Below are 57,289 nucleotides of genomic sequence, written 5' to 3' on the forward strand. Positions count from 1 at the left end.
TGCGTTACTCGGTGCCGGCGACTCAGACCGGATACTTCCGGTGTGGGACTCAGCGGTTCCGAGCCTGGAGCCTGGAAGGCCGTCATGTCGCACGACTCCCGCGATGAGCAGACCCTCAGCAGATTCCCTTCGACAATCGGGCTGCGCCTGGTCGGGTCCGAAGTCGTCCCCATGGGCGCAGGCACCTTCATGTGGATCCAGGTGACCCACTTCGCCTTCAACCCGTCACAGAGCGATCACTCGCTGCTTGCCGCGCTCATTGCCAGCCCTGGGTACGCGCACGACTACGCCTCTCCTTTCGATTCCGAAGCTGTGGCCACCGGGTCTGCGGTTCACGGGCGCTGGTGGCGAAGCGCCATCAGCCCTGAACTGTTGGAACCGTGGACGGCAGCAGCCGCTGAATCGGTCCTGCAGGCTTGGGCCGACGATCAGACCTGGAGTGATCCGGGGCATCCGTCGACCGCCTGCCGATCAACCCGCTTGCGGGAAGTCTGCGCACTCCTGCGATCAGGTGACCTCTACAGGTTGAACAAGCCGGGGCCTGAAGCTGAGCATCAGTACGGCTGGGCGACCGGAGGCGTCGGCTTCCACGAGTTCATCGTGGTTGACCGAAGCAGCCGAACCATCCATGTGATCGTTGCCTCCGACGACTAGCTGTGGGAGCCCGACTCCCAGGTCGAGTCTGGGTCTGCAGATGAGTTCTGGCCGTGCCGGCGGTCGAACGACACAGACGACCCCCCACGATCAGGAGCAAGACCATGACAGACGCCGGCTTCCTGCGACCAGGCGACGACGGGTACGACGAGGCGCGCCAGGTGTGGAACGCCATGGTCGACCGCCGGCCGGCGCTGATCGCTCGCTGCCATGACGTCCACGACGTCGTCGCGGCCGTGGCGATGGCCCGGCGGGAGGGCCTGGAGATCGGTGTCCGCTGTGGCGGGCACAGTGTCGTCGGACTAGCGGTGCCCGAGGGCGGGCTGATGATCGACCTGACCCCGATGGGGGAGGTGCGGGTCGATCCGGATCGACGACGGGCGTGGGTCCAGGGAGGAGCACTGCTGGGTGCGCTCGACGCCGCCACCCAGCCGTACGGGTTGGCAACGACGGCCGGCAACGTCTCGCACACGGGCGTCGGCGGACTGACGCTGGGCGGTGGCATGGGCTGGCTCGCCCGCGAGCACGGCCTGACCTGCGACAACGTGGTGTCGATCCAGCTGGTCACCGCCTGCGGCGACGTCGTCCGCGCCTCGACGGAGGAGAACCCCGAGCTCTTCTGGGGACTGCGCGGGGGCGGTGGCAACTTCGGCATCGTGACCGAGTTCGAGTTCCGGCTCCACGACACCGGCACTCGCGCCCTGAGCGTCGAGCTCGACTTCCCGGTCGCGGACGCGGAGTCGGCGATGGCTCGCTGGCGCGACCTGAGCGCAGCCGCGCCGCGGCGGGCGACCTACGCCGCGACCGTGTTCGGTGGTATCGCCACGCTCGGCTTCGTCTGGGTCGGCGACCCGGAGGAGGGTCGAGAGCACGCCCGGGGCCTCGAGCTGCTCGGCCGCCCGCTGCAACGCCGCGTGGTGGAGCTGTCCTACCTCGATCTCCAACGTCGGGAGGACAGCATCGAGGGCCACGCCTTGCGCCGCTACTGGAAGGGTCACTACTTCCGGGACCTGTCCGACGGCGCGGTCGAGGCGCTCCTCGCGCACGATCCCTCGGTGGCAGCCAGCGTGCAGGCCTACGGCGGTGCGATCGCGGAGGTGCCCGACGACGCGACCGCGTTCAGCCATCGCCAGACCGCGTTCGAGTACGTCGGCGCGGCGCGATGGACCGATCCGGCCGAGGACGCAATCCGGATCGCGACGGCGCGGGAGAGCGCCGCCAGGCTGGAGCCGTTCGCGAGCGGCGCCTACGTCAACGCGCTCGGCGACGACGGGGCGGCCGGCGTACGACGTGCCTACTCAGCGCCGAAGCTGGCGAGGCTCACCGCCCTCAAGGACGCCGTCGACCCCGACAACGTCTTCCACCTGAACCAGAACATCGCCCCGAGCGGAGCCAGCAGGGCTAGTGGCCCGGGACACTAGGTCCTGACGGGGGCGTCGGCGGCAGCGAGCTGGTTCCGTCCCCCTTGCTTGGCTCTGTACAACGCCGCATCCGCGGCTTGGTAGAGCCGGCGCAGGTCGATCGCGTGGCTGGGGGCGTGGGCGAGACCCATGCTGATCGAGACCTCGACACCGGCGCCGTCCAGGAGCAGGAAGGTGTGGGTCTGCACGGCGTCGAGGATCTCCCGGGCGCGATGCACGGACGCCTCGTGCGTGCAGCCGGGAAGCAGCACCGCGATCTCGTCGCCGCCCATCCGGCAGACCACGTCGCCGTCGCGGGTGTGCTCGACCAGCAGCTCGGCGAGCTGGACCAGCACCTCGTCGCCGGCCGGATGCCCGAACCGGTCGTTGATGGTCTTGAAGTGGTCGACGTCGATGAGGATCAGCGCGGTGCCGGCGTCGTTGCCGGCGCTGCTGAGTGCCGAGCTGGCGGCCTCGTCGAAGACGCGCCGGGTCACCAGGCCGGTGAGGGAGTCGATCGCCGCCATCGCCTCCAGCCTCGCGACGAGTCGTGCCTGCCGCTCGCTCGCCGCCGCCAGCAGCACCGTCGTGGTGACGAGCGCCGCGGTGACGTACCCGGCGTCCACGACGGCCTGGCGGAGCGGCAGCTGGGCGCCGACGACGATGACCTCACCGATCACCGACGCGGCCGTCATGACGACGGCGCCCGGCGGACGCAGCTGGGAGGCGCCGTAGAGGGCGGGGAAGAGGAAGAAGATCTGTGCGGACATCGACGCGTCGCTCGTGAGCAGGTCGACGGCGGTGATGGCCGCGACAGCCAGGAGCGGGCACAAGGCCCAGGCCCAGCGGTGGGCCTCATGGAAGCGGGTCACCAGAGCGCTGAGCACGACCCCCAGCGCGACGATCGCAGCCGTCACGATCACGGAGCTGCGTCCCATATGGTGCTCCGCCGGCTGGAGGGGTGCGGACACCGCGGTGACACCGACGGCGACGGCGGACAGGACCGAGATGACGCGGCCGGCGGAGCGTGGGTCCCGTGGTTGCATCCACAGCAGTGCGTTCATGACTTTTCGGCTCACAGTGTCGACTCGTTCGGAGTCCCCAGCATCGCGCGGATCACGACGAGAGGACGGCGAAGTCCACGCGCCCGCGCTCCTGCCAGCCCAATCGCATCCGATCGACCGGTCGCGGACAGTCCGGAATGACCATCGCTCCCTGCCTAGAGCGGCGCCGTCGAAGATCACGTCACCTGGGACAGCAGTGCGGCCAGCCGCTGCGCCGACACCGCGTGGCCACCGGTGACCGCCCGCTGGTGTGCGTCACGGACCAGCGGAGCCGAACCGTCGTCACCCCGTGCCACCGCGAGCTCGCACTCGGCGAGCCGAGCTTCGTACAGGGCGAGCCCGGGACCGGTCGCCAGCGCCTCGGCGACGTGGGGCGCAGCCGCGTCGGGGTGACCTTCGGCGACGTGCACCAGGGCGAGCCGGGAGTGGCCCCAGGACCGGAACATCAGCAGGTGCTCGCCGCTCGTGCGGACGCTCTCCTCGAACGCGGCCCGTGCTCCGTCCAGATCGCCCAGGGCGGCGCGAGCGATGCCCAGTGCCCGCAGCGTCGTCGCGGTCCACCCCCGGTGGCCGAGACCGCGCGCCCGGGTGACACCGGACTCCGCGACCTCCCGAGCCTCTTCGGGCCGGCCGCACGCGAGCAGGGCCTCGGCGTGGTGCCACAGGACCATCGCCTCCCCCTCGGCATAGCCGAGACTCCGGGTGAGCTCCAGCGCGGCGGTGGTGTCGGCGAGCCCTTCCTGGGGCCGCGCGGCGAAGACCAAGCCGTGTCCGCGGGTCGATCGAGGAGTGACCGCCCGCAACAGGTTGCCGTTGTCCGTGAACAGCCTCGCCACCCGTTCGAAGGCCACGATCCCGCCGAGGATGTCCCCGAACCCGAACACGGTCATCGCCCGCGCGTCGAGGATGTCCGCCACGCCATGGGTGTCCCCGACCGCCGTGAAGAGGGCCAACGCCTCGTCAAGACCGGCCTCCGCGGTCTGAGGCCGGTCCAGGTTCATGTCGACGAGGGCTCGGACGTACGTCGCACGTGCCCGCGCTGCACGGTCCTCCCCGGCCTCGGTCAACGCCAGGTCGGCGAGCTCCGACGCGCGGAGCAGGTCCTCCGTGCCGAGGGTCAGCTGTGCCATCCGCGTGAAGAGGCGCGACCGGGTCGGCCGCTTGGTCGTGACGGCGATCGCGGCGCGTAGGTCCTCCCGCGCAGCGCCGAACGTGCCCTGCCGGGCCGACGTCTCCGCGCGGATCTCCAGGAGCGCGGCGCGCAGCTCCGGTGCCGGGTCGAGCGCGAGACCCTCGGACGCCAGCTGCTCGGCCTCGCGGTCGGCACACCGCTCGACACGCGCGCGGGCGGCCTCGACGTACGCCTCGGCGGCGGCGGTGGTGTCCCCGGCGCCGAGCAGGTGCCGGGCGCACTCCTCCGCGGTTGCTCCCGTGCTCGCGAGCGCGCTGGCGAGCCGCTGGTGCAACCGGGCACCCGTCGACGGATCCACGCGGTCCCGGATCGTCTCGGCCACCAGGTCGTGGTCGACCCGGAAGCCGGCCGCCTCGTGCCGGACCAGGTGGCCGCGCGCCAGGTCCCCCACGACCCGGAGGGCGTCGTCGGTGGGAAGGTCCAGAGCGTCCGCCAGCAGGCGCAGTGGCACCGGACGGCCGAGAAGGGCCAGGGCCGCCACCAGGTCCCGCTCGGTCGCCGACAACCGCTCGTACTGTCGCCAGGCGGCCTCACGCTGTCCGGCCCGCGCGACCTCCCGGACCCGGTCGGCCGGCGGCTCCACGACGGCCCGCCAGCCGCCGTCGTCGGTGCGCTGCAGCAGCCCCTCGCGCTCCAGCACGCGGGCGACCTGCAGGACGGCGAACGGGCTGCGGTCGCTGTGCTCGGCCAGCCCGGCGGCCACGGAGGCGGAGCCGACGAGCTCACGCAGCGCGTCCTCCTCCAGCGGCTGCAGCGACACCTCGAGCGAGTCGCCGGCCGCCGCGCCCGCGAGGAACTGGGCGACCGGTGATCCCTCGAGCACCTCCTCCGGGCGGTACGCGAGCACCATCGCCAGGTCCGCGTCCCTGCCGACGAGGAGGGCCAGCACGTCCAGGCTGCTGGAGTCTGCCCACTGCAGGTCGTCGACGAGGACGAGCGACGGAGTGGTCGCTTCGATGACGCGCACGAGCGCCTGCAGCGCCAGCGCCCGCCGTGACTCCGGGGCGACTGCGGCCGGGTCGCCGTCGAGGTCCGGAATCACCTCGCTCACCGCGGCGAAGCTGGCCGGGCCGAGGATCCGGGCGAGGTCCACGGCGGCCGCGGCCGACGTGTCCAGGAGGCTGCGCACCAGGCTCCACGGTTCCTCCCGCTCCGGCAGCAGTGCCCGCGCCGACAGGACGGGCCGGTCGGCCCCCGCCCGAAGGTCCTCGAGCAGCCGCGTCTTGCCCCAGCCGGACCGGCCCGCGAGCAGGGCCACGCGGTGCTCGCCGCCGAGCCTCCGGAGCTCGTCGTGCTCCCGGTCCCGTCCGACCAGGGGAGGTACGCCGGACCTGCCCCGTGCCGGGCGCACGACAGGCGGCGCCGGCACCTCCCCGTGCAGCAGCCGCTCGTAGAGCGCGGTGGTCTCCGGGGAGGGATCGACACCGAGCTCGGCGGCCAGCACCCGTCGCAGGTCCAGGTAGCAGGACAAGGCCGCCGCCTGGTCGCCGTCCGCCGCCAGCGCCCGCATCAACACCGCGTGCGCGGCCTCGCGCAGCGGCTGCCGGGCCACCGCCCTCGATGCCAGGTCGACGGCGACGCGTGCCCGCCCGGCTCCGAGGTGTGCTTCCGCTCCGATCTCCAGCGCCTCCTGGTGGAGCCGCTCCAGCCGGTCGCGGTAGGGGCGGGCCCAGTCGGCGTACGCATCCTCGGGCAGCGGCTCACCCCACACACCGAGGGCCGCGTCGGCCGCGGCAGCCGCCGCGGCGAAGTCCTGGTCGCCGTGTGCTGCGCGTGCATCCTGGACGTGCTCCTCGAAGACCTCTGCGTCCACCACGATGCCGGCACCTTGCTGCAGCAGGTAGCCGCCCCCACTGGTCTGGATCGCTCCCGGCTCGGAGAGCGCCCGCCGCGCGCGGTTGACGACGACGTTGAGGTTGGTCGCCGGGTCGGCCGGGGGCTGGTCTCCCCAGAGGATGTCGATGAGGGTGTCCCGACCGCTCACCCGGCCGCGCTCGGCGGCCAGCACCCGGACCAGCTGGCGCACCCGTCTCCCGCCGAACTCGGCGGCGGGGACCGTGCGGCCGTCGCGGCGTACGGCGAACCCGCCGAGCAGATCGATCTCCACCGCGCCATCGTGCCCGCGACTGCTACCGATCCGCTACGGCGTCGCTACGGCCTCCCGCCAGCGTGACAGTCCGTCACATCCGCTCCTCGTGCCCAGGAGGCCACGATGACCATCAACGAAGACAAGCTCAACGAGTTCGTAGGCCGGTTCGCCGGGGACCTGGGAGCCGTGCTCCACGCCGCGACCGTCCTCGTCGGCGACCGGCTCGGGCTGTACGTCGCGATGGGCGACAGCCAGCCGGTGACCGCCGCGCAGCTCGCCGAGAGGACCGGCTACCCGGAGCGCTACCTGGCCGAGTGGCTTTCCGCCCAGGCGGCGAGCGGCTACGCGGAGTACGACCCCGCGACCCAGGAGTTCCGGCTCACCGAGGAGCAGGCGTTCGCCCTGACGAGCCCCGACAACCCGTTGTTCGCGCCGGGCGGCCTGCAGGTGGCGGCCTCGACCATCATCGACGTCGACCTCATCGCCGAGGCCTTCCGCAGCGGCCGCGGCGTCGCCTGGGGCGAGCACGACCACAACCTGTTCGACGGCACCGACCGGTTCTTCCGGCCGAACTACATCGGCAACCTGGTCGACGCGTGGCTTCCCGCCCTGGACGGCGTCGTCGCCGAGCTCGAGACCGGCGGCCGGATCGCCGACGTCGGTTGCGGCTACGGATCGTCGACCATCCTCATGGCCAAGGCCTTCCCCAACGCCACCATCGTGGGAAGCGACGTGCATGCGCCGTCGATCGAGGCGGCCCGGAAGGCGGCGGCCGACGCCGGCGTCGGGGAGCGTTGCAAGTTCGAGGTCGCCGACGCGCACAGCTACTCAGGCAGTGGCTACGACCTGGTGACGTTCTTCGACTGCCTCCACGACATGGGCGACCCGGTCGGCGTCGCAGGGCACGTCCGCTCCACCCTCGCCGACAACGGGACCTGGCTGCTCGTCGAGCCGAACGCCGCCGACCGCTTGGAGGACAACCTCAACCCGGTGGGCCGCATCTTCTACTCGGCCTCGACGATGATCTGCGTGCCGAACTCGCACAGCCAGGAGGTCGGTCTCGCGCTCGGCGCCCAGGCCGGCGAGACACGGACCAGAGAGGTCGCGGAGAAGGGCGGGTTCACCCGGTTCCGGCGCGCCGCAGAGACGCCGTTCAACCTGGTCTACGAGGTGCGGCCATGACCACACGAGTGGATGGCGAGGTCGCAACGCTGCAGGTGGTCGAGCGGTTCAACGCTGCCGTCGACGCCAAGGACGTCGACGCGCTGCGGGCGGCGATCACGGACGACTGCGTCTTCGAGAGCCCTCGTCCACCGGACGGCCGGCGGTACGTCGGCGAAGAGATGGTCGACGTCTTCGCGGAGTTCTTCGCGATCGAGGGGGAGGCGTCGTTCGAGACCGAAGAGATCTTCGTGGCAGGCGACCGTGCGGTCGTGCACTGGCTGCACAGGTGGCGCAGGCCCGGTGACAACGGCCACGTGCGGGGCATCGACGTCTTCACCGTGCGCGGCGACCGGATCGCCGCCAAGCTGTCCTACGTGAAGGGCTGATCGAACGCCATTCCGCCGGACCCGTGAGCAGACCGATGTCGTCACCGATCCTCGACCGACTCCTTGTCGGGCGAGGTCGGTGGCGTCTCTGTCCCTGGTTCGCCGATGCGGTACATCACCGGGGTGGCGAGCACGCCGTGGATGATCACCGACGCCGTCACCGTGAAGGCGACGGTCGACCACATCCAGTCCGACGCGAGCTCCGGCGCCTCGCCGGTGGCGTAGGCGAGGTAGTACAGCGAGCCGATCCCGCGGACGCCGAAGAACGCGACCGCCCCTCGCTGCGCATGGCTCATGCCCGATTTCGACCCGATGAAGGCGAGCACGCCTGACAGCGGCCGGATCACCAGGATCAGGCCCAGGCCGACGGCGACGCTGCGCCAGTCGAGGTCGTCGAGCAGCCCGCGGCTCAACGCGATGCCCAGCATGAGGAGCAGGAAGAGCGTCAACAGCCGCTCGAGCCGCTCGGTCACCTCGTGCATCGACGCGTGGTAGTCGTGCGCGCGCTCGGCCGACCGGAAGGTCATCGCGCAGGCGAACACCGCGAGGAACCCGTAGCCCCCGACGACCTCCGACAGGCCGTACGCCGAGATCAGCGCGGCCAGCGACGTCAGCGACTCGCCGCGTTCAGCCACCCGGAGCGAGTGGCTCGTCGAGCGGAAGGCGACCTGCGCCAGTGCGCGACCGACGACGACGCCGATGACGACCCCGATCGCGACCTTGCCCACCGTGTACCAGCCGATCCACTCCAACCAGGAGAAGCCGCCGGCGGCGACGAGGATCGCTGCGTAGACGAAGGGGAAGGCGAGGCCGTCGTTGAGGCCGGCCTCGCTGGTCAGGGTGAAACGCAGCTCGTCCGGCTCGTCGACCTCGTGGTCACCGGTCTGCGGGCCCGCCACCTGGACGTCGGAGGCGAGCACCGGGTCGGTCGGTGCGAGGGCGGCGGCGAGGAGGAGTGCGGCAGCGAGCCCGAGACCCATCGCCAACCCCAGCACGGTCACGGCCGCGATGGTCAGCGGCATCGCGATGCCGAGCATCCGCCAGGTCGACCCCCACGTCCGCCACGACGAAGGACGGCGCAGCTCGAGCGGGCGGTCGAGAGCCAGCCCCACGCCCATCAGCGCGATGATGACGGCGAGCTCGGTGACGTGCTCGATGAGCTCCCGATTGATCGTCGGGTCGATCGGCATGCCGTCCGGCAGCGGCGTGAGGCCGACCGCGAAACCGACCGCGACCAGGACCATCGGAGCCGAGATGGCCCAGCGGTCGAGGAGGGCCGGCAGCACGATGGCGAGGAACAGGCTGGCGCCGGCGACCAGGTAGACCAGGTCGGCGTTCATGGCGCCGTCCGAAGGTGCAGGTGAGTGGGCACGATGTCTTGTTACCCGGACTCAGCCGGTCCGACCCCAGGACACGCGGTCACATCAGGTCGGGATAGCCCTCAGGGGCGTCGGACAGCGGGTAGGCATCCATCCATTCCCGGACGATCGCGGCCGAGATCGTCGAGCAGAAGCGGGTGAGTCCGACCTCGTCTGCGCGGGATGCGCTGCGGTCGGAAGGGTCGGCGTACCAATGGGTGAGGGCGAAGTGCGCGCCGTCGGGAAACGGTGCGCCATCCTCGTCGGTCCAGGGAGCGGCGATGAATGCAGTGTCCGGGTCCGGGGGACCGCCGAGCGTCGCGTAGTCGCCGGCGATGTCTTGGACGTGGGCGAGGGCGTCCGGGTCGTCGACGACTGCCTGGTCGTACCAGAGGATGTTGTAGCCGTGCTCGAGGTTGTGGACCAGGACGGCGACCTCGGGCCGGTCGTCGACGTCGTAGAAGCTGGGTGCTCCCACCGCCCAGCGGCTGCGGTGGTCGCCGAAGGACGGTGGTGCCGAGGAGTAGGTGATCGACCCTTCGTCGACGTGGTCGCCCGCCCCGTCCACGGCTTCGCGACGCACGGGCCCGCAGGAGGGTTGGTCCGCCGATCCATCCGGGGAGTCGCCGACCTCGACGGTGTCGGTGGTCGCAACGGTTTCACGGTCCTCGTGCCACAGCCACCCGGTCGTTGCGACGACGACGAGGCCAAGCACTACGGCGACGAGCAGGCGCCGGCGGTCCGTGGGTCTCCGATCGGGGTTCACGGCCGTTCACGCTCCGGCGGACGTGGTGCCGGCGATGACGGCATCGAGCACCTCACACGCGGAGGTCAGGGACGGGCGACGCTCGGGGTCGGGGTCGAGGCACGCCGTGATCACTTCGGCAAGTGGGCCGGCGGAGCGGGACAGGCGTCGGCGGAACGGTCGGGTCGCGCGCCGCGGTGCGGTGCCGGTCACCCACCTGTCCTCCTCGCCGTAGGGCAGCTCGCCGGTGAGGGCCTCGCCGAGAGTGGTGCCCAGCCCGAAGACGTCCGTGGCCGGGCTGAGGTTGCGTCCCGTGACCTGTTCGGGTGCGAGGTAGCCGTCGGTGCCGGCGTGAGGGCGACCGTCGCCGGGATGGGTGGCGAGACTCAGGTCGATGAGGACGGCGCGGCCGCCCTGCACCACGACGTTGGAGGGTTTGACGTCGAGGTGGAGCCAGTCACGTCGGTGCAAGTAGCCCAGGGCCGAGGCCAGTTGACGACCGAGCAGCGCAACGTCGCGCGGACCGAGCGGGGACTCCTCGATGAGCGCCGCGAGGGTCGAGCCGGTGAGTGTCTCCAGGACGACAGCGGTACGAGGTCCCTCGATCACGTCGTACGCGCGGACCAGGTGCGGGTGCGCCAGCTCGCGGAGCAGTGCACCCTCGCCGACGAGGGCAGCCCGGACATGCACTTCGTGCGCGCGGTCGGGCCGGACCACCTTGACCACGCAGCGACAGTCCCGCTCCCGGCTGTAGACGTCGTAGGTGTCCAGCCGGCCACCGCGTCGCATCAGGGCGACCACCGCGTAGCCGGTCAGCAGCTCGCCTCCCGGTGGGACGATCCCGTCGAGCGTGTCGCCGCGCGTGAACAAGCGGAGCATCATCGTGGCCCTCCGGACGTGGTCGGCTCGGGCGTCGGGGCATCGAGCTCATCGAGGACGACCTCGCCGTCGACGAGGTGCACGACGCGGTCGGCGAACTCGGCGGCGACAGGGTCGTGGGTGATCAGCACCACCGTGCGGCCCCGCGCAGCGGCGCGCAGCGGTGCCAGCACCCGGCGCGCGGTCTGGGGGTCCAGGCCGGTGGTCGGCTCGTCCAGGACGAGCACCGGGCTGCCGCGCAGCAACGCCCGCGCCAGCGAGAGCCGCTGGCGTTGACCCCCCGACAGCGTGCGTCCGCGTTGTCCGATCCGCGTCTCGTAGCCCTCGGGGAGCGCGCGGATGAAGACCTCGGCGTCTGCCGCCCGGGCGGCCTCCTCGACCTCGGCCGAGGTGGCGTCGGGTCTGGCGTAGGCGATGTTGTCGCGAATGGAGGCGTCCAGCAGCATCGTCTCCTGCATGACCACGCACACGGCTTCGCGGACCGAGCCGATAGTGAGGTCGCGCACCTCATGTCCGTCGAGCCAAAGGGCTCCGCCGGTCGGTTCGACCTGGCGGGTGAGCAGCCTGGCGAGGGTGGACTTCCCGGCACCGCTGGCACCCATCACCGCCACGACCTCGCCGGGCTCGGCGCTCATTGTCACCCGGTGCAGCGCGTCGCGGTGGGCCCCCGGATATCGCACACTGACTTCGTCCACCAGGATGCTTCCGCGTGGTCGGGTGAGCGGGCGGGCGTCAGTCCGTTGCTGCACCGGACGCTCGGCCAACAGCTCGGCGACTCGTTCGATGCCCGCGGTGGCGGAGTACATGTCCGGCAGGAGCTCGCCGAGCTCACGGATGGGGCGGTAGCACTGGGCCATGAGCGTGAGGAATGCAAGAAGACCGCCGAGGGTCAACCGGTCGGTCGCCAGCGCCCAGGTGCCGAGCACGATCACGCACAAGATGCCGACCAGCTCAGCCAGGTCGACCACCGGCAGGAACACCGACCGCACCCTGCTCGCTGCCATCTGGGCGTCAGCGATGCCGCGGTTCTGGCGGTGGAAGTCGGCGACGGCCTGTTCCTCCCGGTTGTAGGCCTGGACCAGCGCACTGGTGCCGATCGCCTCCTCGGCCACGGCCCCCAGCGAGCCCCCGCGCCTAGCGCGTTCGCGCGAGACGTCCTGGACGAAACGGGCGAACCGGGTCGCGACGAACCAGAAGATCGGGACGACGATCATCGAAGCCAGCGCCAGCTCCCACTGCAGCCAGAACAGCGCGGCAACGAGGAAGAACAGCTGGATGATCGCAGCCAACCCAGAGGTGAGCTGACCGATCATGAACCGTTCGACGGATCCGATGTCGGAGGTCAAGCGGGACATCACGTCGCCCAGCCGCCGACGTTCGTGGACGTGCAGCGGAAGACCGAGGACGTGGCGGAACGTGTCCGTGCGGAGCTTGACCAGGAACCGCTGGGAGACCCAGGTCGACAAGATGTCATCCGCGCCGGAGAGGACAGCGCTGACCAGGTTGAGCCCGACGTAGGCCAGAGCGATCCACAGCAGCGGCCCGAAGTCTGCGGGCACCAGCACGTCGTCGACCAGGCGTTGGAAGAGCAGGATCTCGGCGATCCCGATCATGGACGAGATCGCGAGCAGGGCGAGCCCGAGACCGATCCACCACCGCAGCGGACGCAGCGCAGGCCAGAACTGGGCGAAGACCTCACGCAGCGACATCCCCGGCGCGTCATCGACGAGCCGGGCGTCGTCGGCGACGGGTCGGAGCGAGGCCACCAATCGACGCCAGCCCCGAACGATCGACCGACGGCCGGGCCGGGCGGACCCCCGGAGGGAGCCACCCGGCCCAGGTCCAGCAGCGGACATGATCAGTTGGTGCGGCTGCGGCTGCGGCTGCGCCGATTGCGACGGCAGCGACGGCGACGGGCAGGCCGCCGGAACCGGCTGCACCCCCGGCGCCGGCCCGAGTTGGTGTCCCCGCGCGCCGCCATCCTGGCCGGCTGCAGGGCGGTGAAGAGTGCTGACTGCATGACGATCTCCCATTCCTGTGTGTTCGATGCCCGGGGTCCCGGGCCTTGCGAACCACACACTCCGCAACCGAAATGAGGTCGACGTGAGTCGTCGATGATGAAGCTCTTAGGCAGGCGGTCGGCGCACCCGCGCAGCTTCAGCTCTTGATCCGGAATCCCTCGGGATCGACGGGCGGACGGAGCGACACCGAGATCCCGCGTACGTCGGAGCCGATCGCCACCTCGTAGGTCCCCGCCCGGACCCAGTCCGCGTCGACGGGACCGCCCGTGGGGTCCCAGACGTACGCCAGCCCGACGCCGGCGCCCACGGTCGCGCCCCATGCCGCGGACGTGACCTGGCCCGCGGCCACGCCGTCCCGCAGCACCAGCTCGCCACCCCAGAGCATCGCCTCGGGGTCGTCGACCACGAACGAGACGAGCTTGCGCCGGGCTCCGGCCGCCCTGGCCTGCTCGACCGCGCCGCGCCCCAGGAACGGGATGTCGGTCTTCAGCTTGCAGGCGAAGAGCAGGCCCGCGTCGACCGGCGTGTAGTCGGGAGTCAGCTCGCGCCCGAACGCTCGGTAGCCCTTCTCGAGCCTCAGGGAGTCGATCGTGTAGTACCCGCCGTTGACGACGCCGAGGTCGTCCCCCGCGGACAGGAGCGCTTCATGTACACCCACCGCGAACTCGGTCGGGACGTACAGCTCCCAGCCGAGCTCGCCGACGTACGTGATCCTCGTGGCCCGGACCGTCGCGTAGCCGAGGTCGATCTCCCGGCTAGTGCCGAACGGGAAGGCCTCGTGCGCGAGGTCCGCTCCCGTCAGCCGTGACAACAGCTCGCGGGAGCGCGGTCCCATCACCCCGAGCACTGCGTAGCTGGACGTCAGGTCGACCACGGTGGCAGAGCAGCCGGACGGGAGGTTCCGCCGGATGTGGTCCTGGTCCCGTTCCGTCGTCGCCGCGCTGCTGACGACGAGGTACTCGGTCGCGCCGACCCTGGTGACCGTGACGTCGGACTCGTAGGTGCCGCGGGCGTTGAGCATCCCGGTGTAGACGGTCCGTCCAGGAGGCACAGCGACGTCCGCGGTGCACAGCCACTGGAGCCCGCGTTCGGCATCAGGTCCCACGACGAGGTACTTCGAGAACGACGTCTGGTCGAAGACGGTGACGTTGTCGCGGGTGTTGGTGTGCTCGGCGACGACCCAGGGAAGCCAGTTGGGCTTGGCCCAGGTGTACTCGATCTCGGGCGCGGTGCCGGGCGGCGCGAAGAAGTTCGCGCGCTCCCAGCCCATCTTGCTGCCGAAGCCGGCGTTGGCCCGCTCGAGCACGTGGTAGAGCGGAGAACGGCGGAACGGCCGCGCGGTGCGCATCTCGCGGTTGGGCCAGGGGATCTCGTAGTGCAGCCCCAGGACCTCGGCGACCCGGTCGTGGAGCCATCGGTTGTTGCCGTTGAACCGGGCGAACCTGCGGATGTCGACGGCCGTGAGGTCCGTGGTCGCCTCACCGTTCACGATCCACTCGGCGAGCGCCCGGCCGGCGCCGCCGGCCGTCGCGATGCCGACGGAGTTGAAGCCGGCGCCGACGTAGAAGTTCCTGGTCTCGGGCGCCGGACCCAGGATGAACTGGTTGTCGGGGGTGAAGCTCTCGGGGCCGTTGTAGAACTTGCGGACGCCGGTCTCCTTGAGGACGGGGATCCGGTGGATCGCGCTCTCCATGAGCACCGAGAAGTGCTCCCAGTCCTCCTCGAGCAGCTGGAACTCGAACGGGTACGGGATCTGGTCCGGCCCGACCCACGGCTTCGCCTCGGGCTCGAACCCGCCGACCACCAGGCCACCCACCTCCTCCTTGAAGTAGGTGTAGCCGTCGGGGTCGCGCAGGATCGGCAGGTCGGGGCGTACGCCGTCGAACGGCTCGGTCACGACGTAGAAGTGCTCGGCGGAGTGCAGCGGCACGGTGACGCCGGCCATGGCGCCGACCTGCTTGGCCCACTGGCCGGCGCAGTTCACGACGATCTCCGCCTCGACGTCACCCGCGTCGGTGCGCACGCCGGTCACGCTGCTGCCGTCCACCAGCACGTCGAGGACCCGGGTCTTCTCGACGATGCGCGCACCACGCCGGCGCGCGCCCTTCGCCAGCGCCTGGGTCAGGTCCGTCGGGTTGGCGGTGGCGTCGCCCGGCAGCCAGATCGCGCCGACCAGGTCGTCGACCTGCATGACCGGCCAGCGCTCCGCGGCCTCTGACGGGGTGAGGAGCGTGCACTCCAACCCGTAGGCGTCGGCGCTCGCGGCCGTGCGCCGCAGCTGGGTCATCCGGTCCGCGGTGCGCGCGACCGTGACCCCGCCGCAGCGCTTGTAGCCGGTGGACAGGCCGACCTCGGCCTCGAGCTCGGCGTAGAGCTGCGTGGAGTACTGCACCAACCGGGTGCCGCTCTCCGAGGCCCGCAGCTGCCCGACCAGCCCGGCCGCGTGCCACGTCGTACCCGAGGAGAGCCGACCCTGCTCGACCAGGAGGACGTCGGACCAGCCGAGCCTGGTGAGGTGGTAGGCGACGCTGGTCCCGATCACGCCGCCGCCGATGATCACCACCTGCGCCCGGGAGGGAAGCTCACTCATCGCCGGCCGCCTCGTCGAGCAGCCGGTCGAAGTCGGGGCCGTCGAACTCGGCCACCGCCCGGTCGTACTTCTCCATCGCCCACTCCCAGAAGTCGAAGTCGAAGGTGCTCACGGCGTCCTGGATCGATCCCCAGAGGGTCCAGCCGTACTTCGACATCAGACCCCACAGTCGCGCCCGGGCGACCCGGTGCCGATGGAGCGCGCCGTCGTACGCCGCCACCAGCTCGTCCAGCTGGTCGAGGCTCAACCCCGCTTCGCTCCACAGGTTGCCGAGCTCGAAGGTCGCCTCGTTGTTGCCGGAGTACTCGTAGTCGATCAGCCAGATCTTCTCCCCGTCGTCGATCAGGTTCCCGGCGAGCAGGTCGTTGTTGCACGGGACCGTCGGTTCCTCGCGGACCGCGAAGGCCCGGCGGATCCGCTCCACCTGCGGCGCGAAGTCGAGGTAGCGCTCCGGTAGCCGGAAGCCACGCTCCCTCACGACCTCGAGGTAGGCGGGCTGGAGGGCGAACATGTCGAAGTCGCTGCTGAACCGCGGCCCCGAGTGCAGCTTCCGGACCGCGGCGGCGACCCGGTCCAGGTGCTCCCCGCTGCGCAGGTCGGAGTCGGTGAACGTGCGTCCGTCGATGTACTCCACGACCATCAACCCGGCGTCGGGCAGGTAGTCGAGGACCGGCGCTCCCACGCCGGCTTCGGCCGCAGCGACGGAGTTGTGGTGCTCGTGGTCGTGGTCGATCGCCAGCAGGTCGCTTCCGGGTTGGGCCACCCGCACCACGCAGACCCCGCCCGGGTGGGTCACCTTGAGGTTGACGTTGGTCAGGCCGCCGGTCAGCTCCTCGACGTCGTACGACGTTCCACGGAGCCAGTCGATCTTGTCGACCACGTCGTGCCACGCCACTTGTCGGCCTCCCACAGGTCAGCACTCTAAAGGTCTAAGGTCATGCCATTGACAGCATTGTGTGACCCGCACCACACTGACGCCAACTGGCTCCCGGCGAAAGAGGGATTTGTCATGAGCGCGACCCAAGACCCCAACCTCGATGCAGACGCCAAGCGCCTCGCAGAGCTCGGCTACAGCCAGGACCTGAACCGCAGCTGGTCCGGCTTCTCCAACTTCGCCATCTCGTTCTCGATCATCTCGATCCTGGCGGGCTGCTTCACCAACTTCGGCGCCGGCTGGAACAACGGCGGGCCGATCTCCATCTCTTGGTCCTGGCCGCTGCTGAGCGCCTTCATCCTGCTGATCGGGTTCACCATGTCCGAGCTGGTGTCGGCGTACCCGACGTCGGGCGGCATCTACTGGTGGGCCTCCAAGCTGGGTGGCCCGCGCGCGGGCTTCTACACCGGCTGGCTCAACCTCGTCGGCCTGATCGCGGTGACCGCGGGCGTCTCCTACGGTTGCGCGACGTTCATCGACCTCACCATCAGCACCTGGTCGGAGGACTTCGCCGCCGACTACTCCCTGACCCGGGTGTTCATCATCTTCGTCATCGTGCTCGGCATCGCCGCAGTGCTCAACATCTTCAGCGGCCACCTGATGGCGATCATGAACAACGTCTCGGTGTGGTGGCACGTGGCCGGTGCGTCCGCCATCGTCCTGATCCTGGTCTTCGTGCCCGACCAGCACCAGAGCGTCGGCTACGTCTTCACCGAACGCTTCAACAACTCGGGACTGTTCGACGGCAGCAACAGCAGCTTCGCGTTCTTCTTCGCGATCGTGCCCTTCGGCTTCCTGTTGACGCAGTACACGATCACCGGCTTCGACGCCTGTGCCCACCTCTCCGAGGAGACGAAGGCGGCGTCGACCGGGGCGGCGAAGGGCATCTGGCAGTCGATCTTCTACTCCGCCGTCGGTGGCTACATCCTGCTTCTCGCAGTCGTGTTCGCCGTACCGGACGGCCCGGACGGCAAGCCCGCCAACGCGGACGTCGGAGAAGGCGGCGTCGCTTACATCTTCTCGACCGCCCTCGGCTCGGACTGGGCGACCGCGGTGCTCTTCATCTCGGCGGCCGGCCAGCTCTTCTGTGCGGTCTCCTGCGCCACCTCGGCCTCACGGATGTTGTACGCGTTCAGCCGGGACCGGGCCGTCCCCGGTTCCTCGCACTGGTCGAAGCTCAGTGCCAACCGGGTGCCGGCACGGGCAGTCCTGCTCGTCGCCTTCCTCAGTGCGGCCGTCACCCTGCCCGCGCTGATCGAGGTGAACGTCGGAACGGAGGAAGACCCGCTGATCCTGCCGATCGCCTTCTACGCCGTGACCTCGATCGCCGTCCAAGGTCTCTACCTGTCTTTCGCCATCCCGATCTTCCTGCGCTGGAAGCACGGCGAGCGGTTCGAAGTGGGCGAGTGGAACAACGGATCGAAGTACAAGTGGATGAACCTCGTCGCGGTGGCCGAGATCCTCATCGTCTCGATCTACCTGATGATGCCGTTCGTCCCGGGCGCGGTCCCGTTCAGTGACGACTTCGCATGGAAGTTCGTCAACTACGCCCCGATCGTCGTGCTGGGCGTCCTGCTCGCCATCACCCTGTGGTGGGAGATCTCGGCAAAGAAGTGGTTCAAGGGTCCGGTCCGGACCATCGATCCCGCCGAGCTGCCGCCCGGGTGAGCGCGTAGACAATCGATGTCATGAGCCCTTCTCCGACCTCAGCCCGGAGCACCAGGTCGGCACACCCTCTCGGAGACCTCGTCCTGAGGCCGGTGCGTGGTCACCACGCCTTCGAGGGCTGCGTCGAACAGCTGGCCACCGCCATCAGGCTCGGCGCGTTCTCGTTCGGTTCGGCGCTGCCGCCCGAGCGCGAGCTCGCCGAGCGGTTGGGGGTCTCGCGAGCGACGCTGCGCGAGGCCATCGCCGGCCTGCGCACCGCGGGGATGGTGCGCACCACCCGCGGCAGGGGCGGAGGGACGGTGGTGTCCTACAGGCCGGCTACGCCGGCGCTCGGCGGGACCCCGGGGATCGCCGAGCGACGTGAGGAGCTGCTCGACTCGCTCGTCTTCCGGAGGGTGGTCGAGCCCGGCGCCTGCTACGTCGCGGCGACCCGCACCCTGACCGCGGCCGAGAAGCTGCTGCTGACGACCACCCTCGCGGAGGTCGACCAGGCCGAGGAACCCGCTGCGCACCGACAGGCGGACTCGCGCCTGCACCTGGCGATCGCGAGCGTCACCGCGTCGCCGATGACGATCGAGGCGGTCACCGAGGTGCAGGCCTGCCTGCACGACATGCTGCTCGCGATCCCGGTGCTCAAGGTCAACATCGAGCACTCCAGCCGGCAGCACCGGTCGATCGTCCAGGCGATCATCGCCAGCGAGCCGACGAAGGCCCGGCGGGCGATGGAACACCACTGCGACGACACCGCTGCGCTCCTGCGCGGCCTGCTCGGCTGACGGATCTCGACAAGCTCGATCACCGAAGACCCAAGCTCGACCACCGATGACGGAAGGAACCGCATGGCCCGCAACGACAGGCACCTGACCCTCGAACAGCTCTCCGCTGCGATCGAGTCGGGCGAGGTCGACACGGTCGTCGTCGCCTTCACCGACATGCAGGGACGGCTGCAGGGCAAGCGGCTGCACGGGCGCTACTTCCTGGACTTCGTCGTCGAGCACGGCACCGAGGGCTGCAACTACCTGCTCGGTGTCGACATCGACATGAACACCGTCGCCGGCTACGCGATGACCTCCTGGGACCGCGGGTACGGCGACATGGAGTTCGCCCTCGACCTCGAGACCATCCGGACGCTCACCCATCTGCCCGCGACCGCGATGGTGCAGTGCGACCTGGTCTGGCTCGACCACACGCCCGTGCTGCAGTCACCGCGGACCATCCTCAAGAGGCAGATGGACCGCGCCGCCGAGCTGGGCTTCACGGCCTTCGCCGGCACCGAACTGGAGTTCATCGTCTACGAGGACACCTACGAGGCCGCGCACGACCTCGGCTACCGCGACCTGACGCCGTCGAACCAGTACAACGTCGACTACTCGATCCTCGGCGAGACCCGGATCGAGCCGCTGCTGCGCGACATCCGCAACACGATGTACGCCGCGGGCCTCAACGTCGAGGGCTCCAAGGGCGAGTGCAACTTCGGCCAGCACGAGATCGGGTTCCTGTACGACGACGTGCTGGTCACCGCCGACAACCACGCCGTCTACAAGACGGTGGCCAAGGAGATCGCCGCGCTGCACGGCAAGTCGCTGACCTTCATGGCCAAGGTCGACGAGCGCGAGGGCAGCTCCTGCCACATCCACCTGTCGTTGCGCGGCAAGGACGGCGAGATCGTCTTCTGGGACGACGCGGCAGGGAAGCGCACTCGGCTCTACGACCAGTTCGTTGCCGGCGTGCTGGCGACGATGCCGGACATGACCCTCCTCTACGCGCCGAACATCAACTCCTACAAGCGGTTCGCCGAAGGATCGTTCGCGCCCACCACGATCGCCTGGGGTGAGGACAACCGCACCTGCGCCGTCCGACTGGTCGGCCGGGGCGCGGGTGCCCGGATGGAGAACCGGGTGCCCGGCGGCGACGTGAACCCCTATCTCGCGCTGGCCGCGATGATGGCCGGCGGCCTGCACGGGATCGAGCACGAGCTCGAGCTGGAGCCGGCGTTGGAGGGCAACGCCTACACCTCCGGTCGCCCGAAGGTGCCGGGGTCGCTGCGCGACGCCCGCGACGCGTTCGTATCCTCGGCGGTCGCACGTGCGGCTCTCGGCGACGAGGTCGTCGACCACTACACGAACATGGCCGACGTCGAGCTCGCGGCCTTCGGCGCCGCCGTCACCGACTGGGAGCTCCGCAGGGGCTTCGAGCGGATGTGAAGGAAAGCATGACCAGCTACACCGTGATCAACCCGGCGACCGCCACGCCGGTGACCCAGATCGAGCTCGCGTCGGTCGAGGAAACGGACGCGGCGATCGAGCGCGCCCAGGCTGCGTTCCGGGCCTGGCGCGCGGTCACGCCCGGAGAGCGGGCCCGGCTGCTGCGGTCGTTCGCCGCCGTCGTCGACGTCCACCTCGAGGAGCTGGCGCAGCTGGAGGTGGTCAACTCCGGCCACACCATCGGCAACGCCCGGTGGGAGGCGGGCAACGTCCGCGACGTCCTGAACTACTACTCCGCCGCCCCCGAGCGGCTCTTCGGCCGGCAGATCCCGGTGCCGGGCGGCATCGACGTGACCTTCCACGAGCCGCTGGGCGTCGTCGGCGTCATCGTGCCGTGGAACTTCCCCATGCCGATCGCCGGTTGGGGCTTCGTGCCCGCGCTGGCCGCCGGCAACACCGTCGTCCTCAAGCCGGCCGAGGTCACCCCGCTGACCGCGATCCGGCTCGGCGAGCTGGCGCTGGAGGCGGGGCTGCCCGAGGGCGTGTTCACCGTGATCCCCGGCAAGGGCTCGGTCGTCGGCGAGCGCTTCGTCACCCACCCGCTGGTCCGGAAGGTCTGCTTCACCGGCTCCACCGAGGTCGGCAAGCGGATCATGGCGGGCTGCGCGGAGCAGGTGAAGAGGGTCACCCTCGAGCTCGGCGGCAAGAGCGCCAACATCGTTTTCGCGGACGCCGACATCGCCAGGGCGGCGGCCTCGGCGCCGTACGCCGTCTTCGACAACGCCGGGCAGGACTGCTGCGCCCGGTCGCGCATCCTCGTGCAGCGGTCGGCGTACGACGAGTTCCTCGGTCGGTTGCAGACGGCTGTCGGGGCGATGAAGGTGATCGACCCGGGCGACGAGGACAGTGAGATGGGCCCGCTGATCACGGACAAGCAGCGCGATGCGGTCGCGGGCTACCTGGCCGGCGTCGAGGCGGCGTTCACCGGGCCCGTGCCGGAGTCCGACGGGTTCTGGCTGCCGCCGACGGTCGTCCTCACCGACGACACCCAGGCCGCTGTCTGGCGCGAGGAGATCTTCGGGCCGGTGGTGGCGGTGATGCCGTTCGACGACGAGGACGATGCCGTCCGGCTCGCGAACGACACCGAGTACGGCCTGTCCGGCTCCATCTTCACCCGCGACGTCGGCCGCGCACTGCGGGTGGCGCGCAGCGTCGAGGCCGGCAACCTCAGCGTGAACTCGCACTCCTCGGTCCGCTACTGGACGCCCTTCGGTGGCTACAAGCAGTCGGGCCTCGGCCGGGAGCTCGGACCGGACGCGCCCCACGCGTTCACCGAGGAGAAGAACGTCTTCATCGCCCAGGACTAGGGAGGAACGACAACATGGCAGGACGCCTCGACGGAAGAGTCGCCGTCGTCACCGGAGGGTGCTCCGGCATCGGGCTGGCGACCGTCCGCCGCTTCCTGGAGGAGGGCGCGAAGGTCGTCATCGGCGACGTCGACGACACCCGCGGCGAGGAGCTCGTCTCCGAGCTCGGAGTCACCTACGTGCACGTCGACGTGACCAGCAAGGAGCAGGTCGACGCGCTGTTCCAGTCCGCCAAGGACACGCACGGCTCGGTCGACATCGCGTTCAACAACGCCGGGATCTCACCGCCCGAGGACGACTCGATCCTGGACACCGACCTCGATGCCTGGCGGAAGGTGCAGGAGGTCAACCTCACCAGCGTCTACCTCTGCTGCAAGGCGGCGCTGCCCTACATGCTGGAGCAGGGGAGGGGGTCGATCATCAACACCGCCTCGTTCGTCGCGGTGATGGGCGCGGCCACCTCGCAGATCTCCTACTCCGCCTCCAAGGGCGGGGTGCTGTCGATGAGCCGCGAGCTCGGGGTGCAGTTCGCCCGGCAGGGGGTCCGCGTCAACGCCCTGTGTCCCGGCCCGGTCAACACGCCGCTGCTGCGGGAGCTCTTCGCGAAGGACGAGGAGCGCGCGGCCCGGCGGCTGGTGCACGTGCCGATGGGCCGGTTCGGCGAGCCCGAGGAGATGGCCAACGCGGTGCTGTTCCTGGCGTCGGACGAGTCGTCGTTCATCACCGCGTCGACCTTCCTCGTCGACGGCGGCATCTCCGGCGCCTACGTGACCCCCCTGTGAAAGGGGCACCGTGGCGCGACCGCTGATCGGGCTCAGCACCTACCGCGAGCAGGCCCGCTGGGGGGTGTGGGACCAGCACGCCGACCTGCTCCCCACCGTCTACGCCCACGCCATCGAGACGGCCGGCGGCGTACCGGCGCTGCTGCCGCCGACGAAGCCGTACGACGAAGCGGCCACCGCCGCGGTCGCCAGGCTGGACGGCCTGGTGATCAGCGGCGGCGCCGACGTCGCGCCCCAGCGGTACGACCAGGACCCGCACGACCGCACCACGAACTGGCGCGAGGACCGCGACTCCTGGGAGCTGGCCCTGCTCGACGCTGCCGACAGGGCCGGCGTGCCGGTGCTGGGCGTGTGTCGCGGCATGCAGGTGATGGCGGTCCACGCCGGAGGAGGCCTCGACCAGCACGTCCCGGACCTGGTCGGCGACGACCGCCACAACCCGGCACCCGGCGTCTTCGGCGAGACCTCGGTGTCGGTGGCGCCGGAGAGCCGGCTCGCGTCGATGATCGGGACGTCGCAGACCGTGCACTGCCACCACCACCAGTCGGTGCGCGACCACCCCGGTTTCACCGCGGTGGCATGGGCCGACGACGGGGTCCTCGAAGCGATGGAGGCACCCGGCGACCGGTTGTGCGTCGCGGTCCAGTGGCATCCCGAGATGGCCGCCGATGCCGGCCTGTTCCAGGCTCTGGTCGACGCCGGCGCCGGCGTCACGCGCTCCGCGCGGCCCTCCGGTGCTGCTGGGGACTGACCCCGCGGACCCGCTTGAACGCGGCGCTCAGCGCGAACCCACTGCCGTAGCCCACCCGGCGAGCGACGCGGTCGATGGCGTCGTCGGTGGCCACCAGGAGGTCCGCGGCGAGGGACAGCCGCCAGTGGGTCAGGTAGGTCATGGGGGGTTCGCCGACGAGGTCGCCGAAGCGCCGCGCCAGCGCTGCCCGTGAGACGCCGACCTCCTGGGCGAGGGACGCGATGGTCCACCCGTGCTCGGGATGGTGGTGCATCAGCCGGAGGGCCTCGCCGACGGTCGGGTCGGCATGCGTGAGCCCGCGGGTCACCTGCTCCTCGCTCGCGAGCCACGACCTCACGACGGTGACGAGCAGCAGGTCCAGGAGCCGGTCGAGCACCACCTCCTGCCCGGGGTCCTCGCGCAGGAGCTCGCTCGAGAGCAGGTCGACCAGCGTCGAGTCCCAGTCACCGCGGCGTCGTACGAGCAGGGCCGGCAGGGCGGCGAGGAGCGGCCGGCCGGCCTCGGTCTCGGCCGCCCAGGTGCCGACCAGGAGCACGTCGGACCCGTCGCGACTGTTGCCCCAGGTGCGGACGCCGAGCGCCATCCGCTGGTCGAGCAGCTGGCCGTCGGGGTCGACGCAGACGTTGCCCTTCTCGATGGTGACCCTCGGCCTCGTGGCCGGGTGGTCGGCAACGGTGTAGACCGGGCCGCCCCGGACAACGGCGACGTCGCCCTCGTGCAGCCGGACGGGCTCGCCCAGCTCGCCGGTGATCCACGTCGCGCCGCGCGCCACGGTGAGCAGGGTCAACGCGGGGTCGTCCTCGATCCGCACGGCCCATGGCGGTTCCATCACCATCTGGAGCAGGAAGGCCTGCCGGGCGCGCGGACCGGAGAGCAGGTGCTCGAGACCATCCATGTCACCACCATGCTGGACGATCACGTATGGAATCAAGACTTCGGACCATGGAAAGTCTCACCCGATCGCGATGAGGTGAGGTCATGACAACGAACCTGATCATCGGCGGCACCGGCAAGACCGGTCGCCGCGTCGCGTCCCGCCTCCAGGACCGGGGCCTCCCGGTCACCTCCCTCTCCCGTCCCGAGTTCGACTGGGCCGATCCGGCCACCTGGTCGTCGGTCGAGCAGCCCGCGGCGACGGCGTACGTCACCTTCGCCCCCGACCTCACCTTCCCGGGCGCCCCGGACGGGGTGGCCGACGTCGTCGAGCGGATGGCGCGATCCGGCGTCCGCCGGTTCGTGCTCCTCTCCGGCCGCGGCGAGGCCGAGGCCCAGCGCGTCGAGGACCGGATGATCGAGGTCGCGGAGAGGTACGGAGCCGAGTGGGGCGTCGTCCGCTGCGGCATCTTCATGCAGAACTTCGACGAGGGCGTGTTCGCCCCGGCCCTCGAGGCCGGACACTTCCGGTTCTCGGCGGGCGCCGTGCGCGAGCCGTTCCTCGACGTCGAGGACGTCGCCGACGTCGCGGTCGGGATGCTGGTCGGCGAGGTCTCATTGAATCGGGCCTACGAGCTCACCGGACCCGAGCTGTTGACGTTCGCCGAGGCGACGTCGGCCATCGCCGCCGCGAGCGGCCGGCCCATCACCTACGCCGAGATCAGCACGGCCGAGCTGGCGGCAGACCTGGTCGCCGCCGGCTTCCCGGCCGAGGACGCGGAGGAGCTGGCCGGCCTGTTCGACCACATCCTCGACGGGCACAACGAGCACCTCGCGGACGGCGTACGCGAGGCTCTCGGTCGTCCGGCTTCCTCCTTCACCGAGTACGCCGCGCGCGCCGTCGCCGGCGGAGCCTGGGTTGGTCGGGCGGCCGCGTCATGACCGGGCCGATCGGCCACGCCGCGCTGATTGCGGGCACCCTCGGCACCGGGCTCATCGCCGGACTCTTCTTCGGGTTCTCGACGGCGGTGATGCCGGGCCTCCGCCGGACCGATGACCGCACCTTCGTCGCCACCATGCAGGGGATCAACGAGGCGATCCTCAATCCGGTCTTCCTCACGGTGTACGTCGCTCCGGTCGTCTGCCTCGCCTTCGCCGCGTTCACCGGCCCGGCCCGACCGTGGGTGATCGCCGCGCTGGTCCTCTACCTGGCGACGGTGGTGATCACCGGAGCCGGCAACATCCCGCTCAACGACGAGCTCGTCGGGGCCGGGTTGCCCGACTCGGCGTCGGCGCTCGAGTCCATCCGGACGGCGTTCGAGAAGCCGTGGAACCGGCTCCACCTCGCCCGGACCGCCACCGTGGTCGCGGCCTTCGGCTGCTGCCTCGGTGCGCTGCGCGCCGCCTGACTCAATGGATGCAGCAGGATGGCGCCATGGAGAAGATCGATCTGCTGATCTGGGACGACGACGCGGCCGATGCCGCCGCGAACCTGCAGGTCCCGGGGCTCCACTCGCTCCAGGTGTCGGTCGCCGCCGACCTGCCCGCCGCGCCGCTGCTGCTCGGGAAGGGCTCGTCCCTCCGCGGCCACGCGGCGGTCTGGGTCGACTCGGTGGACGTGTGGCCCGAGCTCGTCGACCAGGTCCCGGGCGACGCCTACCTGGTGACCGAGTCGGTGCCCCAGGCCGTCGGGACGGGCGAGTTGCTGACCCACTTCTCGTGGTTCCCCAAGCCGGGTCGGCTGTCCGAGGAGGAGTTCTTCCACGGCTGGCACACCGTCCACACCCCGTCCTCGGCACGGCTCCATCCCCGCCGCCAGGGCTACGTCCGCGACGCCGTGGCCCGCACCCTCACTCCCGGCTCCCCGCCGGTCCGGGCGATCGTGAGCGAGTTCTTCGCCGAGGACGACTACCTCGACCCTGCACGGCTCTTCGCACCCGACGAGCTGAGCACGACGATCGAGGAGCTGCCGCTCTACGCCGACCAGGAGGACGTGTCGAGCTGCCCCCTCCGGCGCGTGCGCTAGCGGCACACCCACCCCGCCACGACCGGTCGGGAGGGATCGGGGGCAGGATGGGAAGGTGACCGACCTGGAGGGCCGCTACCGGCTCGGCGACGTACTCGGCCGGGGTGGCGTCGCCGACGTCTACCGCGCGCGGGACCTCGTGCTCGACCGGGACGTGGCCGTCAAGATGCTGCGGGAGTCGGTCGACGACAGCGATCGGTCGCGCTTCGTCGGCGAGGCCCGGATGCTGGCCGGGTTGTCCCACCCCAGCATCGTGACGGTGCTCGACGTGGGTGTCGCGGAGGGCCATCCCTTCCTCGTGATGGAGCTGGTCGAGGGACCGACCCTCGCCGCGGCACTGCACGACGGACCACTGCCGCCAGACCAGGTCGCAGAGATAGGCGCCGCGCTCGCATCCGCGCTCGCGCATGCGCACGAGCAGGGCGCGGTCCACCGCGACGTGAAGCCGGCGAACGTGCTCCTCGGTCCGGGCGGCGCCAAGCTCGCCGACTTCGGGATCGCCCGGTTGGTCGGAGACACCGTGCACCACACCAGGACGGGGACGACCATCGGAACCCCGGCCTATCTCTCGCCCGAGCAAGTGGGAGGCTCCGATGTCGGGCCGCCGACCGATGTCTACTCGCTCGGCCTGGTGCTGCTCGAGGCCCTGACCGGCGAGCGTGCCTTCCCGGGGTCGCCGACGGAGTCTGCGGTGGCGCGGCTGCACCGGCCGCCCGAGATCCCGAGTGACTTGTCCGCGGGCTGGAGCGCGATTCTCGCCGCGATGACGGCGACGGACCCGAGCGAGCGCCCGCCCGCAGACGCGGCTGCGGCACGGATGCCGGTCCCCGGCACGGTGCCTCCTCCCGGCACGGCGGGACCGCCGACGGCCACGCTGGTGCTCGAGACCGGCGCCGCCGGCTCCGTAGGACGGCGCCCCGCCAAGGCCGTCGGCGCGGTGGTCGCCGTCGCCGTCGTGGTCGCGGGAGTCGCGGTTGCCGGGCAGGTCCTCGGCGACCGCGGCGAGTCTCCCGACGCGCCCGATACGCCGCCCACTGCCTCCTCCACCACCGAGCCGGAGACGCGCGAGACGGAGGGCGCGACCGGTACCAGTCAGGACGAGGCCAGCGGCGACGAGACCCCGACCGAGCAGGCCGACAAGGGCAAGGGCAAGGGCGAGGGGAAGGACGAGGGGAAGGACGAGGGGAAGGACGAGGGGAAGGACGAGGGGAAGGACGAGGACAAGGGCAAGGGCGGCGGCAAGAACAAGGGCGGCGGTCAGAACAAGGGCTAGCGTCGCTCTGGCCCTGGCGGGGGCACGCACGCGGCGAACGAGCCGGCGCGCAGCGAGGTCAGCTGGACGCGATGTCGAGCCCGAGCGCGTCGTCGGCCGCGTAGGGAATCGACAGGACCACCCGCGACGCGAGCCCGTCGAACCGGGCGCGGACGTCGGCCCCGACCCGGTCGAGCTCGCCGACGACCGCGAGCGTCGTGAGGACCTCGTCGTCGACCAGGTCGCCCAGCTCGGTCCATCGTCCGGCCTTCGTGAACGCGTGCGCCTCGCCGTGCAGGTCGCCCCAGCCGTGGTGGTCGAGCACCGGTTTGTAGGCGGGCGTCGAGGCGTAGAACCCGATCTGGCGCTTGGTGCCGGCGACCGCGTCGGCGTACTCCTCCTCGGTCCGGCCGGTCGCGACCATCGCCATCGCCGCGAGGGTGAACCCGCCCGTCGCCCCGGTGCTCGCCCGGCCGTCCTCCAGCTGCGGTTGCAGGACGTCCGCCAGGTAGTCGCGGGAGAGGAGCGGGTGGCAGATGAAGCCGTCCGCCACGGCGCCGGCGGTGGCGACCATCCGCGGGCCCACACCGGCCAGCCAGATCTCGGGCGACGGGAAGGGGACCGGCCCCGGGTTGAACAGCGGCGGCATCAGGGTGTGGGTGTAGAAGTCGCCGCGGAAGTCCAGTGCGTCACCGGTCTGCCAGGTGTGCCAGATCGCCCGGACCGCCGCGATGTACTCGCGCATCCGGTCCGCCGGTCGCGACCAGGGCATCGAGTAGCGGCGCTCGATGTGCGGCTTGATCTGCGATCCGAGTCCGAGCACGAAGCGGCCGCCGGAGAGCCGGTGCACGTCGTACGCCGGGTAGGCCATCGCCATCGGCGACCGGGCGAACGCCAGCGCGATCGACGTACCCAGCCGCAGGCGTTCGGTGTGCTCCGCCGCAAGCGTGAGGTAGACGAACGGGTCGTGCGCGCCCTCGGGCACGAAGAGACCGTCGGTGCCGCCCCGCTCCTCGATGTTCCTCGCGGCGGCGACGATCCCTGCCGGGTCGCCGTGGTAGGTCACGTCGATTTCGATGGCCACACCACTGAGACTAGAACACGTTCTAGCAACCGGTTGTCGAATGACCGTCGCGTCACCCGGAGGGGGTGACGCGAACCCCGCCCGACGCGGGTCAAGGTGGGACAGGCCGCACAAGGGGCAGCCCGCGGGTCGCGTTGGCACGTCGCGAGCGCCCCGGGGTACCCACCGCACGTGAGCGTGAGGAGGACGGGATGGGATTTCGCGATCGGGGCCTGAACGGACCGAAGTTCCAGATGCGCGAGAAGATCCTGGCGATCGGCGACGACTACTGGATCGAGGACGAGAACGGCAACAAGCACTACAAGGTCGACGGCAAGGCAGCACGGATCCGCGACACGTTCATCCTCGAGGACGCCAGCGGTGCCGAGCTGTCGAAGATCCAGGAGAAGAAGCTCAGCGTCCGCGACAAGATGACCATCGAGCGCGGCAGCACGACTGCGACGGTGCGCAAGCGCCTTCTCGGCATCCGCGACCACTACATCATCGAGGTCGACGACGGCGACGACCTCAAGGCGCACGGCAACATCCTCGATCACGAGTACGAGATCGAGCGGGACGGCGACACGGTCGCGAAGGTGTCCAAGAAGTGGTTCCGGGTCCGCGACACCTACGGTGTCCAGCTGGCCGAGGGCCAGGACGTGGCACTCATCCTGGCGATCACGGTCTGCGTCGACGCGATGGCGCGCGACTGACTGCCACTGACGCAGCAGCCAGCTCGGTAGCGACGAGCCCCGGGGCTCCGAGGCCGGTGGCAACCTGCACAGGATCTTCACGCGTCGTCCGCGCCTCGAGGCCCCGGGCCCTCCTAACCTCAAGAGCATGACCCAGCGGCCCCGCCGGATCCTCGTCGTCGAGGACGAGCCCGTGATCAACGGGGCCGTGAGCGATCGCCTGACGGCGGAGGGGTACGACGTCGCACAGGCCTACGACGGGCCCGCCGCGGTGCAGGCCTTCGCCGAGCACGAGCCCGACCTGGTCGTGCTCGACGTGATGCTGCCCGGGTTCGACGGGCACGAGGTGTGCCGCCGGGTCCAGGCGGTCCGCCCGGTGCCGGTGCTGATGCTCACCGCCCGCGACGACGAGACCGACATCCTGGTCGGACTCGGCGTGGGCGCCGACGACTACCTGACCAAGCCGTTCCGGATGCGCGAGCTCGTGGCCCGGGTCGCCTCGTTGCTGCGCCGGGTCGACCGCGCCGCAGCCTTGGCCGGAGCAGGATCCGCTGCCACCGACCTGGGCGACCTCCGGATCGACGCCGGCGCCCGCCGGGTCTGGGCCGCGGAGGACGAGGTCCACCTGACGCCGACGGAGTTCGACCTGCTGGTCTGCCTCGCCTCCGAGCCCGGCACGGTGCTCACCCGCGAGCGCCTGCTGGCCGACGTCTGGGGCTGGCCCGGGGCGTCCGGCACCCGTACCGTCGACAGCCACGTGAAGGCGCTGCGCGCCAAGATCGGCGCCGATCGTGTCCGCACCGTCCACGGCGTCGGCTACGCACTCGAGGCCCACCGGAGCGACGGGCCGTGAGCCTCCTCGACCCGGTCCGCTCGGTCAAGGTGAAGCTGGGTCTCCTGGTCGTCGCCAGCGTCGTCGTCGCCGTGGTGGTCGCGACCATCGGGGAGGCCGGGGGAGTGCCGGTCTGGCTCAGCATCCCGGTGACGGTCGCACTCGCCCTCGCGGTCACCCAGCTCCTCGCGGTCGGGATGACCTCGCCACTGCGCGAGATGACCACCGCTGCACGTCGGATGGCATCGGGTGACCACGCCGTGCGGGTCACCGCGACGTCGCGGGACGAGGTCGGCGAGCTCGCGGACGCGTTCAACCGGATGGCCGAGGAGCTCGCCGCCGTCGACCGGCAGCGCCGCGACCTGGTCGCCAACGTCAGCCACGAGCTGCGCACTCCGCTCACCGCCCTCAACGCAGTCCTCGAGAACCTCGCCGACGGAGTCGCCGAGCCCGACCCGGTGACCCTGCGCGCCGCGCTCGACCAGGGGGAACGAATGGCCGGCCTCGTCGGCGACCTGCTCGACCTCTCCCGCGTCGACGCCGGCAAGGCGCCGCTCGCCCGCCGGCAGGTCGACGTACGCCGGCTGCTCGACGCAGCGGTGACCCAGGCCCGGGTCAGCGGGCGGGACGTGACCTACGACGTCCGCGTCGACCCGCCCGACCTCGCCGTCCAGGGCGATCCGGCCAGACTGCACCAGCTCGTCGCCAACCTGCTCGACAACGCATCGCGGCACAGCCCTCCGGGCGGTGTCGTCGTCGTCAGCGCCCACGCGACCGCGGACCGGTGGCTGCTCGAGGTGTCCGACCAGGGGCCGGGCGTCGCGCCCGGAGACCGCGAGCGGGCGTTCGAGCGGTTCGGCACCCTCGGCGAGGACAGCGTCCACAGCGGAGGCGGCGGCACCGGTCTCGGCCTGGCCATCGCCCGCTGGGTCACCGACCTGCACGGCGGCACCATCCGCTTCGTCGACCCCGAGCCCGGCGCGTCCGGCGCCCGCGTCCGCGCCGACCTTCCCGCCAGCCCGACCGCACGCCCGCCGCGCGAGGAGGTCCCCGTGCCCCAGCCCGCCACCCCGCCGGCACCACCCCCGCCGGTCCTGCCCCCGTCGGTGCCTGACCCGACCGCCCCGGCGCCGCTCACCGACGCGATCTTCGGCGACTTCTGGCCCGAGCGGTCCCTGCCCGGCAACATGCGGGTGCTCCTCGGCGCGCTCGGCGTCGGAGTGCTGGCCGGGATCGTGCTGCCGTACCGGGACCTGGGCCTGGGTGTGTTCGTCGTCCTGGTGGCGGCCGGCGGCGTGCTGTTCGCCTGCAGCCGCCACCGTCGCGATCCGTTCACGCTGTGCTGCGCGGCGCTCTGCCTGGCGCTCGCGACCGTGCCGGTGTTGCGGGACGCGGAGTGGATCGCCGTCCTGTGCCTGCTCGCCGGGGGTGGCCTGAGTGCGATCGGCCTGGTCCGCGGCCGCACGGTCCCGGGCTTCGTCGTGTCGGTCGTCTCCTGGCCGCTCTCGGGCCTCCGCGGCCTGCCCTGGCTCGGCCGCACGCTGCGGGTGGTCACCGGCCTCGGCAACAAGGCCGCGCTGGCCCGGACGGCGGTGCTGTCGGCCATCGGCCTCGCCGTCTTCGCCCTGCTCTTCGCGTCGGCCGACGCGCTCTTCGCCGAGTGGGTCGGCGCCGTCGTACCGGACATCGGGTCGGAGGACTTCGCCCTGCGGTCGTTCGTCGCGTTCTTCGTGGGAGGCGTCGTGCTCGCGGGCGGCTACCTCGCACTCAACCCGCCGAGCGTCGGCGGAGGGGAGCGGTCGCCGCGGCCGGTGGCGCACCGCTTCGAGTGGCTCGCGCCCGTGCTCGTCGTCGACGCCGTCTTCGTGCTGTTCCTGGTCGCACAGGCCGCGGTCATCTTCGGTGGGCACGACTACCTCGAACGCACGACCGGCCTGACCTACGCCGAGTACGTCCACCAGGGTTTCGGCCAGCTCACCGTGGCCACCGCGCTCACCCTGCTCGTCGTGTGGGCGGCGAGCCGCAAGGCACCGCGGGCGACGCCGGCGGACCGCGCCTGGATCCGCGGGTCCCTCGGCCTGCTCTGCGCGGCGACGATGGTGGTCGTCGCGTCCGCGCTGTACCGGATGAGCGTCTACCAGGACGCCTACGGGTTCACGCGCCTGCGGCTGTTGGTCGACGTCTTCGAGGGCTGGCTCGGACTCCTCGTGCTCGCGACCATGGCGGGCGGCATCGCGCTGCGCGCCACCTGGCTGCCGCGGTTCGGGCTGGTCTCCGGCGTCGTGCTCCTGCTCGGCCTGGCCGCGCTCAATCCCGACGCGTGGATCGCCCGCCAGAACCTCGACCGGTACGACGAGACGGGCGACGTCGACTGGACCTACCTGTCCGGCCTCTCCGACGACGCCCTCCCCGTGCTGCGGGACCTTCCCGACGACCTCGAGGAGTGCGCGATCGACCTCGACGTTCGGGACGAGGACGACTGGCTGGAGTGGAACCTCGGCCGTGCGCTCGCGAGCGACTTCGTCGAGGAGCACGAGGACGGCTGGGTGCACCGGACCGACTGCCCGGGCCAGACCTACGAGTAGGGGCGGCGCACGTTACCCGCGCGTCAGTCTTGAATCATTCAAGAAAAGGCGGTAGGACTGTACTCGTGACCACGACGCGCGACTACGAGCAGATGCTCCGGGCTGCCGACCTTCGGGTGACCCGCCCCCGGGTCGCCGTCCTCGGTGCCGTGCACGCGCTCCCGCACGCCGACACCGACGCCATCATCGGCGCGGTCCGCTCCGTCGACGGCGGGGGCAGCGAGGGCGGCGAGGGCGGCGAGGTCTCCCACCAAGCCGTCTACGACGTGCTGCGCGCGCTGACCGCGGCCGGACTGATCCGGCGGATCCAGCCCTCGGGTTCGGTGGCGCGCTACGAAGCGCGCGTCGGCGACAACCACCACCACGCCGTGTGCCGCTCCTGCGGTGCCATCGCCGACGTCGACTGCGCCGTCGGTGAGATCCCGTGCCTGACCGCGTCCGACGACCGCGGCTTCGTCATCGACGAGGCCGAGGTCATCTACTGGGGCACCTGCCCCGCCTGTTCCACCGCCCGACCCTGACCCGTCCAGAACGTCCGAAAGGTTTCCCATGAACTGCCCCGTCGAACACGGCGTCACCAGCGAAGGCAGCGAGAGCGAGAACCCCGCGCTCGACTCACCGACGGCGAAGGCCGGCCGGCCCCACAGCAACCAGGACTGGTGGCCCAACCAGGTCGACCTGCGCGTGCTGCACCAGCACGCTCCGGCGTCCAACCCGCTGGGCGAGGACTTCGACTACGCCAACGCGTTCGCGACCCTCGACGTCGACGCGCTCAAGCGCGACATCGTCGAGGTGCTCCGCACCTCCCAGGACTGGTGGCCGGCGGACTTCGGCCACTACGGCGGGCTGATGATCCGGCTGAGCTGGCACGCGGCCGGCACCTACCGCATCTACGACGGCCGCGGCGGCGCCGGCAGCGGCGACCAGCGGTTCGCGCCGCTCAACAGCTGGCCCGACAACGGCAACCTCGACAAGGCCCGCCGGCTGCTGTGGCCGGTGAAGAAGAAGTACGGCCAGAAGATCTCGTGGGCTGACCTGCTCGTCCTCGCCGGCAACGTCGCGCTGGAGGACATGGGGTTCGAGACCTTCGGCTTCGGCTTCGGTCGTGAGGACGTCTGGGAGCCGGAGGAGATCTTCTGGGGTCCGGAGGACATCTGGCTGGGCGACGAGCGCTACAGCGGCGACCGCGAGCTCGCCGAGCCGCTCGGTGCCGTCCAGATGGGCCTCATCTACGTCAACCCCGAGGGTCCGGGCGGCAACCCCGACCCGATGGCCTCGGCCCGCGACATCCGCGAGACGTTCCGCCGGATGGCGATGAACGACGAGGAGACCGTCGCCCTCATCGCCGGCGGCCACACCTTCGGCAAGACTCATGGCGCGGGCGACCCCGACCTGGTCGGTGTCGAGCCCGAGGGCGCGCCGATCGAGGCGCAGGGCTTCGGCTGGAAGAGCGAGCACGGCAGCGGCACGGGCGCCGACGCGATCACCAGCGGTCTCGAGGTCACCTGGACTCCCGAGCCGACGAGGTGGGACAACGGCTTCTTCGACATGCTCTTCGGCCACGAGTGGGAGCTGACCAAGAGCCCCGCCGGCGCGAACCAGTGGGTCGCGAAGGACGCGGAGGCGATCATCCCGGGTCCGGCCGAGGGCTCCCCGAAACGACTTCCCACAATGCTGACGTCGGACCTGGCACTCCGGTTCGATCCGACGTACGAGCCGATCTCGCGGCGCTTCCACGAGAACCCGGACGAGTTCCGGCTGGCCTTCGCCAAGGCCTGGTACAAGCTGCTCCACCGTGACATGGGCCCGGTCGAGCGCTACCTCGGTCCCTGGGTGCCGGAGCCGCAGATCTGGCAGGACCCGGTCCCGGCCGTCGACCACGAGCTGGTGTCCGACGACGACGTGGTGACGCTCAAGGCGAAGGTGCTCGACAGCGGCCTGACGGTGTCGCAGCTGGTCTCGACCGCTTGGGCCTCCGCGGCGAGCTTCCGCACCACCGACAAGCGCGGCGGCGCCAACGGTGCCCGGATCCGGCTCGCTCCGCAGAAGGACTGGGAGGTCAACAACCCGGCCGAGCTGGCCACGGTGCTGCAGACGCTGGAGCAGGTGCAGCAGGAGTTCAACGCGGCCGGCGGAGCCAGGATCTCGCTGGCTGACCTGATCGTGCTGGCCGGCGCCGCCGCCGTCGAGAAGGCAGCCAAGGACGCCGGCGTCGACGTCACCGTGCCGTTCCGCCCCGGCCGCACCGACGCCACGCAGGAGCAGACCGACGTCGAGTCGTTCGCCGTGCTCGAGCCGCGGGCCGACGGGTTCCGCAACTACGTGCGCCCCGGCGAGAAGCTGCCGCCCGAGACGCTCCTCGTCGACCGGGCGTACATGCTCGAGCTGTCGGCGCCGGAGATGACCGCGTTGGTGGGCGGCATGCGTGCCCTCGGCACCAACTACGGCGGCACCGCGCACGGGGTCTTCACCGACCGCCCAGGAGTACTGACGACGGACTTCTTCGGCGCGCTGCTCGACATGGGCGTGGAGTGGAAGGTCTCCGAGTCGGCCGAGGGCGTCTACGAAGGCCGCGACCGGGCCACCGGCGAGGTCGTCCGTACGGCGACCGCCGTCGACCTCGTCTTCGGCTCGAACTCGCAGCTCCGCGCCCTCGCAGAGGTCTACGCGAGCGACGACGCCAACGAGAAGTTCGTCGCCGACTTCGTGGCGGCGTGGACCAAGGTGATGGAAGCCGACCGCTTCGACGACTGAGCGGTCCTACGGGCGCCCTACAGGCGTCGTACGGGCGTCACAGAGGGGCCCGCCCCGGCGATCTGCCGGGGCGGGCCCCTCGTCGGCTTGTCGGAAGTGAGATCGACACGAACGTAACAATCTGCGAAATTGAGCAGCACGGCCTCGCGCCTCCCCTACTCTCTCCGTGTCGGCACGCTGGAGTGCAGCTCGGGCGCCGGGCCATCACAAAGGGGCACAAGTTGACCTGGAACCAGACCACCGCGGCGGCAGTTCCCCCTGCCGTCGTCACGGACGAGGACCGCGAGATCCTCGACCGGTGGGCGGGGTTGATCGAGGCTGCCCCTGGCTTCCTCGCCGAGGACGAGACCGAGCGGCGCGAGCGGCTCCAGGAGCTCTCCACGGCCACGCTCAGCCTGACCGTCTGCGGCGACGTCGAAGCCACGATCACCGTCGACCTGCCGTGCGAGGTCAGCGAGGAGCGGCCGACGGACGCCGGCCGCGTCGCAGGCGAGCCGAGCCCGCTCTCGTGGTTGATCGTGCGGGTCGAGGGCATCGACCCGGTCGAGCTGGGATCGACCCAGCTGACGTCGTTCTCGGTCGCCATCCCCGACCACGTGGGTCCCGGCCTCTACCTCCTCGACGACCTGCGGCGACGCGCCGAGGCGGACGAGGTGGAGTGGTGGGAGGTCGACGACTTCCACCTGAGCCCCACCCCGTACGGCGACGAGTCCACCTTCTACCTCGACGACGACGTCATCGACGGCGCGTGGGTCGCCACCACCGGCGCGTCGATCGCATTCGAGCTGCCGATGGCCTCGGTCGTCAGCGAGATCCGGGTGGCCGGCACCATCTCCTGGAGCCGGCCCAGCGAACGACCGGGCGCGCTTCTCGACTCCGACCGGCTGCGTTAAGGTCGAAGAAGAAAGTCGAAAAAAGTTTGGTTTGACCCCCGTTTCAGCGGGGTACATCGTCACCAGACGATTGCGTGGCCCAGCCAACCGCCACGACTGCTCTTGACCTTCGGAGTCAGAGACATGTCTAGCTCAGCAATTGCCGAACCTGTCCATCAACCGTTCGATCCCCTTCGGAGCCGGGCGGAAGCCGAACCCGACGATCGCAAGCAACGCACGGCCGCACTGATCAGCCAGGCCGCCGCGAGCGAGGGCGAGGAGCGCCGGCTCCTCCTCGACCAGGTGATCGTGCTCAACATCCCGGTCGCGAAGGCCCTGGCCTCGCGCTATCGCAACCGCGGTCAGCCGCTCGAGGAGCTCGAGCAGGTCGCCTGCCTTGCGCTCACCAAGGCGGTGCACGGCTACGACCCGGCTCGCGGGGACGACCTGCTCGTCTTCGCCGTGCCGAGCATCCTCGGGGAGCTCAAGCGCTACTTCCGTGACGCCACCTGGACGGTTCGCCCGCCGCGCCGGATCCAGGAGCTCCGACCGCGGCTCACCGCGGCCGAGGAGGAGCTGACCCAGCAGCTCGGACGCCCACCGCGGCCGAGCGAGATCGCCAAGGCGGTCGGGTGCACGACGGACGACGTGCTGGAGGCCCACGAGTCGGGCACCTGCGCATCGCCGGACTCGCTCAACGACAGCCCGCCGGGAGACGCCGCGTTCTCGTGGATCGACCGGCTGCCCAGCGAGGAGCTCGGCTTCAAGCGGGCCGAGGCCGTCGCCGTGCTCGGGCCGGCGTGCCGGGGCCTGAAGCACCGCGACCGCCGGATCCTGGAGATGCGCTTCTACGAGCAGAAGACGCAGCAGCAGATCGCCGACGAGCTCGGGGTCACCCAGGTCCAGGTCTCGAGGCTCCTGCAGCGGATCCTCACCGACCTGCGGCGTTCGATCACCGGGCGTCGCGGTACGGCCCCCAAGGTCACCAAGGCCACCAAGGCCGCCTGACCGCCCCGACGGGCGGAAACACCTTCACCGCCGCGGAGCGGGGGACGACGGCGTCGTCCGTCCGCTCTGCGGCGGTCGACCCCTGTCGTGAGACGGCCGGTGGCGTTCCTTGCCGGGACGTCCGGCGGTCGTGGATGATTGCCCCCAAAGCGCGCAGTGGGGTGCGCGTGGCCGGGAGCTCTCTCCTGCGCCGATACCTGTGTGATGTCACCGCATAGGCTCGGCGCAGATGGGACAGGGAGGTTGGATGGATACCGTGGACACCCCCGCGGCGCGTCGCGAGGACAGCCTGGCTGACGTGCCGGAGCCGGTGGTCCGTCCGTTCGAGGACGGCGACCGGCAGACCGGCCGGTTCGCGTACGACGTACGCAACGACCGGTGGGAGTGGGACGACGACGTCTTCGCCATCCACGGCTACGAGCCCGGAGAGGTCGAGCCGACGACCGAGCTCTTCCTCATGCACAAGCACGACGGTGACCGCGACCGGGTGGAGCAGACGTTCAAGCACGCGGTCTCCACCGGCGACCCGTTCAACCTCTACTACCGGATCCGGACCAAGGACGGGGAGCGCCGGGTCGTGGTCGTGGGTGAGGGCATCCGCGACGGCGACGGCCAGGTCGAACAGCTGGTCGGCTACTACCTCGACCTGACGCCTGAGTTCGCCGCCGAGAACGCCGCGGCGGCCGACGCCGCCGTTGCCGCGTCTGCCGCGGCCAGGGAGACGATCGAGCAGGCCAAGGGCATCCTGATGCTGGGCTACGGGCTCGACTCCGACGCCGCGTTCGCGATGCTGCGCTGGTGGTCGCGCAACCGCAACGTGAAGGTGCGCGAGATCGCCGACCGCCTGATCGAGGTCGCCCGCATGGGGCACATGAGCCATCCCGGCCTTCGCGGCATGCTCGACGGCCTGATCGACGACCTCACCACTGGCAGAAAGGCGCCAGCCGACCGCTCCGGTGCCAACCCCGACAAAGACCGCTAGGTCCGTCGGATCCGGAGCAGCCGACCGGCTGTCCCTCGGATTGAGCGAAAGGTGGGAATCGCGCCTCCCGGGGGGAGGGGGTGTTGGGCCCAGGGGCTCAACTCAGCACGACCCCCACCAGCAACAAGAGGCCGAGCACCAGCAGCAGAACGACCACGAACCCGGTGACCATCAGTGGCCGGTTGCTCGACCCGGAGACTGTCATGCGGACCTCTCCTCTCGAACGCCTTCTGTCGGTGCGGTACCCCGGGTGCCGGCCGGCATCCGGTGCGTTTGCCGGGCGGGTGAGAAGGACCACGCCGGGTATCGAATTGCCCATGAGCGACGTCGAGTTCCCAGCCCAGCAGCAGGAGCCACCCGGACTGACCGACGAGATGCGACCGCGGCCGGACCACGGCGAGGACAGCTACGTCGGACACGGTCGCCTCGAGGGCAAGGTCGCGCTGGTGACCGGCGGCGACTCCGGCATCGGTCGCGCGGTGGCGGTCGCCTACGCGCGCGAGGGCGCCGACGTCGCGTTCACGTGCCTGCCCGAGGAGCACGACGACGCCGAGGAGACTGTGCGGCTGGTCCGCGACGCCGGCCGGACCTCCCTGCCGCTGCCGCTGGACCTCTGCCAGCGCCCGTCCTGCGACGAGGCCGTCGAACGGACCGTCGCGGAGCTCGGCGGCCTCGACATCCTGGTCAACAACGCAGGCTTCCAGATGGCGCGCGACGACACGATCGAGGACTACGACGACGAGCGGATCGACCGCACGTTCAAGACCAACCTCTACGCCCTGCTGTGGCTGTGCCGCGCCGCGATCCCGCACCTGCGGAAGGGGCCCGGCTGCATCATCAACAACACGTCGATCCAGGCGTACGACCCGTCCACGAGCCTGCTCGACTACGCCGCGACCAAGGCCGCGATCAACAACTTCACGGTCAACCTCGCCGCGCAGCTCGGTCCCGACGGCATCCGGGTCAACGCCGTCGCGCCTGGTCCGGTCTGGACGCCGCTGCAGCCGGCCACCCAGGAGCCGGAGAAGATCGAGCACTTCGGCGCCGACACGCCGCTGGGCCGGGCCGGGCAGCCGGCGGAGGTCGCCCCGGCGTTCGTGTTCCTGGCGTCGCCGACCGAGGCGTCGTACGTCTCCGGGACGGTCCTCGGGGTCACCGGCGGCAAGCCGGTGTTCTGATGGTTATGAACGCAGACCCGACGGGTACCTCGGAGCCATGAGCTCGCCGGACGTCCCCGCTTCCGGCGACCCTCAGGAAGACCGAGGTCCTGTGGCTGCTGCGTACGTACGCCGGCACGCGGCAGCCACAGAATCTCCGCAGGACGACTCGTCGGAGGACGCGGCGCCGCAGGACGGTGAGTCCCAGCTGGAGCGACTCACCCGCAACTGGAACGAGCTGCTCCAGGAGCTGCGCGTCGCGCAGACCGGTGTCCAGATCCTCACCGGCTTCCTGCTGACCATCCCGTTCACCGACCGGTTCACGTCGCTCGACGACTGGCAGCGCACGGTCTACCTCTGCGTGCTGGTCGGCTCGGTGGTGACGACCTGCGTGATCGTGGGGCCGGTGTCGTTCCACCGCATCCTGTTCCGCCAGAACGAGAAGCCCTGGCTGGTCCGCGCGGCGAACCTGTGCGCCCGCGCCGGTCTCGTCCTCCTCGCCTTCGTGTCGTCGGGGGTGGTGCTGTTCGTCTTCGACGTCGTGGTCGGGACCACCGCCGCGATCGTGGCCTCCGTCCTGGTCTTCATCCTGTTCGTCGGGCTCTGGCTCGTCACCCCCCTCTTAGCCCGGGACTGAGCACGATGCCCGCCAAGGACCACGGCCCCAGCATCAAGGACGACGAGACCTACAACCACTGAGGCTGGAGCTCGGCGCGGGTCAGACCGAGCAGTACTCCGCCAGCCAGGCGCCGAACGGCGCTTCGTCGGCATCCGCGCCGTGGCCCTCGTGCTCGTCGGTCTCGTGGTCGTCGTGGCCCTCGTCGTCCTCGACGGCCACGTCGGCGGGCTCCGACGGCACGGCCGTCGGCGTGAACGACGGGTCGACGCTGGCCCGGATGTCGTCGAGCACGGCGGTGAGCTCGGTGTAACCGGCAGGATCGAGGCTCTCGGGCACGCCGAGCGACTGCAGGTCCTCGACGACCGCCAGCAACGCCGCAGCGGCCTCGGGGGTGGGGCTGGCGACGTACTGACCTTGGATCGCGACCAGGTCCTGCCAGCCGCTGCACCAGGTGTCGTCCGCGACGACCCGGTGCGTGGTCAACGCGCCCGTCGTCGGGTCGGAGGCCCCGTCCGTGCCACCGTCGTCGTCGCCGCCGATCACCAGCAACGAGACCATCACGACGAGGAGGACGGCCACCAGGGCCGCTCCGACGATCTGTGTCCTGGACATCGTCATCACACCCATCTCGAGAACCAGATCCGGTCCAGCCACTCGCTGCTGGTCAGCAGACCGTTGGTCCAGATCGGCCAGAACCACGCGTAGTTGACCAGCACGAGCACGACGAACGCCCCACTGATGACCACGCCGATCGTGCGCCGGCTCGACGGCAGTCGGGACGGGCCGATCAGGGTGCCGATCGACAGCGTCAGGGCGATCACGATGAACGGCAGGATCGCGATGGCGTAGAAGTAGAAGATCGGCCGGTCGTCGTAGAGCATCCACGGCAGCCAGGTCGAGAGGGTCCCGACGACGGCGACGCCGTACCTCCAGTCCCGCGCGCCGATCCACATCACGACCGAGAACAGCAGGGCGATGCAGCCGCCCCACCAGATCATCGGGGTGCCGATCAGCAGCACCTGCCGGATGCAGTCGCTGCCCTCGGGCGCGTCGCAGTCCTCGTCGCGCGGGAGGTCCTGCTGGTCCGGTGGCAGCTCCCGGTCGGCCGGCTGGATGTCGTTCGTCACCGCGACGCCGACCGGTCGGTTGATGAGCAACCAGCTCGACGGCTTGGACTCGTAGGTGTGCTCGGAGCAGTCCAGGAAGTGCGTGTGGAACGTGTAGACGTCCTGGTGGTAGTACCAGAGGGATCGGAGCGACTGCCACGCTTCGCCGATCCCGCTAGCGTCCTTCTCGTCGGCGGTTGCCCACTTCTTGTTCTCGTCGAGGTTGGTCGCGATGTAGGAGTCCTCGTCCTCGGCGCAGTGCCCCTCGCCGGTGTACTGCCGGTACTGCGTGGAGCTGAGGTGCTCCTCGTACTCGCCGGCGTTGGCGAGCCACCCGCCCCACGTCGCGATGTAGACGAGGATCCCGACGATCACGATCTGGAAGAAGGCGGGCACGCCGTCGACGAGGGCGGACTTCACGACGGGCCAGCGGACGCCGAAGCTCCGACGGGCGCCCGCGCTCCAGATCCAGACCACCAGGCCGAACACCGCGAGCGGGTAGACCGCCGACCACTTGGTGCCGACCGCCAGCCCGAAGCAGATGCCGCCGGCGACCAGCCACGGCCGGAAGAGCACGGACGCCACCGGGCCCCACCCGACCATCGGCTCCTCGCCGCCCTCGGTGGTCGAGCCTGTCAAGACCCGACGGCCGAGCCGGCGCCGGAAGTGGTCGCGATCGGCGATCAGGCAATGGACCGCGCAGAGGATGAAGAACGCGACGAAGATGTCGAGCAGCGCCAGCCGCGAGAGCACGAAGTGCAGGCCGTCGAACATCAGCAGCAGGCCGCCGATGCACCCGAGCACGGTGGAGCCGGTCATCCGCCGCAGCAACCGGCACATCACCAGCACCATGAGGGCGCCGATGACGGCCGACGCGACCCGCCAGCCGGACGGGTCCATCCCGAACGCCTTCTCACCGAGCGCGATCAGCCACTTGCCGACCTCGGGGTGCACCGCCATCGACGGATCGCCCGTCCACACGTCGTGGACGTGACCGGCGAGGATGTCGTCGTCGATCTTGTTCTCGGTGTCGCCGTCGACGTCGGTCAGGTAGGTCTGCGCGTAGCCGTTGTTGAGCAGCGACCAGGCGTCCTTGGCGTAGTAGGTCTCGTCGAACGCGAACCGCTTCGGCGTACCGAGGTGGTACAGCCGCAGCCCGAACGCCAGCAACGTCACTGCGATCGGTGCCGCCCACCCGACCAAACGGTCGCTCAGGCGGAGCCCGGCCAGGTTTCCGCGTGCCCGTTCGGCCGCCGACGGCACCGGCCGGCCGTCGGCGGTCCGGGACAACCCGCTCCACCGCGTGACAGGCGGCTTCTCGTCGGTCGCGGTCACGAGCCAGAACTCTACGGTCTCCCCCCTCACGCCGACCCGGCTCATCTGTACGCCGACCCGGCTCGTTCAAACCAGCCGGGTCGGCGTACAGATGAGCCGGCTCGGCGGGGCTGACATGATCGAGTCGTGATTGCACCGGGACCTGGCGTGCTGGTGCTGGCGGCGACGCCGATCGGGAGGGTCTCCGATGCGCCACCGCGGCTGGCCGAGGAGCTTGCGGGGGCGGACGTCGTCGCCGCGGAGGACACCCGACGGCTGCGGCGGCTGGCGACCGACCTCGGCATCGAGGTGACCGGCCGGGTGGTCTCGTACTTCGAGGGCAACGAGTCGGCGCGTACGCCGCAGCTGCTCGAGGCGCTCGAGGCCGGCGAGCGGGTGGTGCTGGTGACGGATGCCGGCATGCCGTCGGTGTCGGACCCCGGGTACCGGCTGGTGGCAGCGGCGGTCGCGGCCGGCATCCACGTGACCGCGGTGCCCGGTCCGAGCGCGGTGCTGACGGCGCTCGCCGTGTCCGGCCTGCCGGTCGACCGGTTCTGCTTCGAGGGGTTCCTGCCGCGCAAGGGCGGCGAGCGCTCGCGACGGCTGGCGGAGCTCGCCGCCGAGCCGCGGACGATGGTGTTCTTCGAGGCCCCGCACCGCACCGGGGCCGCGCTGTCGGCGATGGCCGGTGCGTTCGGCGACGACCGGCCGGCGGCGGTGTGCCGCGAGCTGACCAAGACCTACGAGGAGGTACGGCGGGGGCCGGTCGGCGAGCTCGCCCAGTGGGCGGCCGAAGGTGTGCGCGGCGAGGTGACGATCGTGGTCGCCGGCGCCCCGCCCGTGGCCGCCGTCGACACCGATCCCGCTAGCCTGCGCTCCGCCGTCGACGCGCTCGTCGACGACGGGTTGAGCCGCAAGGAGGCGATCGTCGCGGTCGCCAAGCAGGCGGGCCTGCCCAAGCGTGACGTCTACCAGGTGGTGCACATTGATGACTGAAGAGCGGATCCGCGCAGTCGAGCGGGACGGGCTGGCGTTCGACGTGATCGACGCCGGTCCGGTCGACGGAGAGCCCGTCGTGCTCCTGCACGGCTGGCCGGAGCGCGCGACCAGCTGGCGGCACGTGACGCCGATCCTCAACGCCGCCGGCTACCGGACGCTCGCGATGGACCGGCGCGGGTTCGCGCCGCGTGCCCGCCCCCGACGGCGACGTGACTACCGGCTATCGCTGCTCGTCGACGACGTCGTCGCGCTCATCGACGAGGCAGGCGGCAGCGCTCACGTCGTCGGCCACGACTGGGGAGCGGCCGTCGCCTGGGCGGTCGCCGGCCTCCATCCGGACAAGGTGCGGACACTCACCGCGGTGTCCGTGGGCCACCCGGCCGCCTTCTTCAAGGCGATGGTGAAGTCCGACCAGCTGCGAAAGTCCTGGTACATGGCGGCGCTCGCCCTGCCCGTCCTGCCGGAGCTGACAATCCGGCGCTGGTCGGACTGGTTCGACCTCCAGCTGCTGAAGGGCGGCATGAGCCGCGAGGACGTCGCGCGGTTCCGGCGCGAGATCGTCGACGACGGCGCGCTGCCGACGTCGTTCGGCTGCTACCGCGGGATGCTCCTGACCGATCCGAGGATCGTCCGGTTCCGGGTCTCCGCGCCCACGACCATGGTCTGGAGCACCGGTGACGTGGCGCTCGGCCGGTGGGGTGCCGCGCACAGTGCGGAGTGGGTCGACGGTCCGTTCCGGCTGGTCGTCCTCGACGGCGTCTCGCACTGGGTCCCGACGGAGGTTCCCGACGTGCTCGCCGGCGCGATCCTCGAGCGGGTGGCCGGGTGACCGAGGCGCCCCACGACCTGCCGCCGGCGCCGGATCCGCTGCCGCACCCGGTCGTCGACAACCACTGCCACCTCGACATCGGCCGTGACGGTGAGCCGTGGGACGTCCGCGCGGCGATCGACGCGGCGACCGCCGTCGGCGTACGACGCATCGTGCAGATCGGCTGCGACCTGCGGCGCGCGACCTGGGCGGTCGAGGCGGCCCGGACCCATCCCGAGCTGGTCGCGGGCGTCGCGCTCCACCCCAACGAGGCGCCGCGCCTGGCCGCCGCCGGCGGGCTCGACGCGGCGCTGGAGGCGATCGCCGAGCTGGCCGCGGTCCATCCGCGGGTGCGGGCGGTGGGGGAGACCGGGCTCGACCACTACCGCACCGGCCCCGACGGGCGGGCGGCGCAGGTCGCGTCGTTCGCCGCCCACATCGACCTCGCCAAGCGGCTCGACAAGACGCTGGTGATCCACGACCGCGACGCCCACCAGGAGGTGCTGGACGTCCTCGACGCCGAGGGCGCGCCCGAACGCTGGGTGATGCACTGCTTCTCCGGCGACGCCGCGTTCGCCCGCGCGTGCCTGGACCGCGGCGCCTACCTGTCCTTCGCCGGGACGGTGACGTTCAAGAACGCCGCGCCGCTGCGCAACGCGCTGGTCGTCACTCCCCAGGACCGGGTGCTGGTCGAGACCGACGCGCCGTACCTCACGCCGCATCCCTACCGCGGCCGCACCAACGGCTCCTACCTGGTGCCGCTGACGGTGCGCGCCATGGCGGCGGAGCGCGGTGAGGACCTCGGTGACCTCTGCGCGGCGATCGACGCCAACACCGAACGAGCGTTCGGTGGCGCCTGGTGAACCCGAGCATCGTGCTAGCAATAGTTAGCAACTGAGTGTGACCAGTGGGGCAGAAGTGGTGTCGATCAGGTGAGTCGAGTCACGTCGTGAGCGTAAAAACTCGGCCGCCGGTTTGCATTCCGGTGCTTGCTCTTGTTCTGGTAGATGACAGAAAGCCGGGATCGGGCAGCACAACTCGGCCAGCATCGGGACCTGCCGCCGTACGTATGAGGTACGACGGAGCGCCACCTCCGTGGGGGAGAACACGCTGGAAGCCTGAGGCCCGGGGAGTACGACGTACGGAGAATCGTGCCCTCTGACGAGAGCCATACCCAGAACCTCCCGCCCGCGACCCCAGATTCAACCCCCGATTCGACCCAGCCTTCGCTGAAGACCCGCGCCGCCGCCCTGTTCGGTCGGGCCGGCCGCAGCAGGGTCGCCCTCATCGCCACCATCGCCGTGGTCGTCCTCGCCGTCAGCGGCGCGACGTTCGGCTACCGGGCGATGACGACCCCCGTGACCTTGTCGGTCGACGGGGAAGAGCGCCAGGTCCGCGCCTCCGGTGACACCGTCGGCGACGTCCTCGAGGACGAGGGCATCGAGCTGACCTCGCACGACGTGGTGCAGCCCGACGTCGACGAGGAGATCTCCGACGGGACCCGCATCGCGGTCCGGTTCGGTCGTGAGGTCGAGCTGACCGTCGACGGCAAGACCGACACCCACTGGGTGACCGCGACCGACGTCGACGGCGCCCTCAGCCAGATCGGCGCGCTCTACCGCGGCGCCCGGCTGTCGGCCAGCCGTGGCACCACGATCGACCGTGGTGGCCTCGAGCTCGAGGTCGTCACGCCCAAGACCCTCAAGGTCGAGCTCGCCGGGAAGAAGCCCAAGAAGGTCAGCGTGCCGGCGATGACCGTCAACGACGCGCTGCGCGCGCTCGACGTCAAGCTCGACAAGCGCGACCTCGTGTTCCCGAAGCGGGACGCCAAGATCGAGGATGGCGACCGGGTCCGCTGGGTCGACATCGAGGTCAAGACCAAGCGCGTGAAGGGTGAGTCCTTCTCCGCCGAGACGATCACCCGCGAGGACTCCTCGTCGCCCGAGGGCACCGAGACCGTCGTCCGTTCGGGCGAGGCCGGCATGCGCAACGTCGTCTACAAGATCCGGTACCGCAACGGCGACGAGGTCAAGCGCACCGTCGTCAGCACCAAGGTGACCGACGAGCCGGTCGCCGAGATCGTCGAGGTCGGCACCCAGGAGGTCGTCACCTCCAACTACGCCGGCGGCAGCAGCGTCTGGGACGCCCTGGCGCAGTGCGAGTCCGGCGGCAACTGGGCCATCAACACCGGCAACGGCTACTACGGCGGCCTGCAGTTCAACCTCGGCACCTGGCAGGCGTACGGCGGCTCCGGCTACCCGCACCAGAACAGCCGCGAGGCGCAGATCGCCGTGGCGGAGCGGCTCCGTGCGGCGACCGGTGGCTACGGCTCCTGGCCGCACTGCTCCGCGCAGCTCGGCCTGCCCCAGTAGTCGTGGTGCGTTGGCACTAGCCTCCATGGCATGAGCACTTCCGCCGGTCCGAAACTCCTCGGGCCGGCGGAAGTGCGTTCGCTGGCGGCGCGCCTCGACCTGCGGCCGACCAAGCAGCGCGGCCAGAACTTCGTCATCGACGCCAACACCGTGCGCCGGATCGTCCGCGAGTCCGGCGTGACGGCCGCGGACGTCGTGGTGGAGGTCGGACCCGGGCTCGGCTCGCTGACCCTGGCGTTGCTCGAGACCGCCGCATCGGTCACCGCGGTCGAGGTCGACCCCGTGCTCGCGGAGGCGCTGCCGGGCACGATCGCCGAGTACGCCCCCCAGCAGGCCGACCGGGTGCGCGTCGTACTCGCTGACGCGCTGCGGATCACCGAGCTCCCCGGGCCGCCGCCGACCGCACTGGTCGCGAACCTGCCCTACAACGTCTCGGTCCCGGTGCTGCTGCACCTGCTGGCGCTGCTGCCGTCGCTCGAGCACGGCCTGGTGATGGTGCAGTCCGAGGTCGCCGACCGGCTGGCGGCGCCGCCTGGCTCCCGGACGTACGGCGTGCCGTCGGTCAAGGCCGCCTGGTACGCCGACGTTCGACGCGCCGGGGCGATCGGGCGCAACGTGTTCTGGCCGGCGCCGAACGTTGACTCGGGCCTGGTCGCCTGGACCCGACGGGAGCCGCCGACGACCGCCGTCAGCCGCGAGCAGGTCTTCGCGGTCGTGGACGCCGCCTTCGCGCAGCGCCGCAAGATGCTGCGGGGTCTCCTGCGGGGCCTCGCCGGCTCGGCCGAGGCTGCCGAGGCGGTGTTGGTGGCCGCCGGCATCGATCCGCTCGCCCGCGGGGAGTCGCTGGGCATCTCTGATTTCGTCCGGATCGCCGAGGAGTTGGCAGGATCGGAGGCGTGAGCGCTGCACTCCTGCCGGACCCGATCTCGGTGACCGTGCGCGCGCCCGCCAAGATCAACATCTACCTCGGTGTCGGGAAGGTTCGTCCGGACGGCTTCCACCCGCTCGAGACCGTCTACCAGGCGGTGTCGCTCTACGACGACGTCACCGTGACCGACGCCGAGGAGTGGTCGGTCTCCACGATCGCCGACGGCGTCCACGTCGAGGTCCGGGAGGTTCCGGACGACGACTCGAACATCGCCATCCGGGCCGGCAAGGCGCTCGTCGCCCACCACCGTCTCGACGACCGCGCGGCCGCGATCCAGATCAACAAGGGCATCCCGGTCGCGGGCGGGATGGCTGGGGGGTCGGCCGACGCCGCCGCCACGCTGGTTGCACTCGACCGGCTGTGGAGCCTCGGTACCGCCGACGAGGAGCTCCTCGCGATCGGCGCCGAGCTGGGGTCGGACGTGCCGTTCGCACTCGTCGGTGGCACCGCGACCGGGACCGGCCGCGGCGAGGTGGTCACCCCGGTCGAGGACAACGGCAGCTGGTGGTGGGTCGTCGTCTTCAGCGACGACGGGTTGTCGACACCGTCGGTCTACGGCGCCTACGACCTGCTCGAGGGCGGCGATCACGACTACCGGATCCGCCCCCAGATGCTCGAGGCGCTGCGCGCTCCGGCCAACGGCGAGCACCTCCAGGTGTTCCTCTACAACGATCTCGAGGACGCCGCGTTCTACCTGCGGCCCGATCTCCAGGCGGTGGCCGAGGCCGCGCTCGAGTGCCAGGCGTCGTACGCGCTGCTGTCCGGCTCGGGTCCCACGATGCTGGCACTGGCAGCCGATGCCGACAGCGCCCGCGCCATCGCCGGCCGGCTCGCGGAGCGCGGCTACGACCGGACCGCCGTCGTGCACGGCCCGGTCGCGGGCGCGCACGTGGTGGCGTACGGATGAGCAACCTCCTCAACCTGGAGCGGGTCTCCAAGTCCTACGGCGTGCGCCCGCTCCTCACCGACGTCTCCCTCGGCATCGGCGCGGGTGAGCGGATCGGCATCGTCGGCCGCAACGGCGACGGCAAGACCACGCTGCTGCGGGTGATGACCGGCGAGGAGGAACCCGACGAGGGCCGGGTGTCGCGGCAGCGGGGACTGCCGATCGGCTACCTGCGCCAGACCGACGACTTCTCCGACACCCACACCGTCCGGGAGGTCGTGCTCGGCGGACGGTCCGACCACGAGTGGGCCGCCGACGCGTCCCTCCGGGAGATCGTCACGGTGCTGCTGGCCGGAGTCGAGCTCGACCGGGCGGTCGCCGGGCTGTCCGGTGGCGAGCGACGGCGCTGCGGCCTGGCCGGACTGCTCATCGGCGACCACGACCTGATCGTCCTCGACGAGCCCACCAACCACCTCGACGTCGAGGCCGTCGCCTGGCTCGCCACACACCTGGCCGCCCGGCCGTCGGCGCTGGTCGTGGTCACCCACGACCGGTGGTTCCTCGACGCGGTCTGCCAGCAGACGTGGGAGGTGCACGACGGGGTCGTCGACACCTACGAAGGTGGCTACGCGGCGTTCGTGCTCGCGAAGGCAGAACGGCTGCGGCAGGCGGCCGCGTCAGAGGTACGGCGGCAGAACCTGGTCCGCAAGGAGCTCGCCTGGCTGCGCCGCGGTCCGCCGGCCCGGACCTCCAAGCCGAAGTTCCGGATCGACGCGGCCAACGTGCTGATCGAGGACGTCCCGCCGCCGCGCGACCGGCTCGAGCTGCAGCGGTTCGCGACCCAGCGGCTCGGCAAGGACGTCATCGACATCGAGGACGTCGACCTCGCCCGCGGCGATCGCGTGCTGCTCGAGCGCGCGACCTGGCGCCTGGGACCGGGCGATCGCGTGGGCATCGTCGGGGTCAACGGCGCCGGGAAGACGTCGGTGCTGTCGCTCATCTCCGGCGAGCTGGCGCCGCAGCAGGGGCGGGTACGGCGGGGGCGCACCGTCGTACTCGAGCACCTGACGCAGGCCCTGGAGTTCGACAACCCGGAAGGGCGGGTGCTCGACACCGTCGAGTCGATCCGGCGGGTGACCCGGACTCTCGACGGCGAGATCTCCGCGAGCGCCCTGCTCGAGCGGTTCGGCTTCACCGGCGACAAGCTCACCGCGCGCCTCGGCGACCTGTCCGGCGGTGAGCGGCGCCGGTTCCAGCTGCTGCGGCTGCTGCTGACCGAGCCCAACGTGCTGCTGCTCGACGAGCCCACCAACGACCTCGACATCGAGACCCTCAACGTCCTCGAGGACTTCCTCGACGGCTGGCCCGGCACCCTCGTCGTCGTCTCCCACGACCGCTACTTCCTCGAGCGGGTCACCGACTCGGTCTGGGCACTGCTCGGCGACGGCCAGATCTCGATGCTGCCCCGTGGTGTCGACGAGTACCTCGAGCGTCGGTCAAGCGAGCAGCAGGCCGCGAGGAACGAGCGGACTGCGTCGCGAGACGAGGTTGAGCAAGCCCCGCGACCGAGGGACGAGGTCGCGACGGGCGCGTCGAAACCCGGTGACCTACCCCTCCCACCTCAACCCAGGGTTAAGCCAGGCTCGGCCGAGGAGCGTACGGCGCGCAAGGCCCTGGCCCGTCTCGACAAGCAGCTGGTGCGCCTGGCCGCCCGTGAGGCCGAGCTGACCGAGGCCCTGGCGGCGCACGCGAGCGATCCCGAGCGCCTGGCCGAGCTGGGAAAGGACCTGGCGGGATTGCTGGCCGAGAAGCAGGCGGTCGAGCTGGAGTGGCTCGAGGCCGCCGAGGTCCTGGAGTGACGCTCTACCTGGTCCGGCACGGCCGGCCGCTGATCGACCGCGCCCGTCCGGCGGCGGAGTGGGAGCTCGACCCGGCGGGGTTCGACGACGTGTGGGCGCTCCGGGAGTCGGGCCGGCTTCCCGCTCGCGCTGCGTGGTTCACCTCGCCGGAGCCCAAGGCGATCGCGACCGCCCAGCTGCTCACCGAGGGCGAGGTCGGCATCGTGGACGGCCTCCGCGAGCACGTCCGCGAATCGGCCGCGTGGATCGCCGACTTCGCCGGCACGGTGCGGCGCGCGTTCGACCAGCCGGACGCCCCGGCGTACGACGGCTGGGAACCCCTCTCGGTCTGCCGCGACCGCGTCACCGCCACCGTCCGCGGCCTCGTGGCCGACCACCCCGAGACCGACCTGGTGCTCGTCGGGCACGGCACCGCCTGGACCCTCCTTGTCGCCGAGCTCACGGGCGCTCCGCCCGACCTCGACCGCTGGCGTGATCTGGCGATGCCGGACCTGATCGTCGTCTGATCGGTCAGTCGGCGGCGAACGGAACCAGCAGCCGTCGCAGCAACCCCGCCAGCACCTTCTGGTCGGCGGCGGGCAGGTCGGCGAGGAGCTCCCGCTCGGCGTCGAGCAGGGCGGTGAAGGCACCGTCGACCGCGTCCTTGCCGTCCGGCGTGAGCCGGACCAGGACGCCGCGGCGGTCGGAGGGGTCGGGGTGCCGCTCGACCAGGCCGCGGGACGCGAGCCGGTCGACGCGGTTGGTCATGGTTCCGCTGGTCACCAGGGTCTCGCGCAGCAGCCGCCCCGGCGAGAGCTCGTACGGCGCCCCGGCCCTCCGGAGCGCAGCCAGCACGTCGAACTCCCACGGCTCGATGTCGTGGGCCGTGAACGCCTGCCGGCGGGCCCGGTCGACGTGGTGGCCGAGCCGGGAGATCCGGCTGAAGACGGCGACCGGCCCGAGGTCGAGGTCGGCCCGCTCGCGCGCCCACGCGTCGAGCAGCTCGTCGACCTCGTCCCGTGCGACCATGCCCGTACTTTACCGCCAGTCGAGAATCTTGACGTCAAGATAAAGTGATCCTAGGGTGGAGCCGTGGACCAGCTCACCACCGACCTCGACCAGCTCGCGATGGTCTCCCTCACCTGGGGCCCCGCCACCGATCCGGCTGCGCCCCTCGCCCTGCTCCTGCACGGCTTCCCCGACACCGCCCACACCTGGCGCCACCTCGGTCCCGAGCTCGCCGCCGCGGGCTACCGGGTGGTCGCGCCGTTCACCCGCGGCTACGGGCAGAGCGGCTTCCCCGCCGACGGCAGCTACCACGTGCCGGCGCTGATGAGCGACGCGCTCGAGCTGCACGCCGCGCTCGACGGGGACACGCGCGCCGTGCTCGTCGGGCACGACTGGGGTGCCATCACCGCCAACGGGATCGCCGCCTTCGACGGGAGCCCGTTCCGTCGCGTGGTGTCGATGGCGGTGCCGCCGTTCTCGGCGATGAACCCCAGCCGCGGGTCGATCGGGTCGTGGGCGAGGATCCTGCCGCGGCAGGCGCGGATGAGCTGGTACACGGTCTTCAACCAGCTGCCCGCCCTCCCGGAGCGTAGGTTCGACAAGCTGGTCGCGCACCTGTGGCGCCGGTGGTCGCCCGGGTACGACGCCACGGCGGACCTCGCCCACCTCGCCGTCTCCCTCGCCACGACCGAGCGCAAGGCGGCGGCGATCGGCTACTACCGCGCCAACACGCGTCCATGGCAGACGCCCGAGCGCTACCGCCACCTCGGCGGGGCGGCGACCGGCGCCCCGCGCGCACCGGTCCTCTACCTCCAGGGTGCCGACGACGGCTGCCTCGATCCCCGGTGGGCGGCGCAGGTCAACGGCAGGCTCCCGCACGGCGGACGGGTCGCGCTGGTCACCGGCGCCGGCCACTTCCTCCAGCTCGAGCGGCCCGACGTGGTCAATGCCCGGGTCCTGGAGTTCTTGGCGGAGGAGGCACCGTGACGCACACCTGGGACCCCGACCGCTACCTCGCGTACGCCGACGAGCGCGGCCGGCCGTTCGTCGACCTGATCACGCGCATCGGCGCCGCCGATCCCGCCACGGTCGTCGACCTCGGGTGCGGTCCCGGCAACCTGACCGCGTTGCTCGCGGAGCGCTGGCCGGACGCCGCGGTCTCCGGCGTCGACAGCAGCGCCGAGATGATCACCGCGGCCCGGGCGAGCGGTGCAGCGGCCACGTTCGAGGTCGGCGACGTCCGCGACTGGGGTCTCGATACGCCCTCGCCTAGCGGCTCGGGCTACTCGACCGGCGGAGAGGACGGGGTCGACGTGCTCGTCTCGAACGCCACCCTCCAATGGCTGCCCGATCATCTCGAGCTGCTGCCGCGCCTGGTGGCGCAGGTGCGGCCCGGCGGGTGGTTGGCGTTCCAGGTGCCCGGGAACTTCGACGAGCCCAGCCACACTCTCCGCACCGAGCTCGCCGCCGAGTCGCCGTACGCCGACCACACCGCGGGCGCCGCCGTACCTTCCTCGTACGACGCCGCCACCTACCTCCGCGCGCTCCAAGAGCTCGGCTGCGACGTCGATGCCTGGGAGACGACCTACCTCCATGTCCTCCACGGCAAGGACCCCGTCTTCACGTGGGTCTCCGGCACCGGCGCCCGGCCGACGCTGCAGGCGCTGCCCGACGCCCTGCGGCCGCGGTTCGAGGCGGAGTTCAAGCGTCGGCTGCGCGACGCGTACCCCGACCACGGCCACGGCGTGGTGTTGCCGTTCCGCCGGATCTTCGTCGTCGCTCGCGTCCCGGCGGGCCCGACGAGTGGCGGTCCCGCATGATGCTCCACCACGTCCAGGTCGCCTGTCCGGTGGGCGGCGAGGGCGCCGCGCGACGGTTCTACGCCGACGGCCTGGGGATGACCGAGGTCGACAAGCCGGAGGCGCTGGCGGCGCGCGGCGGCGCCTGGTTCAGGTCGTACGACGTCGGCGGCGGCGTCACCGCGGAGATCCACGTCGGCGTCGAGGACCCCTTCACGCCGGCCCGCAAGGCCCACCCCGCGTTGCTGCTGCCCGGCGTCGACGACCTGGAGGCCACCGGCACCCGGCTGGCGTCCCTCGGGTTCGACGTCGACTGGCGCGAACGATCGAGCTTCCCCGGACACCAGCGCTTCCACGTCTTCGACGGCGCCGGCAACCGGGTCGAGGTGATGGCGCCGCGCTCCTGAGCGCCAGGTCCAGCCTGGGCTCAGGCACGCTGCCGCCGAGGGCCAGATCGCGGTCACAGGCGTTGGAGCCGCCTATGTTCGTCGATCACTTTGCTAACGCTCGTTAGCGACGCTCGTCGCCAGAGTAGATCCAAACCGGCGAAGGTAATCGCGTTTTCGCCGAGATGAACCGATTTTTACTTCCCAAGTCCGGGGTCAATGCCGAAATCGGCAACTGAATCCGTTGCTAACAACAAGTTAGCACGACGAAATCGGAGCAAGCACGGCGGGCGCTCCGTGAGCGGCGTCTCGCCGGCGGGGGTTGTGACCACTTGTTACTGACGAGTAATGTAATCGCCATGAGCCAGGTCCACAGCCTTTGGAAGACCGCCTCCGGCCTGCCGGTCGTGGGTGGCGTCGTCGGCAAGCGGGCGTTCTCGATCGCCTTCGCCCAGAAGGCGCCGTACTTCGCCTCGATCCACCCGCGGTTCACCGTCGTCGAGCCCAACCACGTGGAGCTCGTGATCCCGAAGCGCCGCAGCGTCCAGAACCACATCGGCACCTTGCACGCCATCGCGCTGTGCAACGGCCTGGAGGCGGCGATGGGCGCGCTGGCCGAGGTGACCATCCCCAAGGACAAGCGCTGGATCCCCAAGGGCATGGAGGTCTCCTATACCGCCAAGGCGACCAGCGACATCACCTGCGTCGCCGAGACCGACCAGGCCCAGTGGGACACCGCCGACGGCGACCTCCCGGTCCGGGTCAGGGGCGTGCGCGACGACGGCACGGTCGTCATCGAGGGCGAGATCCGGCTCTGGGTCACCCCGAAGAGCAAGGACTGAGCTCAGAGCGTCGGCAGCTGCTTCGGGTCCGCCTCGCCGACCATCGGTACCTCGAGCACCTTCTTCTCGCCGACGAACTTCTTCTGCACCCACGTCGCGACCGCGGTGAGGATCAGGTTGAGCACGATGTAGATCAGCGCCACCACGAACACGGTGGGGATCTGGTTCTGCGCGAAGTCGGCGTTGCTGTAGATCAGCCGGGCGACGTAGGTCAGGCCGGGAGCCAGTACGACATACCCGAGCGCGGTGTCCTTCAGCGCGACCACGCACTGGCTGATCAAGGCAGGCAGCATGATCTTCACGGCCTGCGGCAGCTGGATCGCGAGCATCACCTGGGTCTTGCGAAGGCCGACGGCGTACGCCGCCTCCACCTGCCCCTTCGGCACCGCGTTGACGCCGGCCCGGAAGACCTCGGCCAGCACCGCGCCGTTGTAGAGCATGAGGGCGAGGACGACCGCCCAGTACGGCGAGGACTCCTTGTCGGTGCCGAGCAGGTTCCAGATGAAGATCATGCTGAGGAGCACCGGCACCGCCCGCCAGAACTCGACCAGAGCCCAGCTCGGCCGCCGCACCCACCAGTGCTCGGACAGCTTGCCAACCCCGAGGAGCACCCCGAAGCCGACCGCCAGGAGGATCGCCGAGAACGCCATCTTGAGCGTCTCCAGCACGCCGTCGACCAGCAGCGCCTCGATGTAGACCGGGCTGACGAAAGGCTCCCACTTCTGGTACTCGAACTGACCGTTCTGCTCGAGCCGGATCACGGCATAGGCGACTGCGCCGGCCAGCAGCACGGCGGCGGCGACGGTGTACACGCGCTGGCGCGCGACCGCCCGTGGCCCGGGGACGTCGAAGAGGACACTGCCGCTCATGTGATGCGCACCCGCCGTTCGAGCCGGTGCGCAACGAACGAGACCACTTCGACGAGGATCACGAAGATCAGCGCGAAACCGATGAACAGGGTCCACAGCTCGGCGGGATTGTTCTTGATGAGGAGCCTCATCCGGATGAAGGCCTCGGCGACGCCGAGCGCTCCCGCGACCGTGGTGTTCTTGAGGAGCGCGATCTGCACGTTCGCGAGCGGTGGGATCGTCGCGCGGAAGGCCTGGGGAAGGACGACCTGGGTCATCACGCCGGCGAACGGAAGCCCGATCGCCCGGGCCGCCTCCGCCTGGCCGAGGGCCACGGCGTTGACCCCCGAGCGGAGCGCCTCGCACACGAAGGCGGCGGTGTAGACGGTGAGTCCCACCACGCACGCGGCAAAGATGTTGTTCAAACGGATGTCGCCCACGGCGGTCGGGATCACGATGTCCACGAAGTTGAACTTGAGGTCGATCTTCGGCGCCGCGAGCCGGAAGAAGATGATCACGATGACCAGCGGCGTGTTCCGGACGATGTGGACGTAACCGGCGCCTGCCCACCGCAGCACCGGGATCGGACCGACCCGCATCGCCGCGAGCACCGTTCCGAGGATCATCGACCCGATCCCGGCGAGGACGAACAGGAGCACCGTGTAGGCGAACGCGAGCGCGATCGCCTCACGGTGCTCCCAGAAGAGGTCCACTTCTTGCTATGCCCCGGCTATGCCTGGCACTCGTCCAGCGTCGGCGGCTCCGGCGCTTCCTCGTCCTCGGACGCGAGGTGCGCGTTGAACGACTCCTCCCAGGTGCCGTCCTCGAAGGCCTCGGTCAGCACGTCGTTGATCCACTCGCACATCTCCGGGTAGTCCTTCGAGTAGCCGATGCCGATCCGCTCCTCGGAGAACTCCGGTCCGACGATCTTGACGTCGCCTTCGTACTGCTGGGCGAGACCGCGCAGGATCGAGCCGTCGGTCGACATTGCCGGCACCGTGCCGTTGACGACGTCCTCGGCGCACTGTGCGTAGCTCGCCGACGGCACACCGACGGCGCCTTCCGCCTCGATGTTCTCCAGCGAGGTCGAGCCTTCCTGGGCGCACACCTCCTGGCCTTCCAGGTCCGCGATCGACTCGACGTCGGAATCGGCCGGCACCAGTACCTGCTGGCCGGTGATCATGTAGGGACCGGCCTGGCCGACCAGCGCCCGCCGTTCGTCGGTGATGGAGTACGACGCCGCGACCAGGTCGACCACGCCGTCCTGGAGGAACGTCTCACGCTGTTCGGACGTTGCTTCGGTCCACGTCACCGAGTCGGACTCGGGGTCGATGCAGAGATCGGCGATGAGCAGCTTCGCCATGTCGATGTCGAAGCCCACCGGCACAGAGTCCGGGGTGTCCTGCTGGCCGAGACCGGGCTGGTCGACCCGGTTGCCGATCGCGATCTCGCCGGCGTCGGCGAGATCGGCCATCCGGGAGCCTTCCTCGAACTTGTCGTCGCAGTCCTCCTCGGCCGCGACCTCGGGGGAGTCGTCGTCGTCATCGCCGGCGTCACCGCACGCGACCAATGTTCCTGCCAGGAGCACCGCAACTGCGGTCATCCCGAGCTTCATCCTGCGCATGTACCTACTCCTTAGTGTTTGAGGATCTTGCCGAGGAAGTCCTTGGCTCGATCGCTCTCGGGGTTGGTGAAGAACGTCTCGGGGTCGGTCTGCTCGACGATCGCGCCGTCGGCCATGAAGACGACCCGGTTGGCCGCCGTGCGGGCGAAACCCATCTCGTGGGTGACGACGATCATCGTCATGCCGCGCTCGGCGAGGTCGACCATTACGTCGAGGACCTCCTTGATCATCTCGGGATCGAGCGCCGAGGTCGGCTCGTCGAAGAGCATCACCTTCGGCTCCATCGCCAAGGCCCGCGCGATCGCGACCCGCTGCTGCTGGCCGCCGGAGAGCTGGGCGGGGTACTTGTTCGCCTGATGTCCGACGCCGACCCGGTCCAGCAGCTCCTTGGCGCGCTTCTCCGCCTCGGCCTTCGACTGCTTGCGGACCTTGATCGGTCCGAGGGTGACGTTCTGCAGCACGGTCTTGTGCGCGAACAGGTTGAAGCTCTGGAACACCATGCCGACATCGGCACGGAGCCGGGCCAGCGCCTTGCCCTCCAGCGGGAGCGGCTGGCCGTCGAGGAGGA

53 protein-coding genes (1 of these 53 only partly in view) are annotated in these 57,289 nt (G+C 70.6%); 36 read left to right on the forward strand and 17 right to left on the reverse strand.

What is annotated here, in order from left to right:
• The first annotated feature begins 84 nt into the window (after window positions 1-84).
• Window positions 85-654, forward strand: a complete 570-nt coding sequence (locus SHK19_RS02795; RefSeq protein WP_322937772.1) for a hypothetical protein — start codon at window positions 85-87, stop codon at window positions 652-654.
• 104 nt (window positions 655-758) lie between these two features.
• Window positions 759-2,075: an FAD-binding oxidoreductase gene (locus SHK19_RS02800; protein WP_322937773.1), complete on the forward strand. Its 1,317-nt coding sequence runs from the start codon at window positions 759-761 to the stop codon at window positions 2,073-2,075.
• On the opposite strand, the gene SHK19_RS02805 is transcribed toward SHK19_RS02800, so the two are convergent.
• Together SHK19_RS02805 and SHK19_RS02810 are read right to left on the reverse strand one after the other, a co-directional pair.
• Complete coding sequence (locus SHK19_RS02805) at window positions 2,072-3,118, reverse strand: GGDEF domain-containing protein (RefSeq protein WP_322458326.1); 1,047 nt, start codon at window positions 3,116-3,118, stop codon at window positions 2,072-2,074. The genes SHK19_RS02800 and SHK19_RS02805 overlap by 4 nt on opposite strands.
• A gap of 176 nt (window positions 3,119-3,294) precedes the next feature.
• Entirely contained in the window at window positions 3,295-6,417 is a 3,123-nt protein-coding gene (locus SHK19_RS02810; RefSeq protein ID WP_322937774.1) for a BTAD domain-containing putative transcriptional regulator, read from the reverse strand.
• A 105-nt stretch (window positions 6,418-6,522) separates the two neighbouring features.
• Between SHK19_RS02810 and SHK19_RS02815 the strand changes: the two genes are divergently transcribed.
• Window positions 6,523-7,581 (forward strand): class I SAM-dependent methyltransferase, encoded by a 1,059-nt coding sequence (locus tag SHK19_RS02815; RefSeq protein WP_322937775.1) that lies wholly within the window; start codon window positions 6,523-6,525, stop codon window positions 7,579-7,581.
• Entirely contained in the window at window positions 7,578-7,949 is a 372-nt protein-coding gene (locus SHK19_RS02820; RefSeq protein WP_322937776.1) for a nuclear transport factor 2 family protein, read from the forward strand. The genes SHK19_RS02815 and SHK19_RS02820 overlap by 4 nt, the downstream gene beginning before the upstream one ends.
• Window positions 7,950-7,990: 41 nt before the next feature.
• On the opposite strand, the gene SHK19_RS02825 is transcribed toward SHK19_RS02820, so the two are convergent.
• From SHK19_RS02825 to SHK19_RS02850, 6 genes are all read right to left on the reverse strand, one after another.
• Window positions 7,991-9,289 carry a cation:proton antiporter gene (locus tag SHK19_RS02825; protein ID WP_322937777.1) on the reverse strand — a complete coding sequence of 433 codons (1,299 nt, stop codon included), beginning with the start codon at window positions 9,287-9,289 and terminating at the stop codon, window positions 7,991-7,993.
• Window positions 9,290-9,368: 79 nt separating this feature from the next.
• Window positions 9,369-9,890, reverse strand: coding sequence for a DUF3105 domain-containing protein (locus SHK19_RS02830; protein WP_322937778.1), 522 nt, complete (start codon window positions 9,888-9,890; stop codon window positions 9,369-9,371).
• Window positions 9,891-10,079: 189 nt separating this feature from the next.
• The gene (locus SHK19_RS02835) at window positions 10,080-10,934 is read right to left on the reverse strand and encodes a serine/threonine-protein kinase (RefSeq protein WP_322937779.1); all 855 of its coding nucleotides are present in this window, start codon (window positions 10,932-10,934) and stop codon (window positions 10,080-10,082) included.
• Window positions 10,931-12,697, reverse strand: a complete 1,767-nt coding sequence (locus SHK19_RS02840) for an ABC transporter ATP-binding protein (protein WP_322458319.1) — start codon at window positions 12,695-12,697, stop codon at window positions 10,931-10,933. Before SHK19_RS02840 ends, SHK19_RS02835 begins: the two co-directional genes overlap by 4 nt.
• 391 nt (window positions 12,698-13,088) lie before the next feature.
• A complete protein-coding gene (locus SHK19_RS02845; protein ID WP_322937780.1) occupies window positions 13,089-15,542 on the reverse strand; it encodes a GcvT family protein in 2,454 nt (817 codons plus the stop codon).
• Entirely contained in the window at window positions 15,535-16,452 is a 918-nt protein-coding gene (locus SHK19_RS02850; protein ID WP_322937781.1) for a phosphotransferase, read from the reverse strand. The genes SHK19_RS02845 and SHK19_RS02850 overlap by 8 nt, the downstream gene beginning before the upstream one ends.
• A gap of 99 nt (window positions 16,453-16,551) precedes the next feature.
• Here SHK19_RS02850 and SHK19_RS02855 point away from each other — a divergent pair, with 99 nt between their 5' ends.
• From SHK19_RS02855 to SHK19_RS02880, 6 genes are all read left to right on the forward strand, one after another.
• Window positions 16,552-18,144: an amino acid permease gene (locus SHK19_RS02855; RefSeq protein WP_322458316.1), complete on the forward strand. Its 1,593-nt coding sequence runs from the start codon at window positions 16,552-16,554 to the stop codon at window positions 18,142-18,144.
• Window positions 18,145-18,164: 20 nt separating this feature from the next.
• Window positions 18,165-18,920, forward strand: a complete 756-nt coding sequence (locus SHK19_RS02860) for a FadR/GntR family transcriptional regulator (RefSeq protein ID WP_322937782.1) — start codon at window positions 18,165-18,167, stop codon at window positions 18,918-18,920.
• A 63-nt stretch (window positions 18,921-18,983) separates the two neighbouring features.
• Window positions 18,984-20,348 (forward strand): glutamine synthetase family protein, encoded by a 1,365-nt coding sequence (locus SHK19_RS02865; protein WP_322937783.1) that lies wholly within the window; start codon window positions 18,984-18,986, stop codon window positions 20,346-20,348.
• An 8-nt stretch (window positions 20,349-20,356) separates the two neighbouring features.
• Entirely contained in the window at window positions 20,357-21,715 is a 1,359-nt protein-coding gene (locus tag SHK19_RS02870) for an aldehyde dehydrogenase family protein (RefSeq protein WP_322937784.1), read from the forward strand.
• A gap of 14 nt (window positions 21,716-21,729) precedes the next feature.
• Window positions 21,730-22,497, forward strand: a complete 768-nt coding sequence (locus SHK19_RS02875) for a 3-oxoacyl-ACP reductase (RefSeq protein ID WP_322458312.1) — start codon at window positions 21,730-21,732, stop codon at window positions 22,495-22,497.
• Window positions 22,498-22,507: 10 nt separating this feature from the next.
• A complete protein-coding gene (locus SHK19_RS02880) occupies window positions 22,508-23,248 on the forward strand; it encodes a gamma-glutamyl-gamma-aminobutyrate hydrolase family protein (protein ID WP_322937785.1) in 741 nt (246 codons plus the stop codon).
• Here SHK19_RS02880 and SHK19_RS02885 read toward each other — a convergent pair.
• A complete protein-coding gene (locus tag SHK19_RS02885; RefSeq protein WP_322937786.1) occupies window positions 23,208-24,143 on the reverse strand; it encodes an AraC family transcriptional regulator in 936 nt (311 codons plus the stop codon). The two genes, SHK19_RS02880 and SHK19_RS02885, sit on opposite strands and share 41 nt — an antisense overlap.
• Before the next feature lie 83 nt (window positions 24,144-24,226).
• On the opposite strand from SHK19_RS02885, the gene SHK19_RS02890 reads away from it, so the two are divergent.
• Genes SHK19_RS02890 through SHK19_RS02905 form a run of 4 tightly spaced genes read left to right on the forward strand, consistent with a single transcriptional unit; the run spans window position 24,227 to window position 27,420 of the window.
• The gene (locus tag SHK19_RS02890; RefSeq protein WP_322937787.1) at window positions 24,227-25,063 is read left to right on the forward strand and encodes a Rossmann-fold NAD(P)-binding domain-containing protein; all 837 of its coding nucleotides are present in this window, start codon (window positions 24,227-24,229) and stop codon (window positions 25,061-25,063) included.
• Complete coding sequence (locus SHK19_RS02895; protein WP_322458308.1) at window positions 25,060-25,530, forward strand: anthrone oxygenase family protein; 471 nt, start codon at window positions 25,060-25,062, stop codon at window positions 25,528-25,530. The genes SHK19_RS02890 and SHK19_RS02895 overlap by 4 nt, the downstream gene beginning before the upstream one ends.
• A gap of 26 nt (window positions 25,531-25,556) precedes the next feature.
• A complete protein-coding gene (locus SHK19_RS02900; protein ID WP_322458307.1) occupies window positions 25,557-26,147 on the forward strand; it encodes an EthD domain-containing protein in 591 nt (196 codons plus the stop codon).
• A gap of 55 nt (window positions 26,148-26,202) precedes the next feature.
• The gene (locus SHK19_RS02905; protein WP_322937788.1) at window positions 26,203-27,420 is read left to right on the forward strand and encodes a serine/threonine-protein kinase; all 1,218 of its coding nucleotides are present in this window, start codon (window positions 26,203-26,205) and stop codon (window positions 27,418-27,420) included.
• 58 nt (window positions 27,421-27,478) lie between these two features.
• Here SHK19_RS02905 and SHK19_RS02910 read toward each other — a convergent pair whose 3' ends face one another.
• Window positions 27,479-28,483, reverse strand: a complete 1,005-nt coding sequence (locus tag SHK19_RS02910) for a TIGR03617 family F420-dependent LLM class oxidoreductase (RefSeq protein WP_322937789.1) — start codon at window positions 28,481-28,483, stop codon at window positions 27,479-27,481.
• 191 nt (window positions 28,484-28,674) lie between these two features.
• Here SHK19_RS02910 and SHK19_RS02915 point away from each other — a divergent pair, with 191 nt between their 5' ends.
• From SHK19_RS02915 to SHK19_RS02960, 10 genes are all read left to right on the forward strand, one after another.
• Window positions 28,675-29,175: an LURP-one-related/scramblase family protein gene (locus tag SHK19_RS02915; protein ID WP_322458304.1), complete on the forward strand. Its 501-nt coding sequence runs from the start codon at window positions 28,675-28,677 to the stop codon at window positions 29,173-29,175.
• A gap of 127 nt (window positions 29,176-29,302) precedes the next feature.
• Window positions 29,303-30,007, forward strand: a complete 705-nt coding sequence (locus SHK19_RS02920) for a response regulator transcription factor (RefSeq protein ID WP_322937790.1) — start codon at window positions 29,303-29,305, stop codon at window positions 30,005-30,007.
• Window positions 30,004-32,571, forward strand: coding sequence for a DUF4153 domain-containing protein (locus SHK19_RS02925; protein WP_322937791.1), 2,568 nt, complete (start codon window positions 30,004-30,006; stop codon window positions 32,569-32,571). The genes SHK19_RS02920 and SHK19_RS02925 overlap by 4 nt, the downstream gene beginning before the upstream one ends.
• A 92-nt stretch (window positions 32,572-32,663) precedes the next feature.
• On the forward strand, window positions 32,664-33,092 hold the full coding sequence (locus SHK19_RS02930) for a Fur family transcriptional regulator (protein WP_322938669.1): 429 nt from the start codon (window positions 32,664-32,666) through the stop codon (window positions 33,090-33,092).
• Between the two features lie 28 nt (window positions 33,093-33,120).
• Window positions 33,121-35,325, forward strand: coding sequence for a catalase/peroxidase HPI (katG, locus tag SHK19_RS02935; protein WP_322937792.1), 2,205 nt, complete (start codon window positions 33,121-33,123; stop codon window positions 35,323-35,325).
• Between the two features lie 221 nt (window positions 35,326-35,546).
• Window positions 35,547-36,218, forward strand: a complete 672-nt coding sequence (locus tag SHK19_RS02940) for a hypothetical protein (protein ID WP_322937793.1) — start codon at window positions 35,547-35,549, stop codon at window positions 36,216-36,218.
• 123 nt (window positions 36,219-36,341) lie between these two features.
• A complete protein-coding gene (locus SHK19_RS02945) occupies window positions 36,342-37,205 on the forward strand; it encodes a sigma-70 family RNA polymerase sigma factor (RefSeq protein WP_322937794.1) in 864 nt (287 codons plus the stop codon).
• Between the two features lie 247 nt (window positions 37,206-37,452).
• Window positions 37,453-38,187, forward strand: a complete 735-nt coding sequence (locus tag SHK19_RS02950) for a PAS and ANTAR domain-containing protein (RefSeq protein ID WP_322458298.1) — start codon at window positions 37,453-37,455, stop codon at window positions 38,185-38,187.
• A gap of 317 nt (window positions 38,188-38,504) precedes the next feature.
• Complete coding sequence (locus SHK19_RS02955; protein WP_322937795.1) at window positions 38,505-39,365, forward strand: SDR family oxidoreductase; 861 nt, start codon at window positions 38,505-38,507, stop codon at window positions 39,363-39,365.
• A 91-nt stretch (window positions 39,366-39,456) separates the two neighbouring features.
• Window positions 39,457-39,981, forward strand: a complete 525-nt coding sequence (locus SHK19_RS02960; protein ID WP_322458296.1) for a DUF6328 family protein — start codon at window positions 39,457-39,459, stop codon at window positions 39,979-39,981.
• An 81-nt stretch (window positions 39,982-40,062) separates the two neighbouring features.
• On the opposite strand, the gene SHK19_RS02965 is transcribed toward SHK19_RS02960, so the two are convergent.
• Both SHK19_RS02965 and SHK19_RS02970 read right to left on the reverse strand, forming a co-directional pair.
• Entirely contained in the window at window positions 40,063-40,575 is a 513-nt protein-coding gene (locus SHK19_RS02965) for a hypothetical protein (protein WP_322937796.1), read from the reverse strand.
• A gap of 5 nt (window positions 40,576-40,580) precedes the next feature.
• Complete coding sequence (locus SHK19_RS02970) at window positions 40,581-42,404, reverse strand: dolichyl-phosphate-mannose--protein mannosyltransferase (protein WP_322937797.1); 1,824 nt, start codon at window positions 42,402-42,404, stop codon at window positions 40,581-40,583.
• A gap of 126 nt (window positions 42,405-42,530) precedes the next feature.
• Here SHK19_RS02970 and rsmI point away from each other — a divergent pair, with 126 nt between their 5' ends.
• From rsmI to SHK19_RS03010, 8 genes are all read left to right on the forward strand, one after another.
• Window positions 42,531-43,379 (forward strand): 16S rRNA (cytidine(1402)-2'-O)-methyltransferase, encoded by an 849-nt coding sequence (gene rsmI / locus SHK19_RS02975; protein WP_322456999.1) that lies wholly within the window; start codon window positions 42,531-42,533, stop codon window positions 43,377-43,379.
• Window positions 43,372-44,211 carry an alpha/beta fold hydrolase gene (locus tag SHK19_RS02980; RefSeq protein WP_322456998.1) on the forward strand — a complete coding sequence of 280 codons (840 nt, stop codon included), beginning with the start codon at window positions 43,372-43,374 and terminating at the stop codon, window positions 44,209-44,211. Before rsmI ends, SHK19_RS02980 begins: the two co-directional genes overlap by 8 nt.
• On the forward strand, window positions 44,208-45,053 hold the full coding sequence (locus SHK19_RS02985; RefSeq protein WP_322937798.1) for a TatD family hydrolase: 846 nt from the start codon (window positions 44,208-44,210) through the stop codon (window positions 45,051-45,053). Before SHK19_RS02980 ends, SHK19_RS02985 begins: the two co-directional genes overlap by 4 nt.
• 288 nt (window positions 45,054-45,341) lie before the next feature.
• A complete protein-coding gene (locus SHK19_RS02990) occupies window positions 45,342-46,562 on the forward strand; it encodes a transglycosylase family protein (protein WP_322456996.1) in 1,221 nt (406 codons plus the stop codon).
• Between the two features lie 30 nt (window positions 46,563-46,592).
• The gene (gene rsmA / locus SHK19_RS02995) at window positions 46,593-47,462 is read left to right on the forward strand and encodes a 16S rRNA (adenine(1518)-N(6)/adenine(1519)-N(6))-dimethyltransferase RsmA (RefSeq protein WP_322456995.1); all 870 of its coding nucleotides are present in this window, start codon (window positions 46,593-46,595) and stop codon (window positions 47,460-47,462) included.
• Window positions 47,459-48,397 carry a 4-(cytidine 5'-diphospho)-2-C-methyl-D-erythritol kinase gene (locus SHK19_RS03000; RefSeq protein ID WP_322456994.1) on the forward strand — a complete coding sequence of 313 codons (939 nt, stop codon included), beginning with the start codon at window positions 47,459-47,461 and terminating at the stop codon, window positions 48,395-48,397. The genes rsmA and SHK19_RS03000 overlap by 4 nt, the downstream gene beginning before the upstream one ends.
• Complete coding sequence (locus tag SHK19_RS03005) at window positions 48,394-50,235, forward strand: ABC-F family ATP-binding cassette domain-containing protein (RefSeq protein ID WP_322937799.1); 1,842 nt, start codon at window positions 48,394-48,396, stop codon at window positions 50,233-50,235. Before SHK19_RS03000 ends, SHK19_RS03005 begins: the two co-directional genes overlap by 4 nt.
• On the forward strand, window positions 50,232-50,741 hold the full coding sequence (locus SHK19_RS03010) for a histidine phosphatase family protein (protein WP_322937800.1): 510 nt from the start codon (window positions 50,232-50,234) through the stop codon (window positions 50,739-50,741). The genes SHK19_RS03005 and SHK19_RS03010 overlap by 4 nt, the downstream gene beginning before the upstream one ends.
• Window positions 50,742-50,745: 4 nt before the next feature.
• Here the strand turns inward: SHK19_RS03010 and SHK19_RS03015 are convergent, their stop codons facing one another.
• On the reverse strand, window positions 50,746-51,243 hold the full coding sequence (locus tag SHK19_RS03015) for a MarR family winged helix-turn-helix transcriptional regulator (protein WP_322456991.1): 498 nt from the start codon (window positions 51,241-51,243) through the stop codon (window positions 50,746-50,748).
• A 63-nt stretch (window positions 51,244-51,306) separates the two neighbouring features.
• Between SHK19_RS03015 and SHK19_RS03020 the strand changes: the two genes are divergently transcribed.
• From SHK19_RS03020 to SHK19_RS03035, 4 genes are all read left to right on the forward strand, one after another.
• Window positions 51,307-52,209 carry an alpha/beta fold hydrolase gene (locus SHK19_RS03020; RefSeq protein WP_322937801.1) on the forward strand — a complete coding sequence of 301 codons (903 nt, stop codon included), beginning with the start codon at window positions 51,307-51,309 and terminating at the stop codon, window positions 52,207-52,209.
• Complete coding sequence (locus SHK19_RS03025; protein WP_322937802.1) at window positions 52,206-53,042, forward strand: methyltransferase domain-containing protein; 837 nt, start codon at window positions 52,206-52,208, stop codon at window positions 53,040-53,042. Before SHK19_RS03020 ends, SHK19_RS03025 begins: the two co-directional genes overlap by 4 nt.
• Window positions 53,039-53,428, forward strand: coding sequence for a VOC family protein (locus SHK19_RS03030; RefSeq protein ID WP_322456988.1), 390 nt, complete (start codon window positions 53,039-53,041; stop codon window positions 53,426-53,428). The genes SHK19_RS03025 and SHK19_RS03030 overlap by 4 nt, the downstream gene beginning before the upstream one ends.
• 338 nt (window positions 53,429-53,766) lie before the next feature.
• Entirely contained in the window at window positions 53,767-54,249 is a 483-nt protein-coding gene (locus SHK19_RS03035; RefSeq protein ID WP_322937803.1) for a hotdog fold domain-containing protein, read from the forward strand.
• A gap of 2 nt (window positions 54,250-54,251) precedes the next feature.
• Here the strand turns inward: SHK19_RS03035 and SHK19_RS03040 are convergent, their stop codons facing one another.
• The 4 genes in view from SHK19_RS03040 to SHK19_RS03055 are tightly spaced (at most 17 nt apart) and all read right to left on the reverse strand, a layout consistent with a single transcriptional unit that may run on beyond the window.
• Window positions 54,252-55,118, reverse strand: coding sequence for an amino acid ABC transporter permease (locus tag SHK19_RS03040; protein WP_322456986.1), 867 nt, complete (start codon window positions 55,116-55,118; stop codon window positions 54,252-54,254).
• Window positions 55,115-55,810 carry an amino acid ABC transporter permease gene (locus SHK19_RS03045; protein ID WP_322456985.1) on the reverse strand — a complete coding sequence of 232 codons (696 nt, stop codon included), beginning with the start codon at window positions 55,808-55,810 and terminating at the stop codon, window positions 55,115-55,117. The genes SHK19_RS03040 and SHK19_RS03045 overlap by 4 nt, the downstream gene beginning before the upstream one ends.
• A 17-nt stretch (window positions 55,811-55,827) precedes the next feature.
• Window positions 55,828-56,721 (reverse strand): glutamate ABC transporter substrate-binding protein, encoded by an 894-nt coding sequence (locus SHK19_RS03050; RefSeq protein WP_322456984.1) that lies wholly within the window; start codon window positions 56,719-56,721, stop codon window positions 55,828-55,830.
• Between the two features lie 11 nt (window positions 56,722-56,732).
• Window positions 56,733-57,289, reverse strand: the 3' portion of a protein-coding gene (locus SHK19_RS03055) for an amino acid ABC transporter ATP-binding protein (protein WP_405030453.1). It continues 226 nt past the right edge of the window; only the last 557 of its 783 coding nucleotides appear in the window; its start codon lies beyond the right edge, outside the window — the gene reads right to left on this strand; its stop codon occupies window positions 56,733-56,735.

The sequence above is a fragment of the Nocardioides bizhenqiangii genome, from assembly GCF_034661235.1.
Lineage (GTDB): Bacteria > Actinomycetota > Actinomycetes > Propionibacteriales > Nocardioidaceae > Nocardioides > Nocardioides bizhenqiangii.

Bases quoted from the DNA above. Each gene is read 5' to 3' on its own strand.
- SHK19_RS02795 (WP_322937772.1), top strand. From the start codon at position 85: ATGTCGCACGACTCCCGCGATGAGCAGACCCTCAGCAGATTCCCTTCG.
- SHK19_RS02800 (WP_322937773.1), top strand. From the start codon at position 759: ATGACAGACGCCGGCTTCCTGCGACCAGGCGACGACGGGTACGACGAG.
- SHK19_RS02805 (WP_322458326.1), bottom strand. From the start codon at position 3,118: ATGAACGCACTGCTGTGGATGCAACCACGGGACCCACGCTCCGCCGGC.
- SHK19_RS02815 (WP_322937775.1), top strand. From the start codon at position 6,523: ATGACCATCAACGAAGACAAGCTCAACGAGTTCGTAGGCCGGTTCGCC.
- SHK19_RS02820 (WP_322937776.1), top strand. From the start codon at position 7,578: ATGACCACACGAGTGGATGGCGAGGTCGCAACGCTGCAGGTGGTCGAG.
- SHK19_RS02825 (WP_322937777.1), bottom strand. From the start codon at position 9,289: ATGAACGCCGACCTGGTCTACCTGGTCGCCGGCGCCAGCCTGTTCCTC.
- SHK19_RS02835 (WP_322937779.1), bottom strand. From the start codon at position 10,934: ATGATGCTCCGCTTGTTCACGCGCGGCGACACGCTCGACGGGATCGTC.
- SHK19_RS02845 (WP_322937780.1), bottom strand. From the start codon at position 15,542: ATGAGTGAGCTTCCCTCCCGGGCGCAGGTGGTGATCATCGGCGGCGGC.
- SHK19_RS02855 (WP_322458316.1), top strand. From the start codon at position 16,552: ATGAGCGCGACCCAAGACCCCAACCTCGATGCAGACGCCAAGCGCCTC.
- SHK19_RS02860 (WP_322937782.1), top strand. From the start codon at position 18,165: ATGAGCCCTTCTCCGACCTCAGCCCGGAGCACCAGGTCGGCACACCCT.
- SHK19_RS02865 (WP_322937783.1), top strand. From the start codon at position 18,984: ATGGCCCGCAACGACAGGCACCTGACCCTCGAACAGCTCTCCGCTGCG.
- SHK19_RS02870 (WP_322937784.1), top strand. From the start codon at position 20,357: ATGACCAGCTACACCGTGATCAACCCGGCGACCGCCACGCCGGTGACC.
- SHK19_RS02875 (WP_322458312.1), top strand. From the start codon at position 21,730: ATGGCAGGACGCCTCGACGGAAGAGTCGCCGTCGTCACCGGAGGGTGC.
- SHK19_RS02885 (WP_322937786.1), bottom strand. From the start codon at position 24,143: ATGGATGGTCTCGAGCACCTGCTCTCCGGTCCGCGCGCCCGGCAGGCC.
- SHK19_RS02890 (WP_322937787.1), top strand. From the start codon at position 24,227: ATGACAACGAACCTGATCATCGGCGGCACCGGCAAGACCGGTCGCCGC.
- SHK19_RS02895 (WP_322458308.1), top strand. From the start codon at position 25,060: ATGACCGGGCCGATCGGCCACGCCGCGCTGATTGCGGGCACCCTCGGC.
- SHK19_RS02900 (WP_322458307.1), top strand. From the start codon at position 25,557: ATGGAGAAGATCGATCTGCTGATCTGGGACGACGACGCGGCCGATGCC.
- SHK19_RS02915 (WP_322458304.1), top strand. From the start codon at position 28,675: ATGGGATTTCGCGATCGGGGCCTGAACGGACCGAAGTTCCAGATGCGC.
- SHK19_RS02920 (WP_322937790.1), top strand. From the start codon at position 29,303: ATGACCCAGCGGCCCCGCCGGATCCTCGTCGTCGAGGACGAGCCCGTG.
- SHK19_RS02930 (WP_322938669.1), top strand. From the start codon at position 32,664: ATGCTCCGGGCTGCCGACCTTCGGGTGACCCGCCCCCGGGTCGCCGTC.
- katG (WP_322937792.1), top strand. From the start codon at position 33,121: ATGAACTGCCCCGTCGAACACGGCGTCACCAGCGAAGGCAGCGAGAGC.
- SHK19_RS02945 (WP_322937794.1), top strand. From the start codon at position 36,342: ATGTCTAGCTCAGCAATTGCCGAACCTGTCCATCAACCGTTCGATCCC.
- SHK19_RS02950 (WP_322458298.1), top strand. From the start codon at position 37,453: ATGGATACCGTGGACACCCCCGCGGCGCGTCGCGAGGACAGCCTGGCT.
- SHK19_RS02955 (WP_322937795.1), top strand. From the start codon at position 38,505: ATGAGCGACGTCGAGTTCCCAGCCCAGCAGCAGGAGCCACCCGGACTG.
- SHK19_RS02965 (WP_322937796.1), bottom strand. From the start codon at position 40,575: ATGTCCAGGACACAGATCGTCGGAGCGGCCCTGGTGGCCGTCCTCCTC.
- SHK19_RS02980 (WP_322456998.1), top strand. From the start codon at position 43,372: ATGACTGAAGAGCGGATCCGCGCAGTCGAGCGGGACGGGCTGGCGTTC.
- rsmA (WP_322456995.1), top strand. From the start codon at position 46,593: ATGAGCACTTCCGCCGGTCCGAAACTCCTCGGGCCGGCGGAAGTGCGT.
- SHK19_RS03005 (WP_322937799.1), top strand. From the start codon at position 48,394: ATGAGCAACCTCCTCAACCTGGAGCGGGTCTCCAAGTCCTACGGCGTG.
- SHK19_RS03015 (WP_322456991.1), bottom strand. From the start codon at position 51,243: ATGGTCGCACGGGACGAGGTCGACGAGCTGCTCGACGCGTGGGCGCGC.
- SHK19_RS03030 (WP_322456988.1), top strand. From the start codon at position 53,039: ATGATGCTCCACCACGTCCAGGTCGCCTGTCCGGTGGGCGGCGAGGGC.
- SHK19_RS03035 (WP_322937803.1), top strand. From the start codon at position 53,767: ATGAGCCAGGTCCACAGCCTTTGGAAGACCGCCTCCGGCCTGCCGGTC.
- SHK19_RS03040 (WP_322456986.1), bottom strand. From the start codon at position 55,118: ATGAGCGGCAGTGTCCTCTTCGACGTCCCCGGGCCACGGGCGGTCGCG.
- SHK19_RS03050 (WP_322456984.1), bottom strand. From the start codon at position 56,721: ATGCGCAGGATGAAGCTCGGGATGACCGCAGTTGCGGTGCTCCTGGCA.